The 57,671-nt window shown below is 40.1% G+C and carries 50 protein-coding genes, 1 other RNA gene and 2 pseudogenes (2 of these 53 running past the window's edge); 30 read left to right on the top strand and 23 right to left on the bottom strand.

What is annotated here, in order from left to right; genetic code table 11:
• The 8 genes from ACP69Y_RS05525 to ACP69Y_RS05490 form a co-directional block, all read right to left on the bottom strand.
• Positions 1–33: the 5' portion of an esterase/lipase family protein gene (locus ACP69Y_RS05525; RefSeq protein ID WP_425916865.1), read on the bottom strand. 1,977 nt of this gene lie to the left of the window's left edge; only the first 33 of its 2,010 coding nucleotides appear in the window; its start codon is at positions 31–33; its stop codon lies off the left edge, out of view.
• 125 nt (positions 34–158) lie between these two features.
• Complete coding sequence (locus ACP69Y_RS05520; protein WP_425916863.1) at positions 159–1,073, bottom strand: ABUW_2363 family tetratricopeptide repeat lipoprotein; 915 nt, start codon at positions 1,071–1,073, stop codon at positions 159–161.
• A 229-nt stretch (positions 1,074–1,302) separates the two neighbouring features.
• The gene (cysE, locus tag ACP69Y_RS05515; RefSeq protein WP_424619356.1) at positions 1,303–2,109 is read right to left on the bottom strand and encodes a serine O-acetyltransferase; all 807 of its coding nucleotides are present in this window, start codon (positions 2,107–2,109) and stop codon (positions 1,303–1,305) included.
• Entirely contained in the window at positions 2,102–2,959 is an 858-nt protein-coding gene (locus ACP69Y_RS05510) for an RNA methyltransferase (protein ID WP_425916861.1), read from the bottom strand. Before ACP69Y_RS05510 ends, cysE begins: the two co-directional genes overlap by 8 nt.
• A 33-nt stretch (positions 2,960–2,992) precedes the next feature.
• The gene (gene dnaE / locus ACP69Y_RS05505) at positions 2,993–6,556 is read right to left on the bottom strand and encodes a DNA polymerase III subunit alpha (RefSeq protein WP_425916859.1); all 3,564 of its coding nucleotides are present in this window, start codon (positions 6,554–6,556) and stop codon (positions 2,993–2,995) included.
• A gap of 228 nt (positions 6,557–6,784) precedes the next feature.
• Positions 6,785–7,480 (bottom strand): methionine ABC transporter permease, encoded by a 696-nt coding sequence (locus ACP69Y_RS05500; protein ID WP_067724507.1) that lies wholly within the window; start codon positions 7,478–7,480, stop codon positions 6,785–6,787.
• The gene (locus tag ACP69Y_RS05495; protein WP_425916856.1) at positions 7,477–8,502 is read right to left on the bottom strand and encodes a methionine ABC transporter ATP-binding protein; all 1,026 of its coding nucleotides are present in this window, start codon (positions 8,500–8,502) and stop codon (positions 7,477–7,479) included. The genes ACP69Y_RS05500 and ACP69Y_RS05495 overlap by 4 nt, the downstream gene beginning before the upstream one ends.
• A 73-nt stretch (positions 8,503–8,575) precedes the next feature.
• A complete protein-coding gene (locus ACP69Y_RS05490) occupies positions 8,576–9,445 on the bottom strand; it encodes a MetQ/NlpA family ABC transporter substrate-binding protein (protein ID WP_131214626.1) in 870 nt (289 codons plus the stop codon).
• A gap of 926 nt (positions 9,446–10,371) precedes the next feature.
• On the opposite strand from ACP69Y_RS05490, the gene ACP69Y_RS05485 reads away from it, so the two are divergent.
• Positions 10,372–10,989 (top strand): hypothetical protein, encoded by a 618-nt coding sequence (locus ACP69Y_RS05485; protein ID WP_425916854.1) that lies wholly within the window; start codon positions 10,372–10,374, stop codon positions 10,987–10,989.
• 226 nt (positions 10,990–11,215) lie between these two features.
• On the opposite strand, the gene purD is transcribed toward ACP69Y_RS05485, so the two are convergent.
• The 8 genes from purD to ACP69Y_RS05445 all read right to left on the bottom strand — a co-directional run bounded on the left by purD (position 11,216) and on the right by ACP69Y_RS05445 (position 19,593).
• Positions 11,216–12,499, bottom strand: coding sequence for a phosphoribosylamine--glycine ligase (purD, locus tag ACP69Y_RS05480; RefSeq protein ID WP_425916852.1), 1,284 nt, complete (start codon positions 12,497–12,499; stop codon positions 11,216–11,218).
• Between the two features lie 131 nt (positions 12,500–12,630).
• Complete coding sequence (purH, locus tag ACP69Y_RS05475; protein WP_425916850.1) at positions 12,631–14,205, bottom strand: bifunctional phosphoribosylaminoimidazolecarboxamide formyltransferase/IMP cyclohydrolase; 1,575 nt, start codon at positions 14,203–14,205, stop codon at positions 12,631–12,633.
• A gap of 94 nt (positions 14,206–14,299) precedes the next feature.
• A complete protein-coding gene (fis, locus tag ACP69Y_RS05470; RefSeq protein WP_001086304.1) occupies positions 14,300–14,569 on the bottom strand; it encodes a DNA-binding transcriptional regulator Fis in 270 nt (89 codons plus the stop codon).
• A 390-nt stretch (positions 14,570–14,959) separates the two neighbouring features.
• Positions 14,960–15,832 (bottom strand): DUF3426 domain-containing protein, encoded by an 873-nt coding sequence (locus ACP69Y_RS05465; RefSeq protein WP_425916849.1) that lies wholly within the window; start codon positions 15,830–15,832, stop codon positions 14,960–14,962.
• 15 nt (positions 15,833–15,847) lie between these two features.
• Entirely contained in the window at positions 15,848–16,753 is a 906-nt protein-coding gene (gene prmA / locus ACP69Y_RS05460; protein ID WP_425916847.1) for a 50S ribosomal protein L11 methyltransferase, read from the bottom strand.
• A 133-nt stretch (positions 16,754–16,886) separates the two neighbouring features.
• Positions 16,887–17,762, bottom strand: a complete 876-nt coding sequence (locus ACP69Y_RS05455) for a bile acid:sodium symporter family protein (protein ID WP_425916846.1) — start codon at positions 17,760–17,762, stop codon at positions 16,887–16,889.
• Positions 17,763–18,016: 254 nt separating this feature from the next.
• Positions 18,017–18,907 (bottom strand): bile acid:sodium symporter family protein, encoded by an 891-nt coding sequence (locus tag ACP69Y_RS05450; RefSeq protein WP_425916844.1) that lies wholly within the window; start codon positions 18,905–18,907, stop codon positions 18,017–18,019.
• 158 nt (positions 18,908–19,065) lie between these two features.
• Complete coding sequence (locus tag ACP69Y_RS05445; RefSeq protein WP_425916842.1) at positions 19,066–19,593, bottom strand: hypothetical protein; 528 nt, start codon at positions 19,591–19,593, stop codon at positions 19,066–19,068.
• Between the two features lie 256 nt (positions 19,594–19,849).
• Here ACP69Y_RS05445 and mnmG point away from each other — a divergent pair, with 256 nt between their 5' ends.
• The 3 genes from mnmG to ACP69Y_RS05430 all read left to right on the top strand — a co-directional run bounded on the left by mnmG (position 19,850) and on the right by ACP69Y_RS05430 (position 23,709).
• Positions 19,850–21,730 (top strand): tRNA uridine-5-carboxymethylaminomethyl(34) synthesis enzyme MnmG, encoded by a 1,881-nt coding sequence (mnmG, locus tag ACP69Y_RS05440; protein ID WP_425916840.1) that lies wholly within the window; start codon positions 19,850–19,852, stop codon positions 21,728–21,730.
• 312 nt (positions 21,731–22,042) lie between these two features.
• Positions 22,043–23,248 (top strand): 3-(3-hydroxy-phenyl)propionate transporter MhpT, encoded by a 1,206-nt coding sequence (gene mhpT, locus ACP69Y_RS05435; protein ID WP_425916838.1) that lies wholly within the window; start codon positions 22,043–22,045, stop codon positions 23,246–23,248.
• A gap of 134 nt (positions 23,249–23,382) precedes the next feature.
• Positions 23,383–23,709: a hypothetical protein gene (locus ACP69Y_RS05430; RefSeq protein ID WP_425916836.1), complete on the top strand. Its 327-nt coding sequence runs from the start codon at positions 23,383–23,385 to the stop codon at positions 23,707–23,709.
• Between the two features lie 382 nt (positions 23,710–24,091).
• Here the strand turns inward: ACP69Y_RS05430 and glnG are convergent, their stop codons facing one another.
• Positions 24,092–25,573, bottom strand: coding sequence for a nitrogen regulation protein NR(I) (glnG, locus tag ACP69Y_RS05425; protein ID WP_425916834.1), 1,482 nt, complete (start codon positions 25,571–25,573; stop codon positions 24,092–24,094).
• Positions 25,560–26,669: a nitrogen regulation protein NR(II) gene (gene glnL / locus ACP69Y_RS05420; RefSeq protein ID WP_425916832.1), complete on the bottom strand. Its 1,110-nt coding sequence runs from the start codon at positions 26,667–26,669 to the stop codon at positions 25,560–25,562. Before glnL ends, glnG begins: the two co-directional genes overlap by 14 nt.
• A 360-nt stretch (positions 26,670–27,029) precedes the next feature.
• Between glnL and rimO the strand changes: the two genes are divergently transcribed.
• The 12 genes from rimO (at position 27,030) to lpxA (ending at position 39,343) form a co-directional block, all read left to right on the top strand.
• Complete coding sequence (rimO, locus tag ACP69Y_RS05415; protein WP_425916830.1) at positions 27,030–28,373, top strand: 30S ribosomal protein S12 methylthiotransferase RimO; 1,344 nt, start codon at positions 27,030–27,032, stop codon at positions 28,371–28,373.
• A gap of 58 nt (positions 28,374–28,431) precedes the next feature.
• Positions 28,432–29,160 carry a UMP kinase gene (gene pyrH / locus ACP69Y_RS05410; RefSeq protein ID WP_425916828.1) on the top strand — a complete coding sequence of 243 codons (729 nt, stop codon included), beginning with the start codon at positions 28,432–28,434 and terminating at the stop codon, positions 29,158–29,160.
• A 77-nt stretch (positions 29,161–29,237) separates the two neighbouring features.
• A complete protein-coding gene (gene frr, locus ACP69Y_RS05405; protein ID WP_425916826.1) occupies positions 29,238–29,792 on the top strand; it encodes a ribosome recycling factor in 555 nt (184 codons plus the stop codon).
• Positions 29,793–29,798: 6 nt separating this feature from the next.
• Positions 29,799–30,551 (top strand): polyprenyl diphosphate synthase, encoded by a 753-nt coding sequence (uppS, locus tag ACP69Y_RS05400; protein ID WP_425916824.1) that lies wholly within the window; start codon positions 29,799–29,801, stop codon positions 30,549–30,551.
• 3 nt (positions 30,552–30,554) lie between these two features.
• Positions 30,555–31,379, top strand: coding sequence for a phosphatidate cytidylyltransferase (locus ACP69Y_RS05395; protein WP_425916822.1), 825 nt, complete (start codon positions 30,555–30,557; stop codon positions 31,377–31,379).
• Entirely contained in the window at positions 31,380–32,576 is a 1,197-nt protein-coding gene (gene ispC, locus ACP69Y_RS05390) for a 1-deoxy-D-xylulose-5-phosphate reductoisomerase (protein WP_425916820.1), read from the top strand. It begins immediately after the preceding gene.
• A 3-nt stretch (positions 32,577–32,579) separates the two neighbouring features.
• Complete coding sequence (rseP, locus tag ACP69Y_RS05385; protein WP_425916818.1) at positions 32,580–33,935, top strand: RIP metalloprotease RseP; 1,356 nt, start codon at positions 32,580–32,582, stop codon at positions 33,933–33,935.
• 41 nt (positions 33,936–33,976) lie between these two features.
• On the top strand, positions 33,977–36,421 hold the full coding sequence (bamA, locus tag ACP69Y_RS05380; protein ID WP_425916816.1) for an outer membrane protein assembly factor BamA: 2,445 nt from the start codon (positions 33,977–33,979) through the stop codon (positions 36,419–36,421).
• 76 nt (positions 36,422–36,497) lie between these two features.
• Positions 36,498–36,995 (top strand): OmpH family outer membrane protein, encoded by a 498-nt coding sequence (locus ACP69Y_RS05375; protein WP_425916814.1) that lies wholly within the window; start codon positions 36,498–36,500, stop codon positions 36,993–36,995.
• A gap of 3 nt (positions 36,996–36,998) precedes the next feature.
• Positions 36,999–38,066: a UDP-3-O-(3-hydroxymyristoyl)glucosamine N-acyltransferase gene (lpxD, locus tag ACP69Y_RS05370; protein WP_425916812.1), complete on the top strand. Its 1,068-nt coding sequence runs from the start codon at positions 36,999–37,001 to the stop codon at positions 38,064–38,066.
• Positions 38,067–38,072: 6 nt separating this feature from the next.
• Positions 38,073–38,558 (top strand): 3-hydroxyacyl-ACP dehydratase FabZ, encoded by a 486-nt coding sequence (gene fabZ, locus ACP69Y_RS05365; protein ID WP_425916942.1) that lies wholly within the window; start codon positions 38,073–38,075, stop codon positions 38,556–38,558.
• Complete coding sequence (gene lpxA / locus ACP69Y_RS05360; protein WP_425916810.1) at positions 38,555–39,343, top strand: acyl-ACP--UDP-N-acetylglucosamine O-acyltransferase; 789 nt, start codon at positions 38,555–38,557, stop codon at positions 39,341–39,343. Before fabZ ends, lpxA begins: the two co-directional genes overlap by 4 nt.
• A gap of 53 nt (positions 39,344–39,396) precedes the next feature.
• Here lpxA and ACP69Y_RS05355 read toward each other — a convergent pair whose 3' ends face one another.
• A complete protein-coding gene (locus tag ACP69Y_RS05355) occupies positions 39,397–40,242 on the bottom strand; it encodes a YbgF trimerization domain-containing protein (protein ID WP_425916808.1) in 846 nt (281 codons plus the stop codon).
• Between the two features lie 295 nt (positions 40,243–40,537).
• Between ACP69Y_RS05355 and ffs the strand changes: the two genes are divergently transcribed.
• Positions 40,538–40,634, top strand: an RNA gene (ffs, locus tag ACP69Y_RS05350) — signal recognition particle sRNA small type.
• A 496-nt stretch (positions 40,635–41,130) separates the two neighbouring features.
• Here the strand turns inward: ffs and ACP69Y_RS05345 are convergent.
• The 4 genes from ACP69Y_RS05345 to ACP69Y_RS05330 form a co-directional block, all read right to left on the bottom strand.
• Positions 41,131–41,730, bottom strand: a complete 600-nt coding sequence (locus tag ACP69Y_RS05345; protein WP_425916806.1) for a regulatory protein RecX — start codon at positions 41,728–41,730, stop codon at positions 41,131–41,133.
• Between the two features lie 85 nt (positions 41,731–41,815).
• On the bottom strand, positions 41,816–42,859 hold the full coding sequence (gene recA, locus ACP69Y_RS05340) for a recombinase RecA (protein WP_407304307.1): 1,044 nt from the start codon (positions 42,857–42,859) through the stop codon (positions 41,816–41,818).
• Between the two features lie 168 nt (positions 42,860–43,027).
• Positions 43,028–43,444 carry an RNA-binding S4 domain-containing protein gene (locus ACP69Y_RS05335; protein WP_425916803.1) on the bottom strand — a complete coding sequence of 139 codons (417 nt, stop codon included), beginning with the start codon at positions 43,442–43,444 and terminating at the stop codon, positions 43,028–43,030.
• Entirely contained in the window at positions 43,437–44,111 is a 675-nt protein-coding gene (locus ACP69Y_RS05330; RefSeq protein ID WP_425916801.1) for an HAD-IA family hydrolase, read from the bottom strand. The genes ACP69Y_RS05335 and ACP69Y_RS05330 overlap by 8 nt, the downstream gene beginning before the upstream one ends.
• Before the next feature lie 217 nt (positions 44,112–44,328).
• On the opposite strand from ACP69Y_RS05330, the gene ACP69Y_RS05325 reads away from it, so the two are divergent.
• From ACP69Y_RS05325 to ACP69Y_RS05265, 13 genes and pseudogenes are all read left to right on the top strand, one after another.
• Positions 44,329–45,675: a tyrosine-type recombinase/integrase gene (locus ACP69Y_RS05325; RefSeq protein ID WP_425916799.1), complete on the top strand. Its 1,347-nt coding sequence runs from the start codon at positions 44,329–44,331 to the stop codon at positions 45,673–45,675.
• Between the two features lie 1,401 nt (positions 45,676–47,076).
• On the top strand, positions 47,077–47,250 hold the full coding sequence (locus tag ACP69Y_RS05320; protein WP_425916797.1) for a hypothetical protein: 174 nt from the start codon (positions 47,077–47,079) through the stop codon (positions 47,248–47,250).
• Positions 47,251–47,326: 76 nt separating this feature from the next.
• The gene (locus tag ACP69Y_RS05315) at positions 47,327–47,545 is read left to right on the top strand and encodes a hypothetical protein (protein ID WP_425916795.1); all 219 of its coding nucleotides are present in this window, start codon (positions 47,327–47,329) and stop codon (positions 47,543–47,545) included.
• A 40-nt stretch (positions 47,546–47,585) separates the two neighbouring features.
• On the top strand, positions 47,586–48,053 hold the full coding sequence (locus ACP69Y_RS05310; protein ID WP_425916793.1) for a hypothetical protein: 468 nt from the start codon (positions 47,586–47,588) through the stop codon (positions 48,051–48,053).
• Positions 48,022–48,603: pseudogene (locus ACP69Y_RS05305) on the top strand (putative metallopeptidase); the annotation flags it as partial. The gene ACP69Y_RS05310 and the pseudogene ACP69Y_RS05305, both read left to right, overlap by 32 nt.
• Positions 48,604–49,439: 836 nt before the next feature.
• A pseudogene (locus ACP69Y_RS05300) lies at positions 49,440–50,768 on the top strand (phage tail protein); the annotation flags it as partial.
• An 11-nt stretch (positions 50,769–50,779) separates the two neighbouring features.
• Positions 50,780–51,421 carry a DUF2460 domain-containing protein gene (locus tag ACP69Y_RS05295; RefSeq protein WP_425916791.1) on the top strand — a complete coding sequence of 214 codons (642 nt, stop codon included), beginning with the start codon at positions 50,780–50,782 and terminating at the stop codon, positions 51,419–51,421.
• Positions 51,418–52,275 (top strand): DUF2163 domain-containing protein, encoded by an 858-nt coding sequence (locus tag ACP69Y_RS05290; protein WP_425916790.1) that lies wholly within the window; start codon positions 51,418–51,420, stop codon positions 52,273–52,275. Before ACP69Y_RS05295 ends, ACP69Y_RS05290 begins: the two co-directional genes overlap by 4 nt.
• Before the next feature lie 58 nt (positions 52,276–52,333).
• Positions 52,334–53,890: a sialate O-acetylesterase gene (locus tag ACP69Y_RS05285; protein ID WP_425916789.1), complete on the top strand. Its 1,557-nt coding sequence runs from the start codon at positions 52,334–52,336 to the stop codon at positions 53,888–53,890.
• A 1-nt stretch (position 53,891) separates the two neighbouring features.
• Positions 53,892–54,506: a hypothetical protein gene (locus ACP69Y_RS05280; RefSeq protein WP_425916787.1), complete on the top strand. Its 615-nt coding sequence runs from the start codon at positions 53,892–53,894 to the stop codon at positions 54,504–54,506.
• 62 nt (positions 54,507–54,568) lie between these two features.
• Positions 54,569–54,991: an NlpC/P60 family protein gene (locus ACP69Y_RS05275; protein WP_425916785.1), complete on the top strand. Its 423-nt coding sequence runs from the start codon at positions 54,569–54,571 to the stop codon at positions 54,989–54,991.
• A gap of 1 nt (position 54,992) precedes the next feature.
• Entirely contained in the window at positions 54,993–57,482 is a 2,490-nt protein-coding gene (locus tag ACP69Y_RS05270) for a phage tail protein (protein ID WP_425916784.1), read from the top strand.
• A gap of 59 nt (positions 57,483–57,541) precedes the next feature.
• A protein-coding gene (locus ACP69Y_RS05265) for a holin (protein WP_425916782.1) crosses the window boundary here: on the top strand, positions 57,542–57,671 show its start. Its footprint extends 134 nt past the window's final position; 130 of the gene's 264 nt are visible here — the first part of the coding sequence; it begins with the start codon at positions 57,542–57,544; its stop codon lies off the right edge, out of view.

The following is a 57,671-nucleotide window of genomic DNA, read 5'->3' as shown; positions in this document are numbered from 1 at the left end:
AGCAAATAAAACTGTGTATATCTGTTTTGGCATAATAATAGTCTGCAATAAGTATTTGTTTGAATTTTCATTCATCATACGATAATTCTTCTAATTTTCAATTCACCCAAATAAAAATAGACCGTACTGGACGGCCTATTTAAATCATTACTTAAAAATTAAGATGCTTTAGGTGGAGTAAGGATTTGCCATACATTCCAGCGACCTTGCTTTTCAATTTCAGCAATTAAACGGTCAGCCACTTCAGCTTCTTGAGGATACTTTACTTTGTAGTTTTTCAAAGTTTGAATCGCATTTTTCTTTTGTTCCATGGCAATGTAGTTATTTGCCGCAGAGAGATAGGCTTCTTGAACACCCGCTTTCATCGCTTTATCTAAATAAGGAATCGCTTCACGCTGACCACCACCTTCAGATAAACCAAAACCGAACCAGAAGTTTGCTTCCGCATCTTCTTTATTAATTTTTAAAATACGTTGTGCATAGGTTAAAGATTTAGTGGTGTAGACTGAACCCAAGTCCAGGTTACGCGCCATCACGCTGGCTTTAAATGCACGGATCAGAACATCAAAAGACGCATTGTCTCGAGATGCTAATGTATCGAGTTGTTGAGTCAGTTCTCTTAGCTTTGCTTCAAACCCTTTACGTTCTTGACGCTCAGTAAAACGAGGTGGGTAATGACGTGCTTTACCTTCAACCAGTTGTAAGAAGTCATCAATTTCAGTGACATCAATTTCATTTTCGCCCGCAAGTACGGCAAATTTTAAATTACGCTCATTGCTGTTCACGGTTGGAATAATCAGCTTATTCACATCTAGCGTTACTTTCTTAGAAGGATCGCTTTGAAGATTGACTTCCATCTTAGTCACAGGCTGTGCTGCAGCTTGTTTTAATGCAATTTCAAATGGAGGTGGAGCATCGTAGTTAAATGGATTCAGTGCATAGAATGGTGCAGTCAAATCAGGTTCAGTGAAAATAATTGGACTAGTCGGCTTTTCATCTTTTTTAGGTGTCGTGCTACACGCGGATAATAAAGATACAGCAATTAATGTACATGCCAAAGGCTTAAGGGTCATATAGGTCATCCATTCATTTAATTTTAAAATTGATTAGAGTTTGCTGCTATATCGTTACGAAGCAGTCATTTAGAATGAGTAAATATCCTGCTTCATTTCATATGAGCTAAAAGTATGCACCGTCGCAAACATAGATGAAGTGTCAACAAACCCCACTTGCATGTTCGTCAGTCTAAAAAAACTCTGACGAACATGCAAGTTATGGCGTGTTAAGATTTAGATAAGTACTTTAGGCTTTGGATTGACTACTTTGTGCTTCACATTCACGGCGCACATCTTCAATAATTTTAAGCTCTTCAACACTAAAGGGCTGTTCATCTTGCTGTTTTTTAAATGAAGGATCGAGTAAAGATAAACGCTGGCATAAACTGTTCATGCGTTTTTCATTATGCTGAATGCGATCCAGTAGAACACGCATACCGTCTAAAATAGGATCGGACTGATCTTGGGTAGCCGCATACGGTTGGAAACCAATGCTCTCTGCATAATCTCGGCGACGTGCTTCTTCAGCATCTTTCGGTTTGTCTTTGGTGATAAAGCGGGCGGGATTACCAACAGCCGTGGTATCTGGCGGAACTTCTTTGGTCACGACTGCATTGGAACCGACTTTGGAGTTTTTACCCACGGTAAATGGTCCAAGAATCTTGGCACCGGCACCCACCACTACACCATCTTCCAGGGTTGGATGACGTTTGCCTTTATTCCAGGTGGTTCCGCCGAGTGTTACGCCGTGATAAAGCGTGACATCATCCCCAATCTCGGCAGTTTCACCTATTACCACACCCATGCCATGATCGATAAAAAAGCGACGACCAATTTTCGCACCTGGGTGGATTTCAATGCCTGTGGCAAAACGGCTAAAAGAAGACAGTAGGCGAGCAGAGCCTTTACACTCTTTTTGCCAAAGTTCATGGGCAATACGATGCATAATCAGCGCATGAATGCCGGGATAAGTCGTTAGAACTTCTAAGGTGTTTCGAGCTGCAGGATCGCGCGCGAATACAGCCTGTATATCTTCTTTCAGCTGTTTAAGCATTAGGTTGATCCTCTGAAGAATCTGTTGTTTTGTCTGTAGATTTTTTCCATTCACCGCTATTTATCGCTTGTACACGCGTGAATATGCCGCGAAGTAAATGATATTCCATACGGTCTAATTGTATACGTCCAAATAGACGACGCAAGCGTAAAGGCAATAAACGTGGATTTTTTGGATCCATAAATTCAATTTCTGCCAGCATTTTTTCAATATGCGGGTAGAATTGTTCCATTTGTTCATGCGTGACCAATGGCTCATCCCACTGCATGTCAATTTCATCGGTCACATGCATGGTGGCTTCAGGATCTTCTTTCTGCTCAGTCAATGCCATCGCAGCCATACGCATTTCATAGCAAATCACCTGAATGGCTTGGGCAACATTGAGTACGCCATAATCGTTATTGACTGGAATAGTGACGTGATAATTGGCCATCGCCAATTCTTCATTGGTCAAGCCACGGTCTTCACGACCAAATATAATGGCAATTTCCTGTTGATCTTTGACAACTGCATTGAGTGATTTTTCCGCAGCAGGACGGGCATCCAGCAAAGGCCAAGGAATGGTACGGCTACGGGCACTGGTACCAAAAACCAGATGACAGTCTTTAATCGCGTCTTCTAAAGTAGGGACGATTTCAATCTGTTCGATTAAATCGACTGCACCTGCCGCCAAAGCATTGATGTCCGGGTGCGGATAGGTCTTAGGCTCAACCAGTATCAGCTTGGATAAACCCATGGTTTTCATTGCTCTTAAGGCACTACCGATATTCGCAGGTAAAGTGGTATTGACCATGACAATACGCACATGGGAGAGATGTGCTGAAACAACAGCATTGTCAACTTGACTCATAATGTGTCCGATTTGAATTTAAATATTTAAAAATTAAGAATATTGATTGGCTTCAGCCTGATACATATCCATCGCATCATCCATGCTGATATTGGCAGGTGGCGGTGCAATGTATGCGGGCTTAGCATGATGCGCAGCCTTGGCGGCTTTGGATTTCACCTGGTATTCAATATGGATGACATCTTTACCAAAATAATCGCGCAATTTTGCCAGCAGCTCATCCTGCGGTGCAACTTTCCAATTCAGTCCCAAGTGAACTTCCGCAGAAGCGTAGGGATAATCAATTTGTAATTGCATTGGAATATGATTGCACATATCGACATTACAAAATGGCAGCAGAATTTTTTGTAAATCCTGACTCAAGGTTTTGCTCAGATGTTCATTGTTCAGTTTAATTTGAATGCTATTGGCACGTTTCTGACGAATATCATTCAGACTAAAGGCTTTGGTTAAGCGTCCCATTGGACGATCATAACCTTCACGTTCATAGATTTCGCCTTCAATCACCACCACACGGTCGGCCTGAATGACATCTTTAAAACGCTGGAAGCGTTCATGATTGGCAGAAACTTCTATCCGTGCCGTACCATCATCCAGAGTCACCATCATCCGGTTCGGGAAGTTGGCAATATCCACCACCAATCCGGCAAATACCGTGGTGACACCGCGACGTGTCGGGGTTAATTCATTAATTCGTACAGGAATAAAAGACTTTAACTCTGGACGATAAACATCAATTGGATGTCCGGTGAGATACAAGCCAAGCGTGTCTTTTTCGCCTTTTAGACGAACTTCATCTGACCATGGTTTTACTGGTTTAGACGGTTTGCGTTGAACTTCTTCAACTTCACCAAATAAATCCATAATTCCGGTTTCGCGATTAGAGCGTGCCTGGTCAGCCGCCTGAACCGCTTCAGGCAATTGCGCCATAATGCTGGCACGATCAATGCCTAAACAGTCTAGAGCACCTGAACGGATGAGGGCTTCCAAAGTCCGTTTATTGATTTTTTTCAAATCAATACGGTGGCAGAAATCGAATAAATCTTTGTAAGGACCATCCTGCAAACGTGAGTCAATCACCGATTGCATAGCTGCTTCACCCACGCCTTTAATGGCACCCAGACCATAAACAATGGTTTTTTCATCACTGGCATGGAACTGGTAAAAAGACATATTAATAGAAGGTGGAAACACTTCTAAGCCATTAATTCGGCAGTCATCAATCAAAAATACAATACTGTCGGTATTCTGCATTTCCGAAGTGAGTACTGCTGCCATAAATTCAGACGGATAATAGGCTTTTAACCATGCTGTTTGGTAAGCAATTAAGGCGTAAGCTGCCGCATGTGATTTGTTAAAACCGTACCCTGCAAACTTTTCCATATAGTCAAAAATATGGTTGGCTGTCGCTTCATCAATGTCTTTTTTTGCAGCACCTTCAATAAAGATTTGACGCTGCTTGACCATTTCTTCAGGTTTCTTTTTACCCATGGCGCGACGCAACATGTCCGCGCCACCGAGGGTATAACCGGCACAGTACTGTGCAGCCTGCATGACCTGTTCCTGATACACCATGATCCCGTAAGTCGGCTCAAGTACGCCTTCCAATAACGGATGCAGATATTCAAACTCACCGCCATGCATACGGTGGATAAAGTCAGGAATAAGATCCATGGGACCTGGACGGTACAAGGATACGAAAGCAATAATTTCTTCGAACTTGCTTGGACGCGCCTCTTTCAGCATTTTTTTCATGCCGACGGATTCAAACTGGAAGATCGCAGTAGTATTGGCATTTGCGAATATCGAATAGGCTTTGGCATCGTCTAGCGGAATATGCGCAATATCCACGGTTTTTTCCGGCCCAATGCGTTTATTAATATTTTGAATTGCATCTTCAATTACGGTCAGGTTACGCAAACCCAAGAAGTCGAACTTGACCAGACCGGCTGATTCAACATCGTCTTTATCGAATTGGGCAACACGGTTAGTTCCGTCTGCATCGCACATGACGGCTGAATAGTCGGTAATTTTACCAGGTGCAATCACCACACCACCGGCATGTTTGCCGGTATTACGGGTAATGCCTTCAAGTTTCAGCGCCATTTCCCAGATTTCAGCCGCATCATCATTGTCTGGATTGGATGGATTGGTGACGATATCTTTAAGTTGGGGTTCCATGTCGATGGCACCACGAAGGTCTACACCTAAGGGTTTGGTCGGGATCAACTTGGAGATACGGTCTGCAAGTCCATAAGATTTACCCAGTACCCGCGCAACATCTCGAATGGCACCTTTCGCGGCCATGGTTCCGAAAGTGGCAATCTGTGATACTGCATCTCGTCCGTAATTACGGGCGACATAGTCAATCACCCGATCACGACCTGCAATACAGAAGTCGATGTCAAAGTCGGGCATTGAAACACGTTCAGGGTTCAAGAAACGTTCGAACAGCAAGTCATAACGCAGAGGATCGAGATCGGTAATTTTCAGGCTATAGGCAACCAGTGAACCCGCACCTGAACCACGTCCCGGACCTACCGGTACGCCATTATTTTTGGACCATTGAATGAAGTCCATTACAATCAGGAAGTAGCCCGGGAATCCCATGTTCAGGATCGTACCAATCTCGTAGGCTAGACGTTCATCATAAACCTTACGAATTTCAGGCCAGTCTTCATCCCGTTTTTCAACGGGATAAAGGAAGTTTAAGCGTTCTTCCAAGCCTTCTTTAGAAATATACTCAAAGAAGGTATCAATGGTATGACCTTCTGGAACGGGAAAGTCGGGAAGGTCATTGAAGCCTAAACGCAAGCTGACATTACAGCGTTTGGCAATGTGATAAGTGTTTTCAATCGCTGTGGGAATGTCTGAAAATAGTTCAGTCATTTCCTCGGCAGTTTTGAAATATTGTTCAGGCGTGTAATAACGTGGGCGACGGTTATCACCAAGGACATAACCATCGGCAATACAGACCCGTGCTTCATGTGCTTCGAAGTCGGTTGCTGCAATAAAATGCACATCATTATGGGCCACAACCCCAATATTGTATTTTTGGGCCAGCTTAACCGCACCTGCAATAAAACTTTCTTCATCGGGACGGTCGGTACGGGTGAGGGCTAAATAAACTCGATTGCCAAATTTTTCTATCCATTCTTCTAATAATGCTTCAGCTTTTTGCGGATTCGATGAGTTGAGCATTTTGCCAACGTCACTATGCATGCCTAACAGCACAATGATGTCTTGACTCTGCTCAAGCACCCAGTCTTTTTTTACGCAGGGAATATCAAGCTGCTGACCCTCAATAAAACCACGCGAAACGATTTCGGTCAGACTGCGCCAACCTTTATTGGTCATGGAAAGCAGCGTTACTTTGTGGCCTGCATCATTCAGGCGAATGACACTGCCCATAATCGGTTTGATGCCCTTATCCAAGCATTTTTTATAAAATTTAACTGCGGCATGCAAGTTGGATAGATCTGTTAATGCCAAAGCTGGCATTTCATCATTCACTGCAGCTTTAATAAGATCAGGTATACGTACGATCGATTCCGTAATTGAAAATTCTGTATGTATACCAAGATGAACAAAGTGCATAAATGAGTCCCTGCAAAAACTGACGGCTATTTTAGCATGCTCTGAATGTGGGAATGGCTTAATATTTACCAAATTTCAAGTAGATTTTTGATCATAATATGGGCCGTAATTGATGTTTTTATTGATAAAATATGAAATTGCATTATTTTTAATCAGAATATTTTTGCCAAATAAAAACCCTCTAACTGAGGGTTTTAAAGCTTTGACCTGATGAAGATTTATCTTAAATTATCTTAATTTGGCGAGCCATTCACCCACAGTCTGAACAATTTGCACCAACAGCAACAGCACAATCACGGTTAAAATCACCACACTGGTATCAAAGCGTTGATAGCCATATGAAATCGCCAAATCACCAATACCACCGGCACCGACTGCACCCGCCATTGCGGTTGCGCCAATTAAACTGATGGTCGCAGTGGTTAAATTCAAAATCAGCGAACTGCGTGATTCAGGCAAAATAAACTTGAAAATAATCTGTAATGGGGTGGCACCCATCGCTTGAGCAGATTCCACGATCCCTTCATTCACTTCAAGTAAAGACGTTTCAATCAGGCGTCCCATATATGGACCAATGTAGATGGTCAGTGGAACAATCGCTGCCCAGGTGCCAATTGAAGTACCGACTAAAAATTTAGTTAGTGGAATAACCGCAATCAGCAAGATAATAAATGGAAGTGAACGGAGGGCATTCACAATCGGGTTGAGAATATGATAAACCGCACGATTGGGAAGGATCCCTTCAGGTCGAGTGACCAATAACACAATACCTTGAATAAAGCCCCAAATTCCGCCGAACAGCATCGCAAAGAACACCATGTGAAAGGTTTCTTGCAATGCCGTAACGAACTGGTCAATCGACAGGGAGCTTTGCCAAAACGGTGCAGTCAGTTCAGTGAGCCATTGTACGATTAAATCTCTCATACTTGAGCTCCTGAATGTTCAACTTTCACGCCATTTTGTTCTAAATATTCAATTGCTTGCTGAATAATTTCTGGATTACCTAACAATTGGATAAACATCTGTCCAATCACGGTGCCATTAATTTCAGTCATATTGGCAAACAAAATATTTAAGCTAATATCAAATTTCTTAATTACTGCTTGTACCACAGTTTCTTGAGCAGATTTGCCTAAAAACTGTAGGCAATAAATACTGTTGTGATTCTGATTTTCGAGATTGTTTAAAATATTGACTGGTAACTGTTGTCGAAGCACCGTTTGAATAAAGTTTTTAGTGGTGGGATGCTGCGGCTGACTAAAAATTTCCAGGGTGGAACCGGTTTCAATCACTTTGCCTTGTTCCATTACCGCGACATAATCACAAACCGTCTCAATCACATCCATTTCATGGGTCACCATCACAATGGTGATATTTTGTTCTTGATTAATCTTCTTGAGCAAAGCCAAAACAGATTTGGTGGTTTGCGGATCAAGCGCAGAAGTGGCTTCGTCGCAGAGTAAAATTTTAGGATGATTGGCAAGCGCGCGGGCAATACCGACCCGTTGTTTTTGCCCCCCCGAAAGCTCATCGGGGAAAGCATCTTTTTTATGCTTAAGGTCAATAAACTCAAGTAATTCATTTAAGCGCTTTTCACGTTCAGCCTTACTTACACCCAAAAGCTTCAATGGCATTTCAATATTTGCTGCCACAGTTTTGGTCTGCAACAAGTTGAAGTGTTGAAAGATCATACCGATATTTGCACGTTCTTGACGTAATGAGCGTGCATCCAAAGCGGTAAAATCTTTTTGATTAATAATCATCTGACCTTCGTTCGGTCGTTCCAGTAAATTAATCAAACGAATTAAGGTACTCTTACCTGCACCACTATAGCCAATAATGCCAAAAATACTGCCTTCTGGAATCTCCAAATTAATTTGGTCCAGAGCACGTATGGTTTGACCTTTTAGCTGATAGTGCTTTGAAATGTTTTTAAATTCAATCATATCGTCAAACACTAAGCAGAAAATAAAAAACAGGCAAAATGACTTTGCCTGTTTGGTTTAGATGATTATATTACTATTTTGTTTCAGTTAAATAACTAATTGGTTTATTTACATCAACCTTAGTGCCGCCAAAGTGTTCTTGAACATATTTGTTCACAGCTTCGGTATGATACAACGCGCCTACTTTTTGTAGTAGAGGATCATCTTTACGTGATTCAGCAGTCGCTAAAATATTTACATTTAACTTGGTGCTTTGGTCTACTGGCTCATAGTAGATCGAATCTTTCAGCACGTTCAAGCCACCTTCAAGCGCTAGCGTATTCCCTAAAACAATCGCATCTACTTCATCTTTCACGCGAACAGCGGTTGCCATTTGAATCGGTTTAATTACGATTTTTTTAGCATTTTCAGTAATGTCGTTTGGAGTGCCTGTTGCAGGATTAAAGTCAGCTTTAAGTTTTAACAGACCTGCAGATTGAAGAAGTAGCAGGGCACGTGCTTCATTTGCTGCATCGTTTGGAATAGCAATGGTCGCACCATTGGCAAATTCTTCAACTTTTTTTACTTTGCTCGAGTAAATACCCATTGGCTCAAGGTAAGTGGTAGACACCGGTGCAATCTTGTCTTTATTTGATGCATTGAATGCTACCAAATAAGCATATGACTGGAATGCATTGATATCGACTTCTTTGTTGGCTACCGCAGTATTCATGGCAACATAGTCAGTGAAGTTTTTCACTTCAAGCTTAATACCTGCTTGCTTGGTTTCAGGTAATGTAGCAATAAAACGCCAGATATCTGCGTCTGAACCCGTTGATGCCATTACTACAGTTTGTTCTTTTGCGGTATCATTTTTTGCAGCGTCAGTTGCAGGCGCTTCTGGTTTAGAGCAGCCAGTTAGGCCAACAGTTAAACCTAAAACAAGTCCAAGGAGCTTTTTCATGTATTCATCCCAAGTAAATTTAATTTTGGCTTTAAATTTACGAATAATTTATTAGAGAGATTAAGTCGAAATCAGTATAGAACGAAGGCATGATGACAGTCATCATGTCCAAAATTTTCTCTGATAGATGTGCAGCACTATATAATTTACAAATTACGCTATGCAATCAGCAATCTGTCGAATAGTGATTTAAAACAATTATAAAATTTTTAAATCATTGTATTCATTAACGAGAATGCTTTTTTACTCAATCAAAATTTGCCTCATCATAGCAATAAATGTATATGCGTAATAGTGATTATAAATCTTATACTTAGCTTTATTTTGCATAAGAAAGTTTAAATTTTTTATAAATTAATCCATAAAACAATAGATTAATTTTATTGAAATTAATAAAACTGAGCATTTTATGTATTTAGCTTGTATATAAGTTTTTTGAAAATACAAAGATGAAAAATGGATAAGTAAAAATTCTAAACTTTCATATTATGTCTTAAAGCTTTAGATCTTTGTTCTTAGGGTTTTTATGAAGGTCTGTTGGGTGAATTCAGGATGAAACTACATAGTGAATTTATTAATGAAGCAATAATAGAGGTAAGAGTGAAAGCAAGTTTTATACGAAATATTATTTCGAAGAGTTTGTGAATTATTCAAGAAATAAATGCCTTGAGAAATCAGAGAAAACTTAAAAAAGATTATTTTTTAAACAAAGTTATTAGCCATATATGCCAAAAATGCTCATAAAAAAACCGACTTGTTTCCAAGTCGGTTTTTTGCTGTTTTTCAGACCGGTCAAAAATCTTTAACTATCTGAAAAACAATAATATTTTAAAATGCGTTTCGTATAAGCGCCATTATGTTAAATAAAAACTAGTTTCAAGGTATTTGATAGAATCAACATAATATAAATTTGATTGAGATATAAGGTGAAAGATAAAGTAATAGATATATTAAAATATATATGGAATCCAAAATTCGATTTAAATAATGAATATGAATATCAGCATCTACATGATATGACTAACTTTATTTTAGATGCATTAAATGATGATCAACGTGAAGTAAAAATTAGTGAATTCCTGAAAAGAAATTCAATAGAAAAATATCAAGGTGACATATCTCCAGATAAGTCTGATTCAGTAACATCTCTAATTTTAGAGTGGGCAAATCCTCTAGAAAAAATGGGAGAGATATTTACTCAAACTACCTCAGTTTTTTCACTTTATTCTGATCAAGAGTTACCAAATCATTTTAGTTATCCTTCGCTATTTGCAGAGATCAGTGAGAATAGTAATGACATTAATATTGGAAATTGGGAATTTATTGATGCAAGAACAGAATCAGGGGCTTTAGCATACGAATGCAGGAAAAAAGAGGGTTTTAATTTAGTGCCATTTGCACGTTTATTGGATTGGGCTGCATATTTTGATGGCGATGATATTAATGGTGATCCATCAGTTTTCGTTTTTGATTTAGGTGATATGCCACATCATATAAAATTTAAAAACTTCAAAGATTGGTTAGACAAAGCTCCTAGTTTTTAATTTTTCTAAAATTAACATAATACACGTTATACGAAATTATTTTTTAGTTATTTAAAAACATGTGCTTAAGGTTTATTTAAAGGGGGATTGTAGCTAACTAGGTTTTTAGTGTGAAATATCAACTTGTTGAAATCATACTTGGATATTAAAGCCAATGAACCTAAAACATATTAAAAAAGCCCACGAAAATGTGGGCTTTTTAGGCTTACTCTATTCTTTAAAACAATTAAGCATTTTCACGTGCAATCGCACGGTAACCAATATCTTTACGGTATTGAACACCATCAAAAGTCACTTTTTCACAAAGTTCTAATGCTTTGGCTTGTGCTTCACCAATGGTATTGCCAAGCGCAGTCACACAAAGTACACGACCACCAGCAGTGACAATGTCGCCATTTTCATTGGCTTTCGTACCTGCGTGGAATACTTTCGCATCTTCCATAACAGTATCTAAACCTGAAATGACATCGCCATTGCTAGACGTTTCAGGGTAGCCTTTCGATGCAAGTACAATACCAACAGTTTTACGCTCATCCCATTCTGCTTCAGCAGGAAGATTACCTTCGAGACCTGCTTGAACCAAATCTACTAGGGATGATTTTAGACGCATCATGATCGGTTGAGTTTCAGGGTCACCAAAACGGCAGTTGAATTCAATTACTTTAGGTTGACCTTGTTCATCAATCATCAAGCCTGCATACAAGAAACCTGTATATACGTGACCGTCTTTTTTCATACCTTCAACAGTCGGACGCATAACTTCATTCATGGCTTTTTCAAAAACGTCAGCAGTCACAACAGGAGCAGGAGAGTAAGCACCCATACCGCCTGTGTTTGGGCCTTGGTCGCCTTCAAAGATACGTTTATGATCTTGTGAGGTTGCCATTGGTAAGATGTTATCGCCATCAATCATACAAATGAACGATGCTTCTTCACCGGCAAGGAATTCTTCAATGACAACGCGAGAACCTGCATCACCAAATTTGTTGCCAGCCAGCATGTCATCAATCGCATCAAATGCTTCTTGATTGGTCATGGCCACGATCACACCTTTACCTGCAGCAAGACCATCCGCCTTGATCACGATTGGTGCACCATTTTTCTCAACAAATGCTTTGGCAGTATCCACTTCTGTGAACACATCATAAAACGCGGTTGGAATGTTATGGCGTTTAAGAAAGTGTTTTGCGAAAGCTTTAGAGCCTTCTAACTGGGCCGCAAATTGAGTTGGACCCCAAACTTTTACATCAGCTGCACGGCAAGCATCCACTACACCATTTACAAGGGGTGCTTCTGGACCAACAATAACTAGATCAACAGCATTTTCTTGAGCAAAAGCAATGATTGCAGCGTTGTCTAAAATGTTGAGTGCAACATTTTCGCATTTGTTTTCTGTTGCTGTGCCAGCATTACCCGGTGCAACAAAGACTTTCGCTACTTTATCGTCTTGCGCGATTTTCCATGCAAGTGCATGTTCACGACCACCATTACCCAAAACTAAAATATTCATCGGTTCATACTCCATGAATCGAAATAACATAAAGTCCTCAACCCAAAGGGGAAGAGGGCTCTATGAAAGATTTAAGAATCTATTTTATGTAGCATGTATGACTGTAAATAAGTCATGATCAATTCGCCAACTTAGTGACGGAAATGACGCATGCCAGTGAACACCATCGCAATACCAGCTTCATCAGCCGCTGCAATGGTTTCTTCATCGCGCATAGAACCGCCCGGCTGGATAATACATTTGATACCGGCTTTCGCAGCGTTATCAATACCATCACGGAATGGGAAGAATGCGTCAGAGGCCATAACTGCACCTTCAACCACCAAGCCAGCATGTTCAGCTTTGATTGCAGCAATACGGGCAGAGTTTACGCGGCTCATTTGACCTGCGCCTACACCAATGGTTTGACGACCTTTGGCATAAACAATTGCATTAGATTTCACGTATTTCGCAACTTTCCAGGCAAAAATCATATCGTCGATTTCAGCTTCAGTCGGTGCAACTTTGGTCACAACCTTAAGATCATCTTTAGTGATCATGCCTAAGTCTTGGTCTTGAACCAGTAAACCGCCATTTACACGTTTGTAATCAAGTTGCGATTGACGAGCATCAATTGCAGGAAGCTCGCCACATACAAGTACACGGACGTTTTTCTTCGCGCCAGTGACTTCAAGTACGCCTTCAGCAATACTTGGTGCAATGATCACTTCAACGAATTGACGGTCAACAATGGCTTGTGCAGTTGCAACATCTAACTCACGGTTGAATGCAATGATGCCACCGAAAGCAGATTCAGGGTCAGTTGCATAAGCAAGATCATAAGCTGCTTGAATACCGTCTAAAGATACTGCAACGCCACATGGGTTGGCATGTTTAACGATGACACAAGCAGGTTTCGCAAATGATTTAACACATTCAAGCGCTGCATCTGTATCTGCGATGTTGTTATAAGATAGCTCTTTACCTTGTAACTGTCTCGCAGTTGAAACAGATGCTTCAGTTGCTGTGTCTTCTACATAGAACGCAGCAGATTGATGCGGGTTTTCACCGTAACGTAAATCTTGTGCTTTATTCAATTGCGTATTGAAGGTACGTGCAAATTTGTCTGCTTGACCTTCTTCCTTACCTACGCGAGCGCCGAGGTAAGAGGCGATCATGCCATCGTATTGTGCAGTATGTTCGAATGCTTTAACTGCCAAGTCGAAACGAGTTTCAAGAGATAACGCACCGTTTGCTTTCATTTCAGCAATCACAGTGTCGTAATCAGAAGCATTGACCACAATACCTACAGAGGCATGGTTTTTCGCAGCAGCACGAACCATGGTAGGGCCACCGATGTCGATATTTTCGATTGCATCAGCAAGTGAACAGTTAGGTTTTGCAACAGTTGCAGCAAATGGATAAAGGTTCACAACCACTAAATCAATAGCATCAATGTTGTGTTCAGCCATCACAGCTTCATCTAGACCACGACGAGCTAAGATCCCCCCATGAATTTTAGGATGTAGTGTTTTAACACGACCGTCCATCATTTCCGGGAACCCAGTGTGCTCTGAAACTTCTACTACAGCGATATTGTTGTCTTTAAGCAACTTATATGTACCGCCAGTAGATAAAATTTCTACCCCAAGAGCTACAAGGTTTTTAGCAAATTCAACGATCCCTGATTTATCAGATACAGAGATTAATGCGCGTTTAATAGTCATGATTTTCGTCAACAATATTAAAGGTCTAGATTAAAACAGCAGGCAAAACATAAGATAAAAAAAATGCCCACGGTAACCGTGAGCATTTTATCATTTATTCACTCATTAAACCGTGAGCTTTTAACTTTTTACGTAAAGTACCACGGTTGAGTCCGAGAATCTCGGCAGCACGTGTCTGATTCCCACGTGTGTATTCTAGAACTACAGATAGAAGAGGTTTCTCCATTTCTGCCAGCACCATGTCATACACCTGAGAAGGTTGCTCGCCTTGTAATTGTGCAAAATAGTGGCGAACTGCGCGATCTACGTGAATACGAAGAGCGACATCAGATTGTGCAGTAAAAATAGGAGATTTGCTATTCATGCGAATTAATCCGAAAAATCAAATATCACTTGGGTAAAGAGATATATAAAAGTGGTATATAAAATTAAATGAACACCGTTTTAGATCCTAAAACGGAAGTTCTAAAACTTGTACATTTAGCTTGCCACAACTCGACAGTTTTTGGTCAAAAAATAAGCGTAACAATAGTTTAATATTTGTTACCGGCCAAAATCAAAACAAAAAATCTACTCAATACGCATTATTAGAATAAAGCGCATATAAGCTAAACTATAATTGTTGTGAAAATACTGAGGAGTTTGCAGCACAAAGCTTTCGTGGCGCGTATGATAGCATTGTCTAAGAAAAAGTGAGCAAGAAAACTACATTTTTTTTACATTTTTTTGTGTTTTTTAATAGTTTTTTTCAATATTAAGGTCTAATTATTTCTAAACTATAAGTATCAAAGCTTTTACGTTCTATAGGAAGGCTAAACTTAAATTTAAAAGGACTATTTTGTGGAATTCGTTGTATTCCTGTAAGACTATCAATCAAATATTCAGAAGGCTGTAAAGAATAAGAAGAAATAATTTCTCCATTATCTTTTAAATTTACCTTGATGATCGGTAGAGCCAAACTTTTAGAATGGTAGTTGATGAGCTCACCGGCAAATTGAGTCTTTTGCTTAGAAACTTGTTTTACTTTAACTTTATTGGTTGCTATGAGTCGATAATTTTGTTCCATAATTGAACAATTAAATGCCTGACATGCGGTATTTAATAAAGCACTAAAGACAGGGCTGTTATTTAAAATCTTGGGGTTAAACCAAAAAAATTGAAAAATAAGTAAACCCAGCAGACATAAATTTACAGCGCCCCATAAAATGTAGTTCCAGCCACTTCTTTTTTGTTCTGGTTCTGATTTTTCAGACCAGTTAAGAGCGGGGTAAGTGCCTATCGGGTCTGTGCTGAAATAATTTAAATTGTTGAGATAGGTTTTTAAATCAATATTGGAGTTTTCTACTTTGCGATCGAAAATGTCTAATAAATGTGGTTCTGTGTGCTGACTTGTCATAAAAGTCTCAGCGGTCATCTGGTGTGATTGAAAATTTTTATTATCAAGATTTAAAGCAGAGGCTGATGTAGTAGAAGAAGACTGATCTTTTTCTACTACAAGATGTGTTAACGCATTAAAATTTGTCGAGCATTTTGCACAACAAACCATGCCTCGAGCAACTGTCAGTTGAGCCACGGAGACCTTGTACTTGGTGAAACAGTTGGGGCAGTAGGTTTGTTTTTCGCTCATGGTCTATTCAAAATTTTAATGGATATTGTGGCGTTTTCCCGAAATTCGACACCAATGTTCTTCACGTTTTTCGATTTGAAGTATATCAAAAAACTCAGAATAAACACTAGAAACATCAGCAACTTGCTCTTCTAATATGCCGGCAAGTGCGAACTCTCCCTCAGATTCAATCAAAGTTGCGAATTCAGGCGCAAGTGCCATAAGAGGGCCGGCAAGAATATTTGCGACAAATACATCTGCTTTTTGATCTTTAAACTCTTCATTAAATTCGTCGGGTAAACCCACAAATAAATTCTCTAATACACCATTCAATTCAGCATTTTGTTGGGTTGCAAGAACTGCCTGAGGATCAATATCTGTGGCATATACTTTTTTGGCACCTAATAACAGTGCGGCTACCCCTAAAATGCCTGAGCCACAACCATAGTCGATGACAATTTTATCTTTTAGATCAGTTTGACCGAGCCATTGTAAGCACAAGAAGGTACTTGCATGGTTGCCTGTGCCGAAGGCTAGACCTGGGTCAAGCTTAATGTTTACAGCATCGGCTTCTGGTGCTTCCATCCATTCCGGAACAATCCAGTATTTCTCACCAATTTGAATTGGTTCATAGGCATCCATCCAAGTGCGTTCCCATTCTTGGTCTTCAAGGAACTCATGGCGTAATGGTGCTTCAGGCATTTGTGCGGTAATAAATGTCATTAAAGCCTCAACATCAATTTCTTCGCCTTCTTCTTGTGCGTAGATGCCGGTCACAATGACTTTATTCCAAAGTGGAGTTTCACCTGGAAGTGGTTCAAGTAAGTCCTGATTTTCAGCATCATCTAAAGTTACGCTAACAGCACCTAAAGAGTTGAGCAGGGTTTCAGTAAAATCGACTTGAGCTTGATCAACGGTAATATGAATTTGTAACCACTTCACGGAGATAACCTAAATTTGTGTTTTTAAAAATAGCATTGTAACGGAACTCAGGCTTAAACAACTAGATATTGATAAAAACTATGCTGAAAATAAAAGGAGACACGCTGAAATCCTTTTATTCTCAGCATATTAATTAGCTCATGACTGCCTGCGGCTGAGGTGCAAATTTATTAAGTAACATGCCAAATACAGCGGCAAAAACATACATGAAAATTGAATACACGGCAGCAGGCATAGCAATGGTAGAGCTTACCATGACTGTAAGCGCAAGTGTCATGGCAAGGGTACTGTTATGTATGCCAATTTCAAAAGCGCAAGCACGTGCTTGAGCGCTATTAATACCTAGTAAGCGCGGTACAAAATAACCAATAAACAAACTACATAGACAGAATAAAACAGTCGCCAAACCCACTTGTGCTAAATATTCTAAAATTTGATGACGTTCTTTCGCGACTGCACCAATAATAATCAGTACCAGAAAAATCACCGCAAAAATACGCAGTGGTTTATTCAGTTTTGCAGTGAAGTTTGGGGCATAGTGCCGAATCAGCATGCCGATACATACAGGTATGATGATAATGGCAAATACTTGCAATATTTTACTGAATTGCAAGCTAATTTGCTGTCCATCATTCATAAAATGCTGAATTGAAAAGTTGACAATCAAAGGTAGGGTAAAAGCAGCAATGACTGAATTGATTGCGGTTAAAGTAATATTTAGCGCTATATCACCTTTAAAAAGATAGCTAAATAAATTGGCTGTGCTTCCGCCGGGTGAGGCTGCGAGTAGCATTAGGCCGACAGCAAGAAGAGGAGGCAGGGCTAAGACTTTGCAAATGACAAAAGCAATGCTGACTAAAATAACCAATTGGCAAAACAGCGCAATTAAAACAGCTTTAGGTTCTTTTGTTACGCGGGAAAAATCTTTCGGGGTTAGCTCAAGTCCTAAACCAATCATAATGATGGCAAGTGCTAAAGGTAATAAAATGGTTATAATTCCTGAATCCATTCGAAATTTCCTTTTCTTGGTTGGTACTTATTTGATTTAGACTAAGTGTTGTTGTATTGGTTTTTATGAATTGAGTAATAAAGGTATAGCTGATAAATGAAGAATTTGGAATAGTCTGAATTAACCCTTGATCACTACAATTATAATTGCCTCAATTTACTTTAATCTTTCTGAGGAGAATTAAAGCAGTTGAGCAGTAGAATCATTATTTAACAAACATCTGATTCATATTGCAGCTATGAATCAGATGTTTGTTAATCATTAAGTGCTTTTGAATTTCCTTCTTTAAGCAGAAGTGGACGTCTTGTTAAAATATAGCCAAAAGAAAATGCAAAAATGTACATGAAAATAGAATAGATGCCTGCAGGAAGAGCAATCGTGGTATTGGATAAAACAGACAGGGCAATCGTCATGGCAAAAGAAGTGTTGTGAATACCTATTTCAAAGGTACAAGCGCGTGCCTGTTTGTCAGAGATTCCGGCAAGATGGGGTAGTAGATAACCCATTAATAGACTGATAAAACAAAAAAGCGCAGTTGCCAGGCCGATATCAATAAAATACTCACCCAGATTGAAGCGTTCTCTATAAAGTGCAAAAAAGAAAATGGAGAGTAAAAATAGCACGGAAAATAAGCGCATAGGTTTATTGAGCCGTAATGCAATATGCGGCAGGGTTGAGCGAATAAACATTCCCAAGCAGACAGGAATAAAAACAATTAAAAATACCTGTGTGATTTTTTCCGTTGGCATGCCAATTTTTTGATGATCACCTAGAAAATAATGAATCGAAAGATTGACGATAAACGGCAAGGTAAAAGTACAAATCAGAGAGTTGATTGCGGTGAGAGTGATATTGAGTGCCACATCCCCTTTAAAAAGATAGCTGATTAAGTTTGCAGTTGGTCCACCTGGTGAAGCAGCAAGTAGCATTAGGCCTACCGCTAATAGTGGAGGAAGTTTTAACAAGATACAGATTAAAAACGCAACAAGAACCAGAATAATCAGTTGGGCAAATAAAGCCAAAAAAATAACTTTAGGGTGGCGTTGTATACGAAGAAAATCTTTAACTGTAAGTTCTAGCCCTAATCCTGTCATCATAATGGCAAGCGCTACGGGTAAAAAAAAAGCAAATAGCCCCGAATCCATGGAATATCCTTTTTTTGTTTTTTATCCTTAATATTCTTTGAGTTTAAACGAGTTTTTTAAATAATCAATATACAAAACGGGTAAAAGTAATCCTTTTACCCGTTGAGAGTCTGAATAAAATTAGTGTTTTATGGACATTATTGAGACAGAAGTTTAGGTTAGGGTTGCATTTGTGGTTGAGTTTGCATATCAGGTTGAGAAGGCATTTGTGGTTGCATTCCAGGTTGGGACTGCATTTGACGTTGCATATCAGGTTGGGACTGCATTTGACGTTGCATATCAGGTTGAGATTGCATTTGACGTTGCATATCAGGTTGGGACTGCATTGAAGGTTGAGATGTAGGTCGAGGTGGTACAAAACCTAAAGCGCATTTCCCTTTGATTTCTGTACCATTCACCGTTGCCATTTTAGCATTCATATCTCCACTACAGGCGGTGGTTAATTCTGCTTCATCTCCACTAACAGAAGCATTTTTGGCGGAAGGGAAGAATTGAGGTTCACACGTACCATTCCAGATAATACCACGGTAAGCAAAGCTGACTTGAGCGCCTTGAGTTTTACCTTTACAAACCTGTTGGTATTTCTGCGCATTATAAACCTTTTCAACTTTATCATTTGCAGAAGCTGCAAAGGGTGCAAGACATAAACCACATAGAATGGATGAGAGGAGGAAATTCTTATTCATCTTTTATACCTTTGTTTGTAATGTATCCAACATCAAGCTTAAAAAATAATCAAAATAAAACAATGCCAGTCACGTAAATTTTTGCCGAGTAAGTGTTTTGTTTCTATAGTAACTCTGCAAAGCATGATTACATTTCAACTTTTTATGAATGGATAGCCAGTCAGGTCTTCATTCATAAAATCGACTCATTTTGTCAACTTATCTTTCCAGGTTTTGATATAATACTCCGTCATTCTTTTTTATCTCTCAAACCATTATGCATTATCCTAAAGTTTACGATGTCATTGTTATCGGTGGCGGTCACGCAGGTACCGAAGCAGCACTTGCTGCAGCGCGTATGGGTCGCCAGACTTTGCTCTTAACTCATAACATTGAGACTTTAGGGCAGATGAGCTGTAATCCTGCCATCGGTGGTATTGGTAAATCCCATTTAGTCCGTGAAATTGATGCCTTGGGCGGTGCCATGGCCCTTGCTGCCGATAAGAGCGGTATTCAATTCCGTATTTTAAATTCACGTAAAGGCGCGGCTGTTCGTGCAACGCGTGCGCAAGCAGACCGTGTACGATTTAAAGCGGCCATTCGTGAAACTCTAGAAAATCAGGCTAACTTAGATATTTTCCAGCAAGCGGCTGATGACCTCATTGTTGAAGGCGATACGGTTAAAGGTGTAGTGACTCAAATGGGGATTCGCTTTGATGCGAAAACTGTTGTGTTGACTACGGGAACCTTCTTGGGTGGTGTAATCCATGTTGGACTTGAAAAATCTAGCGGTGGTCGCGCGGGTGATCCGCCATCAATTTCATTGGCTGCACGTTTACGTGAATTGAATTTACCTGTCGGTCGCTTAAAAACCGGTACACCGCCACGTATTGATGCACGTTCAGTTGATTTCTCTGTAATGACTCCGCAGCCAGGTGATTTTCCATCTCCGACCATGTCATTTATGGGTGATGCTTCAATGCATCCTGAACAGGTGAACTGCTATATCACGCATACCAACGAACGTACTCATGAAATTATTCGTGGAGGACTCGACCGTTCACCTATGTACACGGGTAAAATTGAAGGTGTAGGTCCGCGTTATTGCCCATCAATTGAAGATAAAATTCATAAATTTGCTGATAAAAATTCTCACCAAGTATTCCTGGAGCCAGAAGGTCTGGATACACATGAACTTTATCCAAATGGTATTTCGACATCACTTCCATTTGATGTTCAGTTTGAATTGGTTCGTTCAATCCGTGGTATGGAGAATGCGCATATTCTTCGTCCGGGTTATGCAATCGAATACGATTATTTCAATCCACAAGCGTTGAGATTCTCACTTGAAACCAAAGCGATTAATAACTTGTACTTTGCAGGTCAAATTAACGGTACGACTGGTTATGAAGAAGCGGGTGCGCAAGGTTTGCTTGCAGGCTTAAACGCTGCGCGCCGTGCTTGGGATCAAGAACAATGGACGCCAAAACGTGATGAAGCGTATATGGGCGTGTTGGTTGATGATTTGATTACACTCGGTACAAAAGAACCGTACCGTATGTTTACCTCACGTGCCGAATATCGTTTGATGTTGCGTGAAGACAATGCAGATCAGCGTTTAACTGCAATAGGCCGTGAAATGGGCTTGGTTGATGATACGCGTTGGGCAGCTTACTGCGAAAAAATGGAAGCAGTCGAAAAAGAAACAGGTCGTTTACAGCACTTATGGGCTGCGCCAAATAATCCAATGGGTAAAAAATTCGTTGAGATGACAGGTGCGGATTTAAGTAAAGAATGTAGTGCAATTGATTTACTTAAACGTCCAAATATCAGTTTTGCTCAAATTGCAGAATTAACCCATTCTGAAGTCACTCCATTTGTGGGTGAGCAAATTGAAATTTCGGTGAAATATGCCGGTTATATCAACCGTCAGCATGAAGATGTTGCTCAGATGAAACGTCTGGAAGAAACGCGTATTCCTGCTGATTTTGACTATGATATCGTTTCTGGTTTGTCTCGTGAAATCACATTGAAATTGAAAGATGTGCGTCCTGAAACTTTGGCACAAGCTAGTCGTATTCCAGGTGTTACACCTGCTGCAGTACAGTTAGTCATGATTACGATTCGTAAGAATGCACAAACTAAAAAATCTGCATAATTTGCCGATTTAAAAAAACCCGCATAATGCGGGTTTTTTTATGCTTAATTTTCATGAATCAATTTTGAGTATAGTTTAATCATAAATAACTACTATAAATATAAGTCTTTGAAAATAAAAACTAATAAATAAAACTAAGATTTAAATTGTCTATTTGTTTAATCTTTTAAGTCTAATTTGATTGGCCTTTCATATTTTTAGGCCATGAAATCCGACTATTGTAGTGGTATTTCTATCGAACGATTGCACACAGAATAGTGAGATGAATCGTTATTGTAAAAACGATTTGTATACTATTGATGGAGATCAATCATGGCACAAACACACACAGGGAAACTACAAAAAATCTTAACGATATTTTTGTGTTTTTGGGTCGCATTTTTTGAAGGTTTCGATCTTCAGGCACCGGGTATTGCAGCGAAAGGAATTGCAGCAACCTTCGGCTTAGATCAGGTTCAGATGGGGTATGTCTTTAGTTTAGGCGTATTTGGAATGCTGTTTGGGGCATTCTTTGGTGGGCGTATTGCGGATTATTTGGGACAAAAGAAAGTCCTGATGTTATCTATTGGTATTTTTGGTGTTTTCATGGCGCTGACTGCAATTGCACCAAGCGTCGAAGTTTTATATGCAGCGCGCTTCTTTACCGGACTTGGCTTGGGTGCAGCAATGCCGACCATGATTTCAGTGGTGGGTGATGAAGCAACGGAAGCCAATCGCGGCAAGTTAAATAGCCTGATGTATTGTGGTTTACCCGTTGGCGCAATTTTTGTAGCCGGACTTGCGATTTTATTGCCCGAGATTCAATGGCAAACCTTGTTCTTGATTGGTGGTTTAACACCGTTGGTACTTATTCCATTTATGGCGTTTATTCTTAAAGATAAGCCAAAACCTGTAGCTGTAGCGCAAGTGTCTACAGAGGCGGTTCCTGGAATGGCGCAAGTATTGTTTAAAGACCAACAATATAAAAATACCTTGCCACTTTGGGTAGGTTTCTTCTTTACCCTGATGATCAATTATATTTTGATTAGCTGGTTACCCAACTTGCTCATGGAGCAAGGTCTGCAAAAACAACAAGCATTCATGGTGATGTTGGTATTCCAAGTGGGTGCGGTGATTGGAACTTTGGCTTTGGGTTACTTGCTTGATCGCTTAAAACTTTGGCAGATGGCCGTTATTATCTATAGTGGTTTATTTGTTGCCCTGAGTCTATTATTCACGACCACTTCTATTCCAATGTTGGTTCTTGCTGGTGTAATGGGCGGGATCTTCTCAACCGGTGGTCAGTCTATTCTTTACGGCATTTCACCAATCTTCTATTCAGGCACGGGTAAAGTGACCGGGGTGGGCAGTGCAATTTCTCTGGGTCGTTTAGGTGCAATGACTGGACCTTTGCTTACAGGGAAAATCTTGGCACTCGGTTTAGGAACCACGGGTATTTTAATGGCGAGTTTGCCGGCAGTTGTAATTTCTGCTGTGGCGGTCACTGCATTATCCCGTTATAAATCTGCGCATAAATAGATTGCTGATCTTTAAAAAAACATGACCTTAAAAGGGAATCTAATGATTCCCTTTTTATGCAAATCTTGATTGAAAAAATAAAGTCATCTAAATAATTTGCTAAAATATATGTATAGCAACCTGATGTCTTATATATGGCTTATCAACTTATTCCCTTACCTGTCCAAGCAACGGACAATATTCAGTGTCCACATTGTCAACAAGATGTCATTAATTGGGCTGAAGAGCAGTATGTGCAGCCTTGTGAGCATACGTTATTTATTGCCATGGATATCGGCTTTGAATATATGACCGATGAATTTGAGCAAAGCATGCCGCGTTCGGTGGATGATCTGCATGCGCATGATGATCAGGTAAATATGTTTGCCGAAATCACGCAATCAACTTATCCCAATTATCTGATTTTTAAATCTGATTTGGGCATAGCAGGGTATTCTCGCTATGTAGGTTTTACTGCATAAATAGAGTTTAATAAAAAAGCTCCCTAAGGAGTAATGCGAGATAGTTAAGAAATTTTAAAATAAATTCTTTAACTTTTTGGTTATTTACGACGGAGTCTGATCTTTTTTAATCCAGTTTTTGGAGCTCGTTTGTTCCTTGCGAAACCGTGTTTCTCATTTGCCAAAAGAACCAAAAACATTTTGTCATTCGCAAAACCTGTTCACTTTTTGCATTTTACTACTTTACTGCAAAAACAATAATTTACAAACACCACGCAGGCTGCGAATGACGTTTCCGTGTATCGAATGAACATACAGGATTATAAAAAGAAAATGCCAATCAATTTTTTAACTGACTGGCATTATCCCGAAATCACTTTATTTTTAGATGAGTAGAAAAAGTTTAGTTTTCGATGACTTCTTCTTCAACATCATCATCTGCCGTATCCATACCTAGTTCTTTCAGCTTGCGCGTTAGCGTATTGCGTCCCCAACCGAGTAATTCAGCAGCATGGCGTTTGCGCCCCCGGGTTTGCTGTAAAGCGGCGGTAATTAAAGTACGCTCGAACATGGGTGTGGCAATGTCCAGAATCTTCATTTCGCCATTTTTAAGCTTTTGGATTGCCCATTGCGCCAGTAATTCATCCCAATGATGCAGCGAAACACGATCAAAAGTACCGTGTGGTTGCGCTTCATCGCCAGAGCGTTGAATGGGAATTTGCTTTAATTCAGACGGTAAGTCTTCCGGATAAACCTCGCGTCCAGTAATCATCACCGTTAACCAGCGACAGGTGTTTTCTAACTGACGGACGTTGCCTTGCCAAGGTAGTTGCTGCATATACTCTTGGGTTTCAGGACGCAAGATTTTAGGATTCACTCCTAACTCTTTACCTGCACGTGCCAAGAAATGCTGCGCCAACATCGGAATGTCTTCACTACGATGGGCCAGTTTCGGAATATGAATACGGATCACGTTCAGGCGATGATACAAGTCTTCACGGAAGCGGCCATCATGCACTAGCTTTTCCAGGTCTTGGTGGGTTGCTGCAACAATACGCACATCAACTTTGACCGGAATATGTCCGCCCACTCGATAGAATTCACCATCTGCCAAAACACGCAGTAAACGCGTTTGGGTTTCAAAGGGCATATCGCCAATTTCATCTAAAAATAGCGTACCGCCATTGGCTTGTTCAAAACGACCTTGACGTTGTGAGTTGGCCCCGGTAAAAGCGCCTTTTTCATGACCGAAAAGTTCAGTTTCAATCAGGTCTTTAGGAATAGCGGCCATATTTAAGGCAATAAAAGGCTTGCTGCTACGTGGTGAGTGACGATGCAGCGCATGTGCAACCAGTTCTTTACCCGTTCCCGATTCACCGTTAATCAGCACAGTAATGTGCGACTGTGACAAACGGCCAATCGCACGGAAAACCTCCTGCATTGCAGGTGATTCACCAATGATTTCGGTCGTTTGAATAGGCGGTGCTGTTTTTGCAGATTCCTGTTGTTGCAACTTGGCAATATGCAAAATTGCACGATTGACCAATGCCAAAGCTTCATCAATATCAAACGGTTTTGGCAGATATTCAAAAGCACCGGTTTGATAGCTTGATACCGCAGATTCCAAGTCTGAATGTGCAGTCATAATAATGACAGGTAGATCAGGGTGACTGGTTTTGACTTTGCCCAAGAAGGTTAGACCATTTATTCCTGGCATGCGGATATCGGTCAAAATCACATCAGGTGTATCTAGACTAAGTTGATTGAGCGCAGATTGCGCCTCTTCAAAACTGGTAACGTCGAAACCTTCTTCTTTGAATGTTTTTTCCAATACCCAGCGCATGGCGCGATCATCATCAATTACCCATATTTTATTTCGCGACATGGTTAAACTCCCAAGGTAAATATAAGCTAAAGACTGTTTTTCCTGGAACTGACTGGCATTCAATCATTCCGCTATGTTGGTGCATAATATTTTGTGCAAGGCTCAAACCAAGGCCTGTGCCTTTAGCACGTCCTGTGACCAAGGGGTAAAACACCGATTCTAAAATTTCTTCCGGTACACCTGGCCCATTGTCTTCAATATCAATACGAACAGCAGAACGCTTTAAAACACCACTAATGGTGACGAGGCGCTGAATCCGTGTTCGCAAAATAAGTTCAGGTTGATGGTCAACAAAGAATTCTTTATTTTCCATCATGGCTTGTACTGCATTTACGCTAATGTTGAGCATGACCTGAATCAGTTGATCGCGGTCTGCCATGACATCGGGTAAAGACAAATCATAGTCACGGGTAATTTTGATTTTCTTTTTGGTTTGATTGGTAATCAGTGAACGGACACGTTCGAGTGGCTCATGTACATTGACCAATTCATAACTTGGTAATTGACGTGAACCGAGCATGGTATCCGCCAGATTACGCAAGCGATCCACTTCACTAATAATAATGTCGGTAAATTCTGAATATTGAGGATCATTTAAACTACGTGCCAGCAGCTGGGTTGCACCACGAATGCCACCTAAAGGATTTTTAATTTCGTGTGCCACACCTCGAATCAGTTGGCGGGCAACTTGGTGTTGTTGAATCAAGTTTTCTTCTTTAGAGATTTTCAGCATCCGGTCAATCGGATTCAATTCTATCAGTAGAAGTGGGTGATGCGGTTTCTGGGCATTTATTTGTGAAACCGTATAATCCACATGAATATCTTTAAAGTTCACACTAATAGTGGCTTCCCGGCGAGTATAATGCTGTCCCGTGACAAAGGTATTTAACAAGGCTTCTTCAGTATTAAATTCATCATTCGGCATATGCAGTAAATTTAAGACAGGCTGACCTGAAGCACGCAGCAAACTAATGTCAAACAAAGATTCACAAGAAGAATTTAAATAAAAAATATTCAGCTGCCTATCAACCAGTAAAATGGCGGTGGTTAAGTTATCCACTAAAAGGCGATAGTCGATCCCGACGGGTTGATCCATTAGCGAAAGCATCCTGTATTAAAATAGCGCAATGGCATCTGCACCTCTTGTTATTCCTCCCTGTTATGGGACATCCAACGAGTTAAATGTTGTCGAAATAAAGCAAAATGCACGCCAACTTTGAGTATCGGTGGAAATAAAAATTCTGACGCTATAAAAGTGTGCTTTTTGTTGTTTGGTTACAGCATTTAAATAGCATATTAAAGGAAATAAAAATATTAGTGAACCAAAATGGTGCGCTTAAAATATTTGGTAAAAATTTGGACGTATTTTGGTGCGTTATGCAAAGAGTCGGCTTTCTACCTATTTTTATAATCGGAAAAGACATACAATACGCGCATTATAGTGGAGTGCAGATTCATGAGATCCCCCAAAGTCGGTTTTGTTTCTTTAGGTTGTCCTAAGGCATTGGTAGATTCCGAACGAATTTTAACTCAGTTAAAGACTGAAGGTTATGATGTAGCATCAGATTATGATGGTGCTGATTTGGTTGTTGTTAATACCTGTGGTTTTATTGAATCTGCAGTACAAGAATCGTTAGATGCCATTGGTGAAGCTATGAGCTCAAATGGTCGTGTCATTGTGACTGGTTGTTTGGGTAAAGATGAAGAAAAAATTCGTAAAATGCACCCGAATGTCCTTAAAGTGACCGGTGCCGCGGCATATCAAGAAGTGATGGAGGCCGTACATCAGTACGTACCTGAACCACCAAAACATAACCCATATATTGACCTTGTGCCTGAACAGGGGATTCGTTTAACACCTAAACATTATGCTTATTTAAAAATATCGGAAGGCTGCAACCATCGTTGTACATTCTGTATTATTCCAAGCATGCGTGGTGATCTGGTTTCTCGTCCTGTGGGTTCGGTTTTAAGCGAAGCACAAGCGTTAAAAAAAGCCGGTGTAAAAGAAGTCTTGGTTATTTCTCAAGACACATCTGCTTATGGTTTAGACACCAAGTACAAACTCGATTTTTGGAACGGTCAGCCGGTTAAAACCAAATTCTTCGACATGTGCGAAGCCCTAGGCCAACTTGGTATTTGGGTGCGTTTACATTACGTTTATCCATATCCACATGTGGATGCTGTGATTGACTTGATGGCACAAGGTAAAATCCTGCCATATCTAGACATTCCTTTTCAGCACGCCAGTCCGCGCATCTTAAAATTGATGAAGCGACCAGCGCATAGTGAAAATACACTTGAACGCCTCAAACTTTGGCGTGAAAAATGTCCTGAATTGGTGATTCGTTCAACATTCGTGGTGGGTTTCCCGGGTGAAACTGAAGAAGATTTCCAGATTCTGCTTGAATGGCTCAAAGAAGCACAGCTTGATCGCGTAGGTTGCTTTACCTATTCACCTGTAGAAGGTGCGACAGCAAATGATTTACCAGATCATGTGCCTGAAGAAATCAAGCAAGACCGTTACGAACGCTTCATGCAAGTACAGCAAGAAATTTCAGCAGCCAAACTACAAAAACGTATTGGTCAAACCATGACTGTGCTGGTAGATGATTTGGAAGATGAATTCCCGGTTGCTGTGGCACGCTCTTATGCGGATGCACCTGAAATTGATGGCAATGTCTTTGTAGAAGATATTGATAAAAACCAAATTAAAGCAGGCGATTTGCTTGAAGTCGAAATTACCGATGCAGATGAATATGATTTATATGCAAAGTTAATTCAGATTAAATCAGCCTGACCTGTCATAAAAGTATACGAATAAAAGTTTAGATGTTGGAAGATTCGGAGATTTCCTGATGTTGGATTCAAAAAAGCCCCGTTATGCACGCATTTTACTCAAACTTTCTGGTGAAGCACTGGCTGGAAATAAAGACATGGGAATCGATGCGACTGTACTTGATCAAATGTCTTTAGCCATTGCTCATTTGGTGGGTTTGGGCGTGCAAGTCGGTATCGTGGTGGGTGGTGGTAACTTGTATCGCGGTAGCCAACTCCAAAAAGATGGTTTAGTTGGCCGTGTAACAGGTGACCAGATGGGTATGCTTGCGACTGTTATGAACGGTTTGGCATTACGTGATGCTTTGGTGCGTCGCAATATTAAAACCCGTTTAATGTCAGCACTTCCAATTGGTGCAGTTGTTGAAGCATATTCAAGCCGTGATGCAATCCGTCATTTAACTCAAGGCGAAGTATGTGTGTTTGTTGCGGGTACGGGTAACCCATTCTTTACTACGGATACAGCCGCTTGCTTGCGGGGTATTGAAATTGAAGCCCACTTGATCTTAAAAGCCACTAAAGTGGATGGCGTATATAATAAAGATCCGAGCAAATATGACGATGCAGTAAAATATGAAACCCTTACCTTTGACCAGGTGTTAGACGAAAAGTTGGGCATTATGGATTTAACGGCAATCTGTTTATGCCGTGACCACAATGTGCCACTTCAAGTATTCGATATGAATAAATCGGGTTCATTGCTTTCAGTGGTTATGGGCGAAAAAGAAGGGACTCACGTTACCAATTAATGACGTGGGCCTGAAAGCTCTTTATACTACATCCTATTCAATATTTACATCTCTTAGAATTAAGTAAGGAAGATCATATGATTAACGATCTTAAAAAAGACAGTGAAGACCGTATGAACAAGACTTTAGAGTCTTTGGAACATGGTTTTGCTAAAGTTCGTACTGGCCGTGCACATCCATCTGTCTTGAATGGTGTAATGGTTCCTTACTATGGCTCTGATGTGCCTTTAAACCAAGTGGCAAACGTTGGTCTTGAAGACTCTCGTACGCTTGTGGTGCAGCCATTTGAACGTACAATGGTTTCAGCAATTGATAAAGCCATTCGTGAAGCAGGTTTGGGTTTAAATCCGATTACCGCTGATGCTATTCGCGTGCCAATGGCTGCATTGACTGAAGAAACACGTCGTGACATGCAGAAAGTTGCACGTACTGAAGCTGAAAATGCCAAAGTTGCGATCCGTAACATTCGTCGTGATGTATTGGGTGACATTAAAGCATTGTTGAAAGAAAAAGAAATTTCTGAAGATGATGATCGTCGTGCATCTGATGATATCCAGAAAATCACGGACAAATTCGTTGCTGAAGTGGATAAACGCCTCGCTGCGAAAGAAGCTGAATTAATGAAGGTCTAAGATTTAATGACCGTATCAGAAGACAGTTTGCCTCTTCCAAAACATGTTGCCATCATTATGGATGGCAACAATCGTTTTGCAAAAAAAATGCAAATGCAAAAGGGTGCTGGACACCGTGAGGGAAAAAATGTCCTGGATCCGATTGTTGAGCATTGTAGAAAAAATAAAATACAGGCGTTAACTGTTTTTGCATTCTCTAGCGAAAATTGGAATCGTCCCCAGTTTGAGGTTGATTTACTCATGGCATTGTTGGAAGAAACAATCCAGGAGCAGTTACCTCGAATGGAAAAATTCAATATTGCTTTACGTTTTATTGGTGATCGTTCTCGTTTACCTACGCATTTACGTGAGTTAATGTTGCAAGCAGAACAAAGGACTGCTAAGTTCGACAGCATGGCTTTGACCATCGCGATTAGTTATGGCGGTATGTGGGATATAGCTCAGACTGCAAAACAAATTGCAGCAGATGTTGTTGCAAAAAAAATCGTAGTTGAAGATATAAATGTTGAGCTGTTTGGGCAACATGTCAGTATGGCAGATTTACCCGCAGTAGATTTATTGATCCGCACGGGTGGTGATTATCGTTTGTCAAACTTTTTACTTTGGCAAGCTGCTTATGCTGAACTGTATTTTACCCAAACCTTATGGCCTGAATTTACTGTTGAAGAATTCGAGGATGCATTAGCAGTCTTTGCTGGTCGTGAACGTCGTTTTGGTAAAACTTCAGAGCAAATCCAACAAGAGAAAATTGAGAATTAATAAATGTTAGAGCGGATTATAACCGCATTGGTATTGGTAGCAGTCGTACTTAGTTGTATGTTTGCTACACAGTCTCAGTATCCAATGTTTGTGCTGATGATTGTTGCAGCAGGGGTCGCAGGGTATGAGTGGTTTAAGCTTATGCCAAGAAAAAATAAAAATCTGGTGAAACCGATTGCTTGGGGTTATGGATTAGCGACAGCAGCATTGGCAACTTTAGCATTATATTTTAATGATATCGCACTATTACTTTGGGCAGCTTCCATTTTCTCATGGATTTTAAGCATCTTTTGGGTTAAATCGTATCCAAGTTATGATGGATGGTATAATTCAAGCTTAAATGTGATCGGGTTTATTTTAATTTCTGCTGCGGTTACCGCAATTTTTTCGGTTTGGCATAGCTCGCCATGGTGGCTCATGTACCTGTTTTTACTGGTATGGGGCGCAGATAGTGGAGCTTATTTTGTCGGACGTAAGTTGGGTAAGAAAAAACTGGCACCTGATGTCAGTCCAAATAAATCGGTTGAAGGGTTATATGGCGGTATTTTCACTGCAATGATTATTGTAGTGGTGGTCGAAGTCGTTTATTTGGATTTAACTTTAGCTCAGCATATTTTATTTTTAATTTTATCTGTAATAACTGTATTTAGTTCTGTATTGGGTGATTTGTTCGAGTCTATGATCAAACGTCGTGCAGGAATTAAAGATTCAGGTCGTATTTTGCCAGGGCATGGTGGGGTGCTTGACCGTATTGATTCATTGCTTGCTGCTGCTCCAATTTTTGCTGCAGGCATGTATGTTTTAAAACTTATTGGTGTAGATTTATAGATGTCACAATCTGTTTGTATATTAGGTGTAACGGGCTCTATTGGTCAAAGTACCTTGAAAATTCTGCAACAGCATGCTGAAAAGTATTCTGTATTTGCAGTAACGGCGCATAGTCGAATTTTAGAACTTGTGGAAATATGCAAACAGTATCACCCAAAAATCGCGGTTGTTCCATCTCATAAAGTTGATGAACTAAAACAGCATTTTCAAAATCAAAATCTGAATAATATTGAAATTCTGTCCGATGAAGCTGGATTAATTGCCGTTGCTGAACATGCAGATGTCGATGTAGTGATGGCAGCGATTGTTGGTGCGGCAGGTTTGTTGCCGACATTGGCCGCCGTAAAAGCCGGTAAGCGCGTTTTATTGGCTAATAAAGAAGCGCTAGTGATGTCGGGTGAACTCATGATGCAAGCTGCACATGATTATCAGGCAGAATTACTTCCAGTAGACTCTGAACATAATGCCATTTTCCAATGCTTACCTCAGAATTATTTCCAAACAGAACGAAATGGACAACCCAAACAAGGTGTGTCACGTATTTTGCTCACTGCCTCTGGTGGTCCATTTTTAAACCATAGTTTTGAACAATTACAAAGTGTGACCCCTGCACAAGCGTGTAAGCATCCGAATTGGTCGATGGGGCAAAAAATCTCTGTAGATTCTGCAACCTTAATGAATAAAGGCTTGGAACTCATTGAAGCTTGCCATCTCTTTGCAATTTCAGAACAGTTTGTAACAGTGGTAGTGCATCCGCAGAGTATTATCCATTCTATGGTTCAGTACGTGGATGGTTCGACTTTGGCGCAAATGGGGAATCCTGATATGTGTACGCCAATTGCACATGCGCTTGCATGGCCAGAGCGTATTCAAACCCATGTACCTGCACTTGATCTGTTTATGAATCAACAGTTGGATTTTCAAGAACCTGATATAATACGTTTCCCTGCATTGAAATTGGCTCGGCAAGCGATGCAAAGTGGTGGGTTAGCACCTGCAATTTTAAATGCTGCGAATGAGATTGCTGTTGCAGCATTCTTAAAAAATTGCATTGGCTTTACTGCAATTCCCCAAGTGGTTGAGCAGACTTTGAATCAAGTTGAAAGTGGAACTGCGGAATCGATTGAACTTATTTTACAAGCTGACCAGGTTGCTCGTTCTGTTGCACAGCAAATTGTCATTAATAATGGAAACTAAATCATGAGTGCCTTGTTTATTGTTGTGGCAGCCATTCTTTTACTTGGACCGCTCATTGCGATTCATGAGTTTGGGCATTATATTGTTGCACGCAAACTCGGTGTGAAAGTTTTAGTTTATTCAATTGGTTTTGGGCCAACATTGCTTAAATGGACTTCTAAAAAGTCTGGCATCCAATATCAACTTTCTGCATTGCCCTTAGGTGGCTATGTGAAAATGTTGGACGAGCGTGAAGGCAATGTTGCTGAAGAAGATTTACCCAAAGCATTTAATCGTCAGCATCCGTGGAAGCGGATTGCGATTGTTGCTGCAGGCCCGCTCATCAATTTAGTCTTTGCTGTGGTTTTATTCTGGATTTTATTTATACCCTCACAAGAACAATTGAATACTCGTGTTGGTAAAGTGTTACCGAATACACCTGCTGCAACTGTTCAAATGCAAGTGGGTGACAAAATTACCACAGTGGATGGTACTGCAACCCATACTTGGGAAAAGCTGAATTTTGCTTTGGTCGATCGGGTTGGTGAAACAGGTTCAATCGAAATTCAGGCAGATCGTGATGGGCAAGTTAAAATTTTTCAGTTACCGATTCAAAATTTCTTAAAAAATCAAAATCAATCTGCATTAGACAGTTTAGGCTTTATGCCATATCGTCCCCACATTCCTGCAATTGCCACTAAACTCAGGGAAGATGGTGCTGCGATTCGTCAAGGGATGAAAGAAGGCGATAAAATTATTGCGATTAATGGCGTAAAAATGAATGACTGGTTCGATGTGGTTCAAGTCGTTCAAGCTTCTCCAGAAAAATTGTTAAAAATAGATATTTTACGTCAAAATCAGTTGCTACATTTAGAAGTGATGCCACAAGGCAAACGTGACAACATGGGTAATGTTTCAGGTGTGCTTGGCGTACAAAATATCCCCGGGAAAATAAATATTCCTGCAGATTATAAACAAATGATTCAATATAGTCCGACTGAAGCATTGGTTATGGCAGTTGATAAAACGGGTCAAATTTCAGGTATGATTTTGAACTCGATCGTCAAAATGTTTCGTGGTTTAATTGGTCTGGATAATTTATCTGGTCCAATCACCATTGCCAAAGTGGCGGGACAAAGTGCGGAAATGGGTTGGCAGACCTTTATCTCTTTTATGGCCTTAATGAGCGTAAGTTTAGGTATTTTAAATTTATTACCGATTCCTATGTTGGATGGTGGACATTTAGTTTACTATTTTATTGAGCTGATTCGTGGTAAACCTGTTTCTGAACAAATACAATTGGTTGGTTTAAAAATTGGTATGGTACTGCTCGGTAGCATGATGCTCCTTGCATTATTCAATGACTTCATGCGTTTATAACAACGTAGATTCGAAATAAATTAACATCGGAAAAGACTGGCATGCAGCACACACATTTATTTATGCCTTTGGCGCTCATTAGTGCAATGGCAGCAGTACAACAAGTATATGCAGCAGATGAATTCATTGTCCGCGATATCAAAATTGACGGGCTTGTTCGTTTAACGCCAACAAATGTCTATGGGATGTTACCTGTCAATGCTGGCGATCGTGTCAATGATACGACTATTGCAAATTCGATTCGTGCTTTGTATGCCACTGGCTTGTTTGATGATATCAAAGCCTCAAAAGAAGCGGATACGCTGATTTTTACAGTGGTTGAACGTCCATTGATTTCCAAGGTTGAGTTTAAAGGGAATAAGCTTATTCCTAAAGAAGCACTTGAAGAAGGGCTGAAAAAAATGGGCATTGCAGAAGGCGAGGTTTTAAAAAAATCTGCTTTGCAAACCATTGAAACCGAACTTGAACAACAATATATGCAGCAAGGTCGTTATGACGCCGATGTAAGTGTCAAAACCGTGGCTAGACCAAACAACCGTGTTGATTTAACCATTGAGTTTGTTGAAGGTAAAGCGGCTAAAGTTGTTGATATCAATATTATTGGTAATACGGTTTTTAAAGAAAGTGATATCAAGCAAGCTTTTGCGGTGAAAGAAAGTAGTTGGAGTTCGATTGTTACGCGTAACGATCGCTATGCCCGTGAGAAAATGGCAGCAAGCCTAGAAGCTTTACGTGCATTGTATTTAAACAAAGGTTATATCAACTTTAATATTACCAATTCAAGTTTGAACTTGAGTGAAGATAAAAAGAATATCTTTGTTGAAGTCGCTGTGGAGGAAGGTGAGCAATTTAAATTTGGTGAAACCAAGTTCTTGGGTGATGCGCTTTATAAACCAGAAGAATTGAAAGCTCTGCAAATTTACAAAGATGGCGAAACTTATTCTCAAGAAAAAGTAAATGCGGTCAAACAGCTTTTACTTCGCAAATATGGTAATGCAGGTTATTACTATGCCGAAGTGAACATGGTTCCTGAAATTAATGAAGAAACCAAACTGGTTAACTTGAATTATTATATTAATCCAGGTCAGCAAGTAACGGTACGTCGTATCAACTTCACTGGTAACACCAAAACTGCGGATGAAGTATTACGTCGTGAAATGCGCCAAATGGAAGGTGCATTAGCAAGCAATGAAAAAATTGACTTGTCTAAAGTCCGCTTAGAACGTACTGGTTTCTTTAAAACTGTAGATATTAAACCTGCCCGCATTCCTAATCTACCAGATCAGGTTGATTTAAATATCAATGTTGAAGAGCAACATTCGGGAACTAGTACTTTAGCGGTTGGTTTCTCGCAAAGTGGTGGTGTGACTTTTCAGGCAGGTTTAAGTCAAACCAACTTCTTGGGTACAGGTAATAGTGTTTCTATCGATTTATCCCGTTCAGAAACGCAAGATTATTATAATTTAAGTGTGACAGATCCGTACTTCACCATTGATGGTGTGCGTCGTGGTTATAACATGTATTATCGTAAAACCAAGTTGGATGATGACTATAACGTCAATAACTATGTGACGGATAGTTTTGGTGGTGGTATTAGCTTTGGTTATCCAATTGATGAGAATCAAAGCATCAGTGCAGGTCTGAATATTGACCAAACGGAAGTCACTACAGGTAATGGTGTTTCAACTTATGTTCGAGATTATTTGTTAGCAAATAATGGTAAGGGGATTGGCTATTCAGATTATTGTATAGATGAAGCTGAGCCATGTACGACTCAACCTAAACCTGATAGTTTTTCAGGAGATTACTTAACATATAATTTGAATTTAGGTTGGTCATATAACACTTTAAACCGTCCTGTTTTTCCGACATCCGGTATGTCACACCGTGTGAATGGTGAAATTGCCTTACCGGGCAGTGATGTTGAATACCAAAAATTGACTTATGATGCACAAGCTTTCTTACCTTTAGGTAAAGACTTTGTGCTTCGCGGCTATGGTAAGTTAGGTTATGGTAATGACTTACCGTTCTATAAAAACTTCTATGCCGGTGGTTTTGGTTCAGTCCGTGGTTTTGATAACAGTACTTTAGGGCCTAAATACGATAGTGTGTATGCTGAAAATACTGGTTTAGAAAACTTTGATTTAGAAGAAGTAGGCGGTAATGCACTGGTTCAATTCGGTACTGAATTGGCTTTACCTTTACCATTTAAAGGGGACTGGACACGCCAAGTACGTCCTGTGCTATTTGCAGAAGGTGCACAAGTATTTGATACTCAATGTGATGTTCCTAATAGTGCTGATGATAAAAAATATTGTGAAGACAATTTTGGCTTTGATGCTGAAAACTTCCGTTATAGCGTTGGTGTTGGCTTTACCTGGATTACCATGATTGGACCACTTTCACTCAGTTATGCATATCCATTAAATGATAAGCCGGGTGATGAAACTAAGAATATCCAGTTTGAAATCGGTCGTACTTTCTAAGATGACGTAAGAATAATTCAGGTTGTGTTAATACATTCTCGAGTGTATTAACACAACCAAGCTTAAAGAGAAAATAATGAAAAAAATGACGATGGCGATAGGCATCGCCTTGGCAAGCATCACGTCTTTGACTCAGGCTGCAGGTTATGGGGTGATTGATTTAGAGCGTCTTGTAGAAAATAGTAGCTATTTAAAACAGCAAAATACAGCTGTACAGCAAAAAATTCAGCCGCAGACTACTAAAATTGAACAGTTGTCTAAAGAGCTTGAAGCGTTACAGCAACGGGCACAGTCCAACACCAAATTTACAGATGCAGAAAAGCAAAAGCTTTCTGCGCAGTATCAAGCCAAGTTTCAAGAGTTGAATCAATTACAACAATCCGTTCAAGGCAGCGTACAAAGCTCGATTCAGCAAATTCGTAGTGTTTTTGATGCGCGTGTGAAGCAAGCTGCTGAACAATTGCGTAAAGAAAATAACTTGGATATTGTTTTAAATAAAAATTCAGCACTTGCCTATGACCCTAAATATGATTTAACTGATAAAATGATTCAAAAGGTCAATGTTATTAAGTAATCAATGAATCCTAGACAATTTCGCTTAGAAGATCTTGCTCGCCTTGTACAAGGTGAGTATGTCGGTCAATCTGATTTAACCTTAGAAGGATTGGCAAGCTTAGATGTCGCTCAAGCTAAGCATATTGCGTTTGTAAATTCTGAAAAATATTTAGATCATGCACGTGCTTCAGAAGCAGGTGCACTCATTGTCACTGCGGCTTTAAAATCACAGTTAGATACGCATAATAATTTTATTGTAGTGGATAATCCTTATCTTGCTTTCGCAATTTTGACGCATGTCTTTGAAAAAAAACATACCCAACAGGGTATCGAAAGCACCGCTCAAATACATTCTTCTGCCATCGTAGCTGATAGTGCCTATATTGGACATTATGTGGTGATCGGTGAACATTGTGTGGTGGGTGATGAAACAGTCATTCAATCCCACGTTAAAATCGATGATGATGTAGAAATTGGCAAACAATGTTTTATTGATTCACATGTCACTTTAACAGGTGAAACCAAAGTAGGTGATCGAGTACGTATTCATGCCAACAGTGTGATTGGTGGAGAAGGCTTTGGCTTTGCACCTTATCAAGGTAAATGGCATCGTATTGCACAATTAGGCTCAGTTAAAATTGGGAATGATGTCCGTATTGGATCAAATTGCAGTATTGACCGTGGTGCATTGGACGACACTATTTTAGAAGATGGTGTGATTATTGATAACCTTGTGCAAATTGCACATAACGTCAAGATTGGTGCTAATACAGCGCTTGCAGCAAAATGTGGTATTGCTGGAAGTACCACAATTGGCAAAAACTGTGTATTTGCGGGTGGAGTAGGCGTAGTTGGTCACATTAATATTGCGGATAATGTGACAATTACTGGCATGTCAATGGTCACAAAAAGTATTTCTGAGGCAGGAAGCTATTCTTCAGGAACACCCATGTTAGAAAGTTTGCAATGGAAACGCGCTGCTGTACGCTTTAAACAATTAGCAGATGTGCCATTGACCCAATTAGTGAAACGGCTTGATCATATACAGGCTCAAATCGAGTCCCTTGAATCAACTTTTAAGCGTGAATAGAATATGATGACTGAGTCGAATACTGCTGCATTTACGAAACCTGAATTGCCAATGCACATTCAACAAATTCGTGAATATTTACCTCACCGCTATCCATTTTTATTGGTCGATCGAATTGTAGATGTGACTGATAATGGTATCGTTGGTTATAAAAATGTTTCAATCAACGAAGAGTTTTTGCAGGGACATTTCCCTGGTTATCCAATTATGCCGGGAGTACTGATTGTTGAAGCATTAGCTCAAGTCTCTGGTATACTTGGTTTTATTATGAATAATGAAAAACCAGGCCCAGGTTCATTGTTTCTTTTTGCGGGCGCTGAAAAGGTTCGTTTTAAGAAACAAGTCGTTGCTGGTGATCAACTGGTATTAAAATCAGAATTGGTTATGCACAGACGTGGCATTTACAAATATAATTGTATAGCCACAGTCGATGGCGTTGTAGCAACAACCGCGGAAATTATGGTTTCGCATCAGAAAATAGAGCAGGCATGAGTAATAACGATTTAATTCACCCAACCGCCATTATTGACTCATCTGCAGTTATTGCTTCAGATGTAAAAATTGGTCCTTATTGTATTATTGGGCCACAGGTCACCATTGGTGAGAGCACTAAGCTACATTCACATGTAGTTATAGGTGGCTATACTCGCATTGGGAAAAACAACGAAATATTCCAGTTTGCGAGTGTGGGTGAAGTATGTCAGGATTTAAAATATGCTGGCGAAGAAACCTGGCTTGAAATTGGTGATTCTAATCTGATTCGTGAACATTGCAGTTTGCATCGTGGTACGACTCAAGATCAGGGAATAACTAAAATTGGCAGTCATAATTTATTAATGGTCAATACCCATATTGCACATGACTGTGTGGTGGGTGATCATAATATTTTTGCCAATAATGTGGGTGTTGCTGGACATGTGCATGTCGGCGATTATGTAGTAGTTGGTGGGAACTCGGGTATCCATCAATTCTGCAAAATCGATTCTTTTAGTATGATTGGCGGTGCTTCGTTAATTTTGAAAGATGTACCTGCTTATGTGATGGTTTCAGGCAATCCAGCGCATGCCTTTGCAATGAATGTAGAAGGGATGCGTCGTAAAGGTTGGTCAAAGAATGTGATTCAAGGATTGCGTCAAGGATTTAAATTGATCTACAAGGAAGGTTTGACCACCGAACAGGCGATTCAACAGATCCGTGCGGAAATCCTTCCCGAAGTTCCTGAAGTTCAGTTGCTGATTGATTCTTTAGAACAATCCAAGCGTGGTATTGTTCGTTAATTGAATATGCTTCTACAAAAAAGACACCCTAGAAGGTGTCTTTTTTTGTATTTTTATTTTTTGAAATAACCCGCTTCTTCGGACTTCGGATAATCTTTCATGAGCTTGGTTTTAAGTTGATTGGCCAGTGTTGTATTACGGTCTACATCTTTAGCAATATTATGCAGTTGATACAAGGCAAGTGAAGCCTTGGCCGAATTTGGATATTGATTGATCACAATGTTGTAATTCTTTTTTGCTTCAGTGTAATTGGTCGGTTCAATGGCTAGATTGAATTCTGCCAACCAGAAATAAGCATTACTAATATAAATGCTGTTAGGATTATTTTTAATAAAGTTTTTCATCGGTGCAATGGCTTTTTTTGCACCACCTTGTTTATAGGCATCTAAAGCAACGGTATAAGCAGCTTTGTCCAGATCAGCCGGAGATGCGGCTTGAGTTTTCGTTGCAGCTGCTGGCTGAGTAGAGGCTGCCTTTGCTGTGACTACTGGCGTTGTTGGGGTATTCACGGTGCTGGGAGTCGTACCCTGTTGGTTATCCTCCTCTGAAGCAGTACTCTCAGGATCTAATTTTTGCTGCAACAGTTCCAGTCGCTGATCCAGATCAGTATAGCGATTGGTGAGTTCATGTTTAAGCTTGTCAATTTCATTGTCCTGTTCTTCAATTTTGCCGCGTAAGGCACGAACATCATTTTCTAATTGTTGATTTTTTTGTATGATTTGCCAGTTTAGATTGGTCGGCATATTGGCTGTTGTAGCACCTGAATTAATTGCGACGCTGTTAGCACTTGGCTCAATATTGTTTTGACTTAAACCACGAGATTCAATCGGAACGTTTGCATAAAGTGAAGCTGAACCAAATAAGGCGAGGGCACATAAAACATGCTGTTTGAGCATCATAAAAATATCCATTTCGTATTCTTAGGTATATTCAAAATTTGCAACATTTAGAATGTACCTATTTAAAAGATCTGACCACATTAAAAACGTCCATGCCGTGAAATGCAATATGCATTTACAAACTTGTCGTAGGTTTAAAGTAATTGCTGGCCTTGATAAAAAATATACAAAAATGCTGTTTTTAATCAAGATTGTTTTTTTAATAATCAAATAATATCGATGTTGAACGAAAAGTCATTGCAAGGCTTGCAAGTTAAATAAAAATCTCTATACTCTGTTCTTGCAATGGTAGCCCCGCTGGTGGCTTCGCAATTGTACTCTGTGAACCCCGCCAGGACCGGAAGGTAGCAACGGTAACAGAACTATGATGTGCCGAAGTTTTGCTAGTGGGGTTGCCACCATATTTATAATAAAAAAATGATGCAACCATATTTTTCCTTAGTCTCATCTATCATTCCTTATTTTAAAATTATATGTAGTATTTTCTATGTGATGATCATATTTATTTCTATTTTGATTACGCTATTGCTCATTTCATTTTAATACGTTGGTCTTAAGATTTTCATTTGATTGTTTGGCACTATAATTTTTTTATCCTGTTTTGAAATCATTCATTTATGGCGTTATAGGATACTTTTAGATGATCAATGTTTTACGCTTGGGGCTTAAAGACGATTTTGATTGGATTCAACGCAAATTGAAGCGATTGATAAATGCATGTTGAATGGATCTAGTTCACATCAATCTTTATTTAAAAGGGCGGAACAGTCCTAAAATCAGACGTGATGAGTATTTAAAAAATTCGCTGAGCTTCATACTTATTTCTGACGAGTCATTCAGATCACGACCGGGATTGATCAAGATCTCGAACTCTGCGAATGGATAGTTTTAATCTTCGCTTTTACGGCTAATTGCTTTCATAATCGTATCCATTTCAAAACCTCGATACATTAAAAAGCGGATTTGTTTTGCTTTAAGTTTTGGTTCTTTTTCTACTTTTGCACCATATTTTTTTAATTTCAATTGGTAAGCCTGTTCAGTCCAATCGGTTTCCTTTAGCTCTTCCTGAATTAAACTCGTGTCAATTTTTTTTGATTTTAACGCCAGCTTAATGCGGTTTGGACCTTTGCCTTTACGTTTTTGACTCGATAGCATGATTTCTGCCACGCGTTGGTCACTTTGATAATTTTCTTTTGCCAGCTCATCAACCAGCTTTAAAACTTCTTCACGATCCATGGCATACAGCGCCAGCTTCTCAATCAGGTCGGCTTTTGAGTATTCTCTACGTGTCAGTACTGCAAAGGCATAAGAGCGTAAACGAGAGCCTGTCAGGCCTTTTGGCTTGGGCTGCGGGTCATCTTCAAAATGTAATGCATTGGATTCTATGACAGCGGGGTGAGATGCGGAGATAGATTCTGTCGATGAATCATCAAATTGTTGTTTGACGGCTTCATAATCAAGCATCTTGGGAAATTTTGGATTGCTCATATTGTATCTATCACATTAAATAAAAAACGCCCCGTAGGGCGTTTTACAGTTTAACTCGAAAAATTCGACTTTAACATCATGCTATTTAAGCATCTAACAAGTCTGGTTCTTCTTCGTCTTTTTCTTCAATTGGCTTGGTGATCGGGGTTAACAGCTTTTCGCGAATGAGGCGGTCAAGTTCTTGTGCAATTTGAGGATTTTCCTCTAAATGGCGGATAACATTGTTTTTACCCTGACCAATTTTATTGCCTTGATATGAATACCAGGCACCCGCTTTTTGTACCAGTTCTTGAGCTACTGCAAGATCAACCAGTTCACCCAGCTGATTTACACCTTTACCGTACAAAATCTGGAATAACGCTTCTTTGAACGGAGGTGCCATTTTGTTCTTCACGACTTTAACCCGTGTTTCAGAACCGACAATCTCGTCACCTTCTTTCACTTGACCAATACGACGGATATCCAGACGTATAGAAGCGTAGAATTTAAGTGCGTTACCACCCGTAGTAGTTTCGGGGCTACCGAACATTACACCAATCTTCATACGAATCTGGTTAATGAAGATCACCATACAGTTAGAGCGTTTTGCATTACCGGTAATTTTACGTAATGCCTGACTCATCAAACGTGCTTGTAAGCCCATGTGGGAGTCGCCCATTTCGCCTTCAATTTCTGCACGCGGAGTCAAGGCGGCCACGGAATCGACAACAATCATGTCAACCGCACCAGAGCGAACCAGCATGTCTGCAATCTCAAGTGCCTGTTCACCATTGTCCGGCTGAGAAACCAACAGGTTGTCAAGGTCTACACCCAGCTTACGTGCATACTGAGGGTCAAGCGCATGCTCGGCATCGATGAAGGCACAGGTACCACCCGCTTTTTGACATTGTGCAATTGCTTGCAAGGTCATTGTGGTTTTACCCGAAGATTCAGGACCGTAGATTTCTACGATACGACCTTTCGGCAAGCCACCAATACCGAGCGCGATGTCGAGGGTTAAAGAACCTGTAGATACCGCTTCAACTGCCAGTACAGTATTATCGCCAAGACGCATAACTGTGTTTTTACCAAATTGTTTTTCAATTTGGCTTAGGGCAGCATTCAGCGCCTTACTTTTATTATCATCCATCTCACAACCTCAAAACGATGTCACAAAAATATTAACTTAAGTGGATGAGTTACTTTAAAACGTGTTCCACTCAAGTATAGTGACAGATTCATTCTTTATGTTCTATATCAATTCGGTCAAGTACGACAGAATATGACGCTTAAATTAATCATCGCTGTATGACCAGTCTTAGTCAAACTGTTGATCATTATCTTGTTTGAATTTACTGATTTGGCGGCGATCTTTTTTACTGGGCCGATGTTCAGGTCGGGCTAGATTATGCAACTTTCTTTGTGTTGTAAGCAACTCTCGTCGTGCAACACTAACTTCTGTTTCATCATACAGTTGCTGGGCAATCGGGGCTGCACCACGGTTTGCTGACAATGCTTTGATCACAATAGTTTTCCGATCAAAACCTTGCTGAATAGTCAGTTCCATTCCAACGCGAACTTCTTTAGACACTTTAACGCGCTCACCATTGTGATGAACTTTACCACCCTCAATAGCGGCTTTTGATATCGAGCGGGTTTTAAAAAAACGTGCCGCCCATAGCCATTTATCAACACGCATACTTTCAACAGTGTTTTGTTGAGAAGGATTAGGCATATTTTTTCAGATCCTCAGCTTGTTCTAACAGAACGATTAAGTCGGTTAAGTCTTGTAAAATAGGATAAGGACTTTCAGTCCGTATCTTTCCTTTAGATGAGGGCTGTGCAATGGTAATTAAATTGCCAATACCAAATTTTTTTGCACTATTAAGTACTTTTTCTGTGTCATCAATAAAATAGGCTTGATTGATTTGGAAGGGGTGAAGTGCTTGTAGTTTTTGCCAGAACTCAATTGACTCTTTGGCGTAACCGATACTTTCACTGCTGATGATCACATCAAAATAATCAGCCAGTTGGGTGTGTTCCAATTTAAACTTTAAGCCTTCGCAATCTGCGTTGGTGGCAATCCAGCAAGGATAGCCATTGGTTTTTAGATAATCGAGTAATTCTAGACAGCCTGAACGCAGCGCAACTTTATGTTTAAATTCATGTTGCAGTGCTAGGGTATCGACCCCCACTTTTGCACTCCAGAACCGGGTTGAATACCAATTTAGGGTATGATTGTGTTCTTGATAAAAATGAAATAAAGATTCAGTGCTTTGTTCGAGCGTGCAGCCATGTGTGACCGCATGGCGAATGGGAAGTTGATGATTCCAGATGAAATCATCATAGGCAAGGTCAAGAAGTGTGCCATCCATGTCAAAAATAATAACTGGTCTTCCCATTCAACAATCTCCAATGTTTTTCAAAGTTCAACAAGGCACATAGAAAACCATGCAATCACTGAAAATATTCATTTTTTGCATTTATCAATGCTTTTTAAATATTTTCAAAGTTCAACAAATATGTTTACGTTTCAAGAAAAATTATGTACAAATCTGTGTACATATTTCTGTCTTGTGCATGAATGTGAAAATTATAGCGCATTGGATGATACGTAGCATGTCTTTAAGTGATTCATGGTTAAAATCAAATAACGGTAAAATACGCGATAAAGTTGAAGTGGTGACTGATCGCGATGCCTTGTCTGTTCGCATATCACCAAAAGGGAAAATGGTATTCCAGTACCGGTATCGTTTTAATGGAAAAGCCAAACGCATAGATGTTGGTACATATCCGTTAATGAGTTTAAAAGATGCCAGAATATTGGTGCAGAAATACAAAATCGAATTAGATCAAGGAAAGGACCCGCTTCAGTTAAAGCTTAAGCGTGAAGATGACTATGCAAAGCAGCCAACTGTAAAGGAGATTTGTGATATCTGGTTTAACACGATTGGTGTCAATAAGGTTGCATGTAAGGACGATTACCGAGCCTTTGAAATCCATGTTTACCCACGTGTTGGAAAACGTATTTGTGATGATGTATCTCTACAAGAATGGTCAGAGTTGTTATTCACAATCGTAACAACTGCAAGGACAGTGGCAGTAAAAATCCTAGGTAACTTGAAATTGATTATGCGGTGGGGGTGTATTCACGGTAAGTTGAATAATCAACCCGTTCAACACCTGAAAGCTGCCGATCTAAATGTTAAGAAGGTAAAGCGCTCACGTTATCTATCAGAACAGGAAGTATTTTGGGTGGTTCATGCGTCACTTAGAAATAACGCAATGTCGCCAAAAAATAAGGCCATAATTATCATGCTTCTATTTTTTGGATGCCGTGTTTCAGAATTGCGATTAGCCAAAAAATCAGACTTCGACTTTCATGAAAATATTTGGTATATCCCACCTGAAAATCACAAGATGGGGGATAGAACACACAAGCCGATTATTCGCCCCATCATTCCTCAAATTGTGCCATTTTTAAAGTATGTATTTTCATTATCGCCAGACAGTTGTGAATATGCATTCCCCAATTTAAAAGGAAAGAAGTACACCAGGCTAGAGAAAGGGTTTCAGACGACAATTCCACTGTATGTTGGGAATAGTATTAAAAAAATATTTGATGTTGAGATTGAGCAGTGGTCAACCCACGATTTGCGCAGAACAATGAGAACACATATTTCAGAACTTGCACCACCACATATTTGTGAAATTATGCTTGGGCATGGTTTGCCGGCGGTATGGGGAACATATGACCTGCATGAGTATTTGAGTGATCAGGCGCAAGCTTATGAAAAGTGGTTTTATAAGCTTTGCGCCATACTAGATAATTATGAGCGATTTGACATTAAAGGCTGTATATCAAGCGACTCAAGCAATCCGTTTCTCTCCTCCCATAATGGGCAATTGAGGATTTACTTTCTCATGCAAAGTCTACTGATACTAAAAAGGCTCAACAGTGGTTAAGCATTGTTATTTTGTATTATGTAAAGGGATATTCAGAGGAAGATATTGCGGCTGAATTTGACATGACCATGTATGCGGTGAAGCGAGATAAAATGATGGGAGTGTTGCGCCTTGCAACTCGTTTTAAATTAAGTAGTTTTTTGACTGACTAAACACTTGCTTTGTCGACAGCATATCTTTATATTTAGTGTATGGTGGCAAGTTATTATGATTTGCACCGATCAAAAATAAGCTCATCGAAAAGTGGGCTTTTTTAATGCCTTGAGAAATGCCTGTGTAAGCAATATCGGGGCTCCTATGGCGGTTTTCTTTATTCCTGGTGGTTTGTATTGAATGCCGCCTCCAGATATAACAACGAAAGCTCGGTCAATTGATCGGGCTTTTTTTATTTCTCGGTAAGATTGATACTTAATTATAAATTTTTATGCCATTGCTGTTTTATATGGAATGAATGTAAAACTGGAATCCATAATAACTATGGGAACTGGTTAAATCATGGAAAGTAAAAGGTTTATTGTTTTAGGCGGAGTATTTCTTATATCTCTGTCTTTTCTATGCGTACACGTTTATGCAGATTTAAAGACAAAAAAATCAGAAAGAATAAAACAATTGATACGGGAAGCTGAATTTTCTTTATCTAATATTAATAAAGATAAGTAAGTGAGGTTGTGTAGTGATAAAAATCACAGTCATTGATCGGGCTTTTATTGGTTTTTTAAATTGAATTTGAAAGTAATATTTCGCCAATGATTGAAAATTAATTGTATATAAAATACGCGCAGAATCTATCGCTGTAGTTTCTGAATGACCTTTCCAAGGTCCTTAGTTTATAGGCCCACATCCACCTAATACTGGAGTGGGCTTTTTTTTGTCAGGAGAAAAGCAATGCTCCAATTCCTTATGTGCTTATTCGGCTTTCATGGTGCGACTGAAATTGAATACACAATTGATGGTGAAGAAATCAAGGTGTGTCGGGATTGCTTAAAAGAAGTTAAATAAGTCTCGCAAAGGCTAGTGTATACGAGACATGAAATACTTAGGATTAACTTAAAAAAGGATCATTTTCTATTTTCTTAATTTCTAAAAAAAGCAAGAAAGATGCCATTGATAGCAAAACGGCAACTGCGAAAAAGAACATATCTTTTGAGTATATTGTGAGCGCAATACTTAAAGTAGTGGCGACTAAAAGAGAAATAAAAATCACACAATAAATAATATATTTCATAGTTTTTGTAAATATTAAGTATTAATAGTGTTAACAATATATCAGCTTTATTTAATTTAAATTAAGCAAAAACTTACTTTTTTAGATTAATTAAACAATCTCCGGACGTATTACGGCACATAAAAGCCCTCGCATTCTAGATGTTGAGGGGTTTTTCTTTTCTTATTGGTGGTCTTATGACAGACAAAGTACAAGCGAAACAAGACTTAGAATTTTGCAGTGCTGAGCTGTCTAAGTATCAGAATCTCAGTAGATCAGGTTTAAGACATAGTGAACTGGTCGCTATGGATAATATTATGATTCGTTTAAAAGAGCGTATTGCTAATTTACGAATGGTTTTGCATGCGTGATGCTAGGTGATTTGAAGTGGTGTTATGAGGATTGATCGTATAAAATGTCGGCCACTTTGAAAGCAAGATGCTGGTAATGAAATTCATCAAAAGGAATGTTGAGCTGCAAGACGATGAAGGAAATAAAAAGATATTTAGATGTGTCTTTGAAAAAAAGAAATCTACATTACTTGATGCCCCGCCAGATAGTGAGATCGAAGTATGGGTTGGGGTGATAATTAATGGTAGACCAGTAAAAGTAGAAAGACATTATTATTTTTGTCATCCCGACACAGGGGAAATTTACACAATTTGATACTAGCCTCCTCCAGGAGGTTTTTTAATGGGTGCAATTTATGGACGCAGACGATTACTTCTGGAAAACCAAAAAGCGCCCACCTAAAACGAAACCACGCTCTAAACCCCTACCTAAAGCTAAAGAAAAATATTTAGAAGCTGAAGAAGATTTTGAACATGCATTGAATGTATTTGGAATCAAATATGAAAAGAAATTTCAGTTCAAATCCACCAAGCATTGGCGTTTTGATTTCCATTTAATTGAACACAGAGTTTTAGTTGAGATTTCGGGTGGTCCATGGTCAGGCGGACGGGGTGACAAGCTGAAAAATAAGGCTTGGAGCTTAGATCGTTACGATGATGCTGCCGAGATGGGTTTTACAGTCGTTAGATTGGAATCTGCACCATCATTTAAAGATATTGAGTCGGGACCATTACAAATAAAGTCTCACTTAGCCTCACAGTGGCTTAAGAATTTGAAAAGGCATATTTTCAATGGAACAGATCAGACCATTCCCACCGACTGATTTAATTGACCAGGCTGAGGAAGAAGAAGCCATTCGATTGGCACCTGCTATTGAGTTAAAAGAATGGGTCGTTAAAAACTGGCTGACCATTGGTGGTGAATTACATAACCCGGATCACGACCATATTGCCGAGCTGCTGCACGACAATGAAGGGTTTCTTGCATTCGCCTGGGCATCATCTGCATGTGTGGCTAAAAAGAGAATGGTACTGGGTCAATGTGAGAAGGTTATGTTTAACCAGGGTGGATGGAAGAAGGCACGTCAGGAACAGCAGATGCGGGACTGGTTTGGCTTTGTGCCTCAATACCTGATTACTGTAGATGCCGCATTTTGTGAACAAACCTCTGACCGTGAATTTTGTCGCTTGATTGAACATGAGCTGTATCACATTGGTGTTGAACGTGATGCAGATGGTGAAATCATTTATAGCGACCATACAGGTCTGCCTAAGCATTACTTGGCCGGCCACGATGTTGAAGTATTCTTCGGTGAAACTAAACGATGGGGTGCTGATGAGTCGGTAAAACGACTTTTGGAAATTGCCAAGAATGGGCTGCTAAAACCGAAGACAAAAAAGAAGCCTATACCGCCATGCTTCAAGACCAAGGATTTAGCCGTGAAAAAGCAGAATCCTATGCTGATAGTAAGGAAAAATCAGGTACTGATTATTATGCGCCAATGCCTGATGCTGTGAAGGCTTCTGCAGAAGCGGACTGGAAGCGTACTCAAGCTGCTAAAGCCCGTGAAGAAGCAGAGAAAAAGTCTGAAGAAGCTGAGCAGCGCAAAACCAAAGAGATGGAAAAGCAGTCTGCCATAGCTGCGAATACAGATCAGACCACTCGAAATATGCTTAAGGTCTACCAAGCATTTATGAACACTGGAGTTTTAACTGATAAACAAGCCAGATATTTAACTGCGGAGGTGGGTCGTGAGAATGATTTCAAAAACAGTGGATTATATGGTTCTCACACCGACAAGAATAATGGCCAAAAAAATACGGGTATGATTTCTTGGCAAAAAAGTCGTGCTGTAAATCTAGAGAAGTATCTAGGTTCTCAAGGTTTGATGGACTCTAGTGGGAATATTAAGCAAACACAGGAAGCTTTAGATGCTCAGGCAAGATTTCTAGTTAATGAAATATTTAACAATAAGTCTTATGCAAAGTCGAAAAATGCTCTTTCTAAGAATGCTGGTTACAGTGAACTTAGTAAGACTGTTGGGAAAAATACGATTGGTTGGGATTACGATGGCAATAAAATCAATGCTCAGCCACATCACCAAAAGAGAGATGGTTATTATAATAAGCTTAACTCTGTTTTGGGTGATGATCCAAGTAAAGTCACTTCTGCAACATCCTCCTTTACTAAACTTGAGTTGATTCAAACTCAAAAAGCTGAGGAAGCTGAAAAACAACGACTGGCATTGAAATACAAATATGCTAGTGAGCAAGAAAAAATTGCAACCGACTTGAAAAATGCAATTGCTGATATTGAAAAATCAACGCTTTCAGGTGATGAACAAATCAATGCAATTGTACAGGCTGAACAGGAAGCATCTGACAAAGTTAAAGCTATTCGAGTTGAGCAACTTGAAAAGACCAAAACATTACTGGATGAGGAGCTTCAAGGTAAAGCTATTTTAGCTCAGCGTATCTATGAACTGGAAATGGCTCAGGTTCAATCCTCATTTGATGCAGGCAAGATTTCCAATGTTGAAAAACTTCGTTTAGCGAAACAGATTGAAGATCGGCTGTACTCGATTAAACGTTTGGGTTTAGAAGAACGCCTTGACCTTGAGCAGGAGTTAAGTGGTCTTACTGGGAAAAGTACCGGTGTCACCAGTACAGCCAATGAAATTGGCGCATTAGATAGTCAGAAATCAATCTCTGATATTCAATCTCCTGCATTAATTTCTAACGCGGAAATGAAAGATTTTGAGGATAAGTTTGGGGATCTGACGTCACGCATGTCTGGTCTTTGGGACAAAGGCATTCAGTCCATGATGAATGGCACGCTGACTTGGAAAAATGCCACGAATGCCATTTATACAGAAATGGCAGGTGCATTTATTCAAAGCATGATTACCGCACCGATGAAAAAATATCTTGCAAGTATGGCTACCCGCCTAGCAGTGAAATTAGGTTTTATTAAAACCGAAACTGCTGCTGAAGTAATGGGGCAAACGGCCCAAACCGGTGCAGTTGTGGCAGGTGAAACGACCAAGACTATTGCAACCAGTACAGGAGCATTAGCACGTTTAGCCATCAAAGCCGGTGAAGCGATTAAATCCATCATGATGTATGCCTGGGAAGCGATGGCAGGTGCGTTTAAAGCAATGGTATCCATTCCATATATTGGTCCAGTACTCGCTGTGGCTGCAGGTGCTTCCGCTTTAGCTTTAGTTGGCGGTATTGCGGGCAATATTAAGTCTGCTCGAGGAGGTTACGACATTCCTTCAGGTGTGAATCCGGTGACTCAATTGCATGAAGAGGAAATGGTCTTACCTAAACAGCATGCCAATACGATTCGTGCTTTAGGTCGATCAATGTCTGGTGGTGGTATGAATGAACAGCCAGCTTATGCCAGTGACATGGGAATTATGCCGAGTATCAATATTCAGGCATGGGATTCAAAAGACGTGAAGAAGTTCATGAAAAAGCATGGACGTGAATTGGCTGGCGGTCTTAAAAGTCATCGCCGTGGTTTTGGTAAATAAAGGAGAAAATAGTGTCTGATGTATTGTTTCCTGAATTGCCAGGACTGGAGTGGGATCTCAGTAAGAAACCCATTTTCAATACAAAGATCATGCAGTCAGTGAACGGTCGGGAACTTCGTGCAAGTTACCAAGCCGTTCCGAAGTATGAAATCTCAATGTCATTTGCTTTTTTGCGGGAATCAAAAGGCAAAAATGAGCTACAGCAACTTGAAAGCTTCTTCTTTGAACGCCGTGGTGCCTTTGATTCATTCCTTTTAAAAATGCCTGATGATTGCGAATTCAACTGCACTTTCATAGGTGATGGGACAAATACAACCTATCAACTATACAAGAACATGCATACCTCAAAAATTCCTATCAGTCATACAGCTGAATACGTGACTGAGGATCCACTGATGTGGGATGAAGATCTGGATCAGCCTATGTGGACGGATCTAAATGATCAAATGTGGGAAACTCAGTATGGCATCACTAAAAACGGTTTATTGACCTTGCCTGTCCCATTGGCTGATGGTGACATCCTGAGCGTACAAGGTACATTCTACTATCGTTGCCGTTTCGCAGATGATGAGCAGCAATACACGAATTTCATGCACAAACTATGGAAAGCCAACAAGGTTGAGATGATCGGGTCATTAGGAAATAAAGTATGAGAGCAGCTTCCGCAAAACTTATTGCATTGCTTGATGCGGATCAGTTTTTGATGGCTGATCTGTATACGATAACCACGGTGCAGAATGATGTGTATCGATACACTAATTATGATTATGACCTTGTGGTTGGAGGTCATGTATACAAATCAGATGGTCCCATTATCAGCCGTGAAGGAATTAGCCTGTCACTCGGAATAGAGGTTGATAATTTATCTGTGACGATTGATGTGACAGATGATCAGACTTTTGAAGGTGTGCGAGTTGTCCAGGCATTTCATAATGGCCAAATGGATGGTGCTCGTTTCAAGTTGGAGCGTATTTTTATGAATATGGATACACCAACAGATACCAGTGCCGGCACAATTAAATTGTTTGAAGGGCGTTTGATTGAACCTGAACTGGACCGCAATACGATCAGCGTGAGTGTAGCTTCGGATCTGGACGATTTAAACGTACAGATGCCACGGAACTTATATCAGCCAAGCTGTACCAATACACTGTTTGACAGTGCATGTGGTCTATTGCGTCAAAATCATGTTGTGTCTACAACGATTGAATCTGGCAGTACTGCATCACGTATTTTATGTCAGGTGAATCAGCCACAAGGTTGGTTTACTCAGGGTGTGATCGAATTTCTGGACGGTGGTAATAAAGGTCTAAAACGTACAGCGCGTTTGCATGAATCAGGTGCTTTGTTGCTGACTTTACCATTGCTGGAAGAACCTCAACCCGGGCAGCGAATCAAAGTTTATCCAGGATGCGATAAACGTCTTGAGACTTGTGATAACCGATTTAATAACCGCAGTCGTTTCCGTGGTGCACCTTTTATTCCAGTGCCAGAAACCGCAGTTTAATCAAATTTAATCTTCAATCCATGCCCGCTATATGCGGGCTTTTTCATGGGGTAGGAAAATGCCTTTACCGAATATTCTTGAATTTATCGGCACAAATATTTCACAACGTAAGTTTCAGGAAGCGCAGGAAAAGTTATTAAATTATTTGGGTATTGAAGTTCCAACAAGGACAGAGTTTGATTCAGTAATTTCAAATGTAAATGATGCTATTGCTCCTAAAGCCGATAAAAACTATGTAGACAACATAGTTTCAGCAGCAGCGAACGGAGTTATTCCGTTTCAAACACAAGCTGAGTTACTTCTCGCAAAGCCAACGCAATTAAAAGTTCTAGCAAAAGCAATGGACACTCGCAAAGAATATCTGTGGAATCGCACCAGTGCTGAAGGTGTGATACCAGTTACAGGCGCGTGGATGGATACTGGCTTGGGTGATCTGGATCAGTCTAAAGATTACACAAATCAGCAGATTTCAGTTAAGTCTATATATGAAAGTTTTTCTGCATATGTTGAAGTACAGCTAGATCCTAATGGAAATTCTAGAGTTAAGCTTTATTCTGATTCAACTAAAAACTTAATATTTGACACGCGAATCGAACAGTCAGTTTTAGAAATTAACGATTTAAAATCAAAAACTGAAGGAATAGCTATTTATGAAACAGTCAAAGGTTTTGTGACTGTTTTTTTAGATAGTGACGGGATCTCACGTATCAAAGAAATAAGTGTTGATGGCATCTTAAAGTCATTCATGAGTATTGATCAAAAAAGTTTAATTGCAGGTACTGGTATTGCAATTATTGAATCACCAGGATCAATCACAATTGAAGCAAGTGACATTGTGTATGAGACTCCGCATGAGTTTGTGCTGTGCCTTATTGCGGGTCAATCAAATGCCAGTTACTACGGGGGCGACTCTTCTTTGGCTCCAGCAATACCCGAAGGCGTTTGCTACATTTGGGATAATACCTACAACATTGTTCGAGAAATCAATGACGGCAGCTTAGCCTCCGATGTTTGCAAGCAAACCTATGGGCCTGCATTGGCTTTGGAATTTTATAAAAGAACCGGGTTGGGGTTAATTATCGTGAATAGTGCAGTTGGCTCTACAGCTCAAACAGCGGAAGCAGACAATGGAGCAGGGAATTGGTCGCCGACAGGAACTTTACGCCAAACAGCAGTTGATCGAATAGTTGCTTGTCGGGCTTATCTAGACTCAATTTCAACATGTTTTCAAAATGGCTTCATTGTTTGGACGCAAGGTGAGCGTGATGGTCAAGAAATACAAATTAATACCATCACAAAGCTTCAGTACAAAAATGGATTGTCTGAAATGGTTGATTTCTTTAAAACAAACCTTGGCTCAAAACTCCCTTTTATCATCACAACCACCGCGTACTATGCGACCACTGGAGATAATGCCGGATCAAAGTCTGTACGTGCAGCACAGTCTGAAATAGCTCATGAAAAAGCCGGAGTATTTTTAGGTTTTACTGGCGCAGTAAAGTTCTTTGAGCGCAATCTAATGGACGATAACGTGCATTACAACCAAATTGGCAAGAATATATTAGGCACAGCATTGGGTAAAATCTCATCAAAATTAAGTGCAGGAGTGAATTAGGATGCAATATAAACAAGAAGCTGGAATTGTTCCATTAGACAGTAAATTTCCTCCTTTTGAGACTTTGTTAAAAAGTTTTGTAGATCCAGCCAAAACCACGACACAAGACAAATTTATTGAAAATCTAGGCCCGTTGAATGGTCGAATCACCAGCACAAAAACATGGTCAACAATTGGCACAACTGGTGCTTACTGGACTGTTTATAATGGCTATTTAGCAACAACAACTGCTGGAAATAGCCGGGCATTAATACCGCACGCTACAAGCGGGAAAATCCACATTGCGGTTGATTGGCGAAGTGGTTTCGCTGGTTTAATCATTCGGGGTTTAGATCAAAATAACTATATCCAAATATCAATCGCACTGGCAAATAATGGTTTGCGAGTAGAAAAAGTCGTTGCAGGCGTAAATACCTTATTGGGTACGAAAGGTTTAACCATGACAGTAGGTAAAATCTTTCAGCTAGGGGTTGAGTATGATGCGAACACAATCAAGGTTTATGTAGACAATGAGCTGTCATTAGAGCTAAACGAAACCGCCTTAAACACAAATCTAAATGTCGGAATAGTGTCATCCACTCCAGACAACAAGATTAAAGACTGGACAGGTCGGTAGTACCTAACAAACCATCACGAACTCTGACCTTTAATTATGCCGTTGTTTTTATTGGATAAATTATGAAAAATATCGAAGCCGTTGCTGAAGCTATGACTTGGCTCGGTACACCATACCATCATCAGGGCCGTGTTAAAGGTGTAGGTGTGGATTGCGGTACCTTGATTTGTGAAGTCTATGAAAAAGTGGGATTGATGGATCATTTAGATCCACGCCCATACCCACCAGATTGGCACATGCACCAGCTCGGACAGCGGTATTTAGAACACGTTAAATCGGTGTGCTTTGAAGTAAATGAACCGCAGCCTGGTGATATTGTTCTCTATCATTTTGGCAAGTGTGTCAGTCATGGTGCAATTGTCGTTGAATGGCCTACGATCATTCACTCATACATCCATCAGGGAGTCATCCTGCAGGATGGGACCAAAGGAAGTTTAGCCCGGCGAATTGCCGGGTTTTTTCGTATGAAGAGGCTAAAAGAATAATATGGGTGGATTATTTGGCGGTACCACGATTAGCACGTCTGACAAACGTATTAATTCTATGCGGATTCAGCAGTCAGCTTATGGACTTTGTCAGCCATTGGTTTATGGGAAAAACCGCGTTGCTGCAAACATGTTCTGGTATGGCGATTTTAAAGCGATTGCACATACCACAACGACTAAATCGGGTGGTAAAGGCGGTAAAACCAAAACCAATAATACGACCTATACCTATTCAGCATCAATGATGCTGGGTCTTTGTGAAAACAAAATTAAAGACATTGGTATTATCTGGCGTGATAAAGAGCAGATCGTGGCTAAAACTGAAGGCGGTGTGCAGCTGCAGCCAATTGATCAAATCGGTTTTGAGCTATTCAATGGGGATCGAAATCCAGTATGGGGATATTTAGCATCCAAACATCCTGATGAAGCTGTGCATTATCCATTTTTAGGCTATGTGGCTTGTGCCAATTATGATCTCGGTGGTAGTGCCAGCCTTGCAAATCATACTTTTGAAGTGATGAGCGACATTACCTTTTCAAATACGATTCATGATGCAAATCCGGCTGATGTAATTCAGGATTTCATCACCAATCCACGATATGGTGCAGCGCCAAATTTGGACATGGCTGACTTATCAGAATTGCGAACCTATTGTGCAGCAACTAATTTGTTGGTCAGTCCTGCAATGAGTGAACAGCGTGAAGCATTTGAAATTATCAATGAACTTGTTGAGGCAGTAAATTGTGCTGTTGTGCCAAGTCCAGACGGTTTAAAAATTCGTTCGTTTGGTGATAGTGCGGTCACAGGTAATGGTGTGACATTTACGCCAAATTTAGAACCGGTGTACCACTTAACAGATGATGATTTTATCGGTGATGATGAACCGGTCCGAGTTCGTCGCAGTCGTGATACCGATGCCTATAACCATACTCAAATCGAATATGTAAACCGATTCAATCAGTACAACACTGAAACGGTTGAAGCCAAGGACCAAGCCAATATCGAAATGTTTGGTTTGCGTACGCAAGATCCAGTCAAATATGACTTTTTCTGTGAACCTAAGATTGCACGTCATGCTGTTCAGTTGCTGCTTCAACGAATGCTGTATGTTCGCAATGAGTACGAGTTTGAACTGGGTTGGAAATACTGCCGTCTTGAACCCATGGATATTGTGACCATCACAGATGAGTCTTTGGGCCTTAACCGTTTTCCGGTACGAATCACCCGTGTTGAAGAAGATGAGGATGGCGTACTTTCGATTACAGCTGAAGAGTTGGCAGTCGGATCTCGTTCTGCAGTTGAATATGACATGCAATCATCTAACGGATATCAGGGCGGAAATGAAGAGCCGGGTAATATCAATGCACCAGTAATTTTTGAACCGCCTCTAGATTTGACCGATGGTAAAAATCAGCTTTGGGTTGCGGCATCGGGTGGTATTAATTGGGGCGGTTGTAATGTTTGGGTCAGTCTTGATAATACCACTTACGAAATGATTGGTACCATTTATGGCTCGGCACGATATGGCACATTGGTGTCGGGCATTAATGCAACTGCTACGGCAATGCAGATACAGCTGAATACATCCAGTCAGATTTTTAGCGGTACGCTTGAAGATGCTCAGGTTGATGCGACATTGTGTAAGGTTGGTGATGAGTTTGTCAATTATCAGGAGGCCACACTTGATGGATCAGGACTGTACACATTAAGCGGTCTGCTTCGTGGTCGTTTTGATGATGCTCAGGCACATAATGCCGGTGAACCATTTGTTCGTATTGACCGTGCAATTTTCGAGTATGACTTTAAATCCAATCTGGTGGACAAACAGGTTTACCTGAAGTTCACCAGCTTCAATGGATTGCAGCAAAAAGAAGAAACTTTAGATGAAGTCACTGCTTATGATTACACCATCACAGGAGGAAAACCACCTTTAGTGAAAGGGCTTTCACTTCAATCCCCATTCATTGGAACTAGTTTTAAAGTGCAATGGCAGTCAACAGCCGGAGCAACTGGCTATATTGTGCAAATCCGATCAGGTGGTGTGCTACTTCGTGAGGTTGAAACAACCAATACTGATTATAGTTATTCCATGGAAGAAGCCAAAATAGATGGTATTCAACGTGCATACACGGTTCGAGTCGCAAGTAAAAACGGATCAATTGTCAGTACCTTTGCTGAATTAAATATCAGCAATCCAGTACCGCCACAATTATTGAATGTGTATACATCGGCAACGGCTGATTCGATCACAGTCACTTGGATTCCAAGTGAAGTACCTGACTTAAAAGATTATCAGGTGTGGATCAGCACTAATGCGAATTTTGATCCTGATTCAACTGCTGCAAAATGGACGGGCACTGAAAATGCTTGCACGATTGGCGGTTTGCAATCAACGACAACATATTATGTTCGAGTTGCTTCGCGTGACGTATGGAAGCCAACTTCATGGAATTATTCAGTACGTATTACCCAGGCAACTTCGGATAGTTAGAGTTCCAAAAACAACAGCACCTTAGGGTGCTTTTTTATTACCAAAATTTAGGGGGTGGCATGTCTGACCAAAAAACAGCAGTTGTTGAAATGGCGGCATCCGTCTCTTCAGCAGCATCAAAAACCACATATTTCGGAGCAACGTCAGGTTTTGTGGCTTGGCTTGTATCAGTCGATGTTTTGGCATGGC

The organism is Acinetobacter sp. TSRC1-2 (assembly GCF_049895885.1).
Classification (GTDB): domain Bacteria; phylum Pseudomonadota; class Gammaproteobacteria; order Pseudomonadales; family Moraxellaceae; genus Acinetobacter.
This window is presented reverse-complemented; position numbering and strand designations above follow the sequence as displayed.

What these genes read in the sequence shown, in the direction of transcription:
- ACP69Y_RS05520 (WP_425916863.1), bottom strand. Translation starts at nt 1,073, where the DNA reads ATGACCCTTAAGCCTTTGGCATGTACATTAATTGCTGTATCTTTATTA.
- cysE (WP_424619356.1), bottom strand. Translation starts at nt 2,109, where the DNA reads ATGCTTAAACAGCTGAAAGAAGATATACAGGCTGTATTCGCGCGCGAT.
- ACP69Y_RS05510 (WP_425916861.1), bottom strand. Translation starts at nt 2,959, where the DNA reads ATGAGTCAAGTTGACAATGCTGTTGTTTCAGCACATCTCTCCCATGTG.
- dnaE (WP_425916859.1), bottom strand. Translation starts at nt 6,556, where the DNA reads ATGCACTTTGTTCATCTTGGTATACATACAGAATTTTCAATTACGGAA.
- ACP69Y_RS05500 (WP_067724507.1), bottom strand. Translation starts at nt 7,480, where the DNA reads ATGAGAGATTTAATCGTACAATGGCTCACTGAACTGACTGCACCGTTT.
- ACP69Y_RS05495 (WP_425916856.1), bottom strand. Translation starts at nt 8,502, where the DNA reads ATGATTGAATTTAAAAACATTTCAAAGCACTATCAGCTAAAAGGTCAA.
- ACP69Y_RS05490 (WP_131214626.1), bottom strand. Translation starts at nt 9,445, where the DNA reads ATGAAAAAGCTCCTTGGACTTGTTTTAGGTTTAACTGTTGGCCTAACT.
- purD (WP_425916852.1), bottom strand. Translation starts at nt 12,499, where the DNA reads ATGAATATTTTAGTTTTGGGTAATGGTGGTCGTGAACATGCACTTGCA.
- purH (WP_425916850.1), bottom strand. Translation starts at nt 14,205, where the DNA reads ATGACTATTAAACGCGCATTAATCTCTGTATCTGATAAATCAGGGATC.
- fis (WP_001086304.1), bottom strand. Translation starts at nt 14,569, where the DNA reads ATGAATAGCAAATCTCCTATTTTTACTGCACAATCTGATGTCGCTCTT.
- ACP69Y_RS05465 (WP_425916849.1), bottom strand. Translation starts at nt 15,832, where the DNA reads ATGAGCGAAAAACAAACCTACTGCCCCAACTGTTTCACCAAGTACAAG.
- ACP69Y_RS05455 (WP_425916846.1), bottom strand. Translation starts at nt 17,762, where the DNA reads ATGGATTCAGGAATTATAACCATTTTATTACCTTTAGCACTTGCCATC.
- ACP69Y_RS05450 (WP_425916844.1), bottom strand. Translation starts at nt 18,907, where the DNA reads ATGGATTCGGGGCTATTTGCTTTTTTTTTACCCGTAGCGCTTGCCATT.
- ACP69Y_RS05445 (WP_425916842.1), bottom strand. Translation starts at nt 19,593, where the DNA reads ATGAATAAGAATTTCCTCCTCTCATCCATTCTATGTGGTTTATGTCTT.
- mnmG (WP_425916840.1), top strand. Translation starts at nt 19,850, where the DNA reads ATGCATTATCCTAAAGTTTACGATGTCATTGTTATCGGTGGCGGTCAC.
- mhpT (WP_425916838.1), top strand. Translation starts at nt 22,043, where the DNA reads ATGGCACAAACACACACAGGGAAACTACAAAAAATCTTAACGATATTT.
- ACP69Y_RS05430 (WP_425916836.1), top strand. Translation starts at nt 23,383, where the DNA reads ATGGCTTATCAACTTATTCCCTTACCTGTCCAAGCAACGGACAATATT.
- glnG (WP_425916834.1), bottom strand. Translation starts at nt 25,573, where the DNA reads ATGTCGCGAAATAAAATATGGGTAATTGATGATGATCGCGCCATGCGC.
- glnL (WP_425916832.1), bottom strand. Translation starts at nt 26,669, where the DNA reads ATGGATCAACCCGTCGGGATCGACTATCGCCTTTTAGTGGATAACTTA.
- rimO (WP_425916830.1), top strand. Translation starts at nt 27,030, where the DNA reads ATGAGATCCCCCAAAGTCGGTTTTGTTTCTTTAGGTTGTCCTAAGGCA.
- pyrH (WP_425916828.1), top strand. Translation starts at nt 28,432, where the DNA reads ATGTTGGATTCAAAAAAGCCCCGTTATGCACGCATTTTACTCAAACTT.
- frr (WP_425916826.1), top strand. Translation starts at nt 29,238, where the DNA reads ATGATTAACGATCTTAAAAAAGACAGTGAAGACCGTATGAACAAGACT.
- uppS (WP_425916824.1), top strand. Translation starts at nt 29,799, where the DNA reads ATGACCGTATCAGAAGACAGTTTGCCTCTTCCAAAACATGTTGCCATC.
- ACP69Y_RS05395 (WP_425916822.1), top strand. Translation starts at nt 30,555, where the DNA reads ATGTTAGAGCGGATTATAACCGCATTGGTATTGGTAGCAGTCGTACTT.
- ispC (WP_425916820.1), top strand. Translation starts at nt 31,380, where the DNA reads ATGTCACAATCTGTTTGTATATTAGGTGTAACGGGCTCTATTGGTCAA.
- rseP (WP_425916818.1), top strand. Translation starts at nt 32,580, where the DNA reads ATGAGTGCCTTGTTTATTGTTGTGGCAGCCATTCTTTTACTTGGACCG.
- bamA (WP_425916816.1), top strand. Translation starts at nt 33,977, where the DNA reads ATGCAGCACACACATTTATTTATGCCTTTGGCGCTCATTAGTGCAATG.
- ACP69Y_RS05375 (WP_425916814.1), top strand. Translation starts at nt 36,498, where the DNA reads ATGAAAAAAATGACGATGGCGATAGGCATCGCCTTGGCAAGCATCACG.
- lpxD (WP_425916812.1), top strand. Translation starts at nt 36,999, where the DNA reads ATGAATCCTAGACAATTTCGCTTAGAAGATCTTGCTCGCCTTGTACAA.
- fabZ (WP_425916942.1), top strand. Translation starts at nt 38,073, where the DNA reads ATGACTGAGTCGAATACTGCTGCATTTACGAAACCTGAATTGCCAATG.
- lpxA (WP_425916810.1), top strand. Translation starts at nt 38,555, where the DNA reads ATGAGTAATAACGATTTAATTCACCCAACCGCCATTATTGACTCATCT.
- ACP69Y_RS05355 (WP_425916808.1), bottom strand. Translation starts at nt 40,242, where the DNA reads ATGATGCTCAAACAGCATGTTTTATGTGCCCTCGCCTTATTTGGTTCA.
- ACP69Y_RS05345 (WP_425916806.1), bottom strand. Translation starts at nt 41,730, where the DNA reads ATGAGCAATCCAAAATTTCCCAAGATGCTTGATTATGAAGCCGTCAAA.
- recA (WP_407304307.1), bottom strand. Translation starts at nt 42,859, where the DNA reads ATGGATGATAATAAAAGTAAGGCGCTGAATGCTGCCCTAAGCCAAATT.
- ACP69Y_RS05335 (WP_425916803.1), bottom strand. Translation starts at nt 43,444, where the DNA reads ATGCCTAATCCTTCTCAACAAAACACTGTTGAAAGTATGCGTGTTGAT.
- ACP69Y_RS05330 (WP_425916801.1), bottom strand. Translation starts at nt 44,111, where the DNA reads ATGGGAAGACCAGTTATTATTTTTGACATGGATGGCACACTTCTTGAC.
- ACP69Y_RS05325 (WP_425916799.1), top strand. Translation starts at nt 44,329, where the DNA reads ATGTCTTTAAGTGATTCATGGTTAAAATCAAATAACGGTAAAATACGC.
- ACP69Y_RS05320 (WP_425916797.1), top strand. Translation starts at nt 47,077, where the DNA reads ATGACAGACAAAGTACAAGCGAAACAAGACTTAGAATTTTGCAGTGCT.
- ACP69Y_RS05315 (WP_425916795.1), top strand. Translation starts at nt 47,327, where the DNA reads ATGAAATTCATCAAAAGGAATGTTGAGCTGCAAGACGATGAAGGAAAT.
- ACP69Y_RS05310 (WP_425916793.1), top strand. Translation starts at nt 47,586, where the DNA reads ATGGACGCAGACGATTACTTCTGGAAAACCAAAAAGCGCCCACCTAAA.
- ACP69Y_RS05290 (WP_425916790.1), top strand. Translation starts at nt 51,418, where the DNA reads ATGAGAGCAGCTTCCGCAAAACTTATTGCATTGCTTGATGCGGATCAG.
- ACP69Y_RS05285 (WP_425916789.1), top strand. Translation starts at nt 52,334, where the DNA reads ATGCCTTTACCGAATATTCTTGAATTTATCGGCACAAATATTTCACAA.
- ACP69Y_RS05280 (WP_425916787.1), top strand. Translation starts at nt 53,892, where the DNA reads ATGCAATATAAACAAGAAGCTGGAATTGTTCCATTAGACAGTAAATTT.
- ACP69Y_RS05275 (WP_425916785.1), top strand. Translation starts at nt 54,569, where the DNA reads ATGAAAAATATCGAAGCCGTTGCTGAAGCTATGACTTGGCTCGGTACA.
- ACP69Y_RS05270 (WP_425916784.1), top strand. Translation starts at nt 54,993, where the DNA reads ATGGGTGGATTATTTGGCGGTACCACGATTAGCACGTCTGACAAACGT.